This is a genomic window from Mycobacterium tuberculosis complex sp. N0072 (genome assembly GCF_030323725.1).
In the GTDB taxonomy this organism is placed as follows: domain Bacteria; phylum Actinomycetota; class Actinomycetes; order Mycobacteriales; family Mycobacteriaceae; genus Mycobacterium; species Mycobacterium tuberculosis.
This window is the reverse complement of sequence record NZ_CP040689.1, coordinates 1,034,837-1,092,095: the sequence shown is the minus strand read 5'-3', so window position 1 is coordinate 1,092,095 and position 57,259 is coordinate 1,034,837. Positions and strand designations below refer to the sequence as shown.

The window sequence follows — 57,259 nt, the reverse complement described above, 5'->3', positions numbered from 1 at the left end:
GCGAACCGGTGGACCCGGTGCCGCCGGGGTTTCGCTGCTGGTGGTGGAAAAGGACACCCCCGGCTTTGAGGTGACCCGCAAGCTGGACAAGATGGGCTGGCGTTCCTCGGATACCGCCGAGCTGTGCTACACTGACGTGGCCGTGCCGGCGACTAACCTCGTGGGCGCCGAGAACAGCGGCTTCACCCAGATCGCCCGGGCATTTGTTTCCGAGCGCATCGGCCTTGCCGCCCAGGCGTATTCGAGCGCCCAGCGGTGCCTGGACCTCACCGCGCAGTGGTGCCGGGACCGCGAGACGTTCGGTCGGCCGCTGATTTCACGCCAGTCGGTGCAGAACACGCTGGCCGAGATGGCCCGCCGCATCGACGTCGCCCGGGTCTATGCGCACCATGTGGTGGAACGCCAGCTCGCCGGCGAGACCGACCTGATCGCGCAGGTGTGTTTCGCCAAGAACACCGCCGTGCAGGCCGGGGAGTGGGTTGCCAACCAGGCCGTACAGCTGTTCGGCGGCATGGGTTACATGGCCGAATCCGAAGTCGAACGCCAATACCGGGACATGCGAATCCTCGGTATCGGAGGCGGCACCACCGAAATACTGACCGCTTTGGCCGCCAAAACCCTGGGGTATCAATCGTGACCGTGCTGCAATCCACACTGGACCCGAACGCTTCCGCCTACGACGAGGCGGCCGCGACGATGAGCGGCAAGCTCGACGAGATCAACGCCGAACTGGCCAAGGCGCTCGCCGGCGGTGGCCCCAAATACGTCGACCGGCACCACGCCCGCGGCAAGCTGACACCACGGGAACGCATCGAGCTGCTCGTCGACCCGGACTCCCCGTTCCTGGAGCTGAGCCCGCTGGCCGCCTACGGCAGCAACTTCCAGATCGGCGCCAGCCTGGTCACCGGCATCGGCGCGGTCTGCGGCGTGGAATGCATGATCGTCGCCAACGACCCGACGGTCAAGGGCGGCACCAGCAATCCGTGGACGCTTCGAAAGATACTGCGGGCCAACCAGATCGCCTTCGAAAACCGGCTTCCCGTCATTTCGCTGGTGGAATCCGGCGGGGCCGATCTGCCCACCCAGAAAGAGATTTTCATCCCCGGCGGACAGATGTTCCGCGACCTGACCCGGCTGTCGGCGGCCGGGATCCCGACCATTGCGCTGGTTTTCGGCAACTCCACCGCGGGCGGTGCCTACGTCCCCGGCATGTCCGATCACGTGGTGATGATCAAGGAACGCTCCAAGGTGTTTTTGGCCGGCCCGCCGCTAGTGAAGATGGCCACCGGCGAAGAGTCCGACGACGAGTCGCTGGGCGGCGCCGAAATGCACGCCCTCATATCGGGTTTGGCCGACTATTTTGCGCTCGACGAGCTCGACGCGATCCGCATCGGACGCCGCATCGTGGCGCGACTGAACTGGATCAAACAGGGACCCGCACCCGCTCCGGTGACCGAGCCGCTGTTCGACGCCGAGGAGCTAATCGGCATCGTGCCCCCGGATCTGCGCATCCCATTCGACCCGCGCGAGGTGATCGCCCGCATCGTCGATGGCTCCGAGTTCGACGAATTCAAGCCGCTGTACGGGTCGTCTCTGGTGACCGGCTGGGCTCGGTTGCACGGCTATCCGCTGGGCATCCTGGCCAACGCCCGCGGCGTGCTGTTCAGCGAGGAATCACAGAAGGCCACCCAGTTCATCCAGCTGGCCAACCGGGCCGACACGCCGCTGTTGTTCTTACACAACACCACCGGCTACATGGTGGGCAAGGACTACGAGGAAGGCGGGATGATCAAGCATGGCTCGATGATGATCAACGCCGTGTCCAACTCGACCGTCCCGCACATCTCGCTGCTGATCGGCGCGTCCTACGGCGCCGGGCACTACGGCATGTGCGGGCGCGCCTACGACCCGCGCTTCCTATTCGCCTGGCCCAGCGCCAAGTCCGCGGTGATGGGCGGCGCCCAGCTGTCGGGCGTGCTGTCCATCGTGGCCCGGGCGGCAGCCGAAGCCCGCGGGCAGCAAGTCGACGAAGCCGCCGACGCGGCGATGCGGGCCGCCGTCGAGGGCCAGATCGAAGCCGAGTCGCTACCGTTGGTGCTGTCCGGGATGCTTTACGACGACGGGGTGATCGACCCGCGCGACACCCGCACCGTGCTGGGAATGTGTTTGTCCGCCATCGCCAATGGCCCGATCAAGGGGACGTCGAACTTCGGCGTCTTCCGGATGTGATGCTGATGGGAATCACTCGAGTATTGGTTGCTAACCGCGGCGAGATCGCCCGGCGGGTGTTCGCCACCTGCCGCCGGCTGGGGCTCGGCACCGTCGCCGTCTACACAGACCCGGATGCCGCGGCACCGCATGTCGCCGAGGCCGACGCCCGGGTCCGGCTGCCGCAGACCACCGACTATCTGAACGCCGAGGCGATCATCGCGGCCGCGCAGGCAGCCGGAGCCGACGCGGTGCATCCCGGCTACGGATTCCTCTCGGAGAACGCCGAATTCGCGGCCGCCGTGCAGGAGGCCGGCCTAACCTGGGTCGGGCCACCGGTGGACGCGGTGCGCGCGATGGGCTCCAAAATCGAGTCCAAGAAGCTGATGGCCGCCGCCGGGGTGCCGGTGCTCGAGGAACTCGACCCCGACGCCGTCACCACCGCGCAGCTGCCGGTGCTGGTGAAGGCGTCGGCGGGCGGTGGCGGTCGCGGCATGCGAGTGGTTCACGAATTATCGGCCCTGCCGGCCGAAGTCGAAGCCGCGCGACGTGAAGCCCAATCCGCGTTCGGCGACCCGACCGTATTCTGCGAGCGCTACCTGCCCACCGGGCACCACGTCGAAGTGCAAGTCATGGCCGACACCCATGGCACCGTGTGGGCGGTCGGGGAACGGGAATGCTCGATTCAGCGCCGCCACCAGAAGATCATCGAAGAGGCACCGTCGCCGCTGGTGGAACGCGTACCGGGGATGCGGGCCAAGCTGTTCGACGCGGCCCGGCTGGCGGCCAGCGCGATCGGCTACACCGGGGCAGGCACGGTGGAGTTCCTCGCCGATGACTCACCTGGCCGGGAAGGTGAGTTCTACTTCCTGGAGATGAACACCCGGCTACAGGTCGAGCACCCGGTCACCGAAGAGACCACCGGGCTGGATCTGGTCGAACTGCAGCTCATGATTGCCGACTGCGGGCGACTCGACACCGAACCTCCCCCCGCCCAGGGATATTCGATCGAGGCCCGCCTCTACGCCGAGGATCCCGCGCATGGCTGGCAGCCACAGGCAGGCGTGATGCACACGATTGAGGTTCCGGGGGTTCGGGCGCAGTTCGACTCGTTGGGACAGCGGACCGGCATCCGGCTGGATTCCGGGATCGTCGACGGTTCCACAGTGTCGATCCACTACGACCCAATGCTGGCCAAGGTCGTCTCCTACGGTGCCACCCGCCGGCAGGCCGCGCTTGTGTTGGCCGATGCGCTGGTACGCGCCCGGCTGCACGGTCTGCGCACCAACCGTGAGCTCTTGGTCAACGTGCTGCGTCATCCGGCGTTCCTCGACGGCGCCACCGACACCGGGTTTTTCGACACGCACGGCATGGCCGAGTTGTCGACACCGCTGGCCGACACCGCGACCCTCCGGTTGTCGGCGATCGCCGCCGCGCTGGCCGACGCCGAGCACAATCGGGCGAGCGCGGGCGTGTTCAGCTCGATTCCCAGCGGCTGGCGCAACCTGGCCTCGGGCTATCAGGTCAAGACCTATCGTGACGACGCGGACACCGAACACCGCGTCGAATACCGGTTCACCAGAACGGGTCTGGCGCTTCCCGGCGATCCGGTGGTACAGCTGGTCTCGGCTGACGTGGACCAGGTGGTGCTCGCCCAGGACGGGGTCGCACACGGCTTCACGGTTGCCCGCCACGGCCCCGACGTCTACGTCGACTCGGCGCGCGGACCCGTTCACCTGGTGGCACTGTCACGCTTCCCCGAGCCGAGCTCGGCCGTCGAGCAAGGCTCGCTGGTGGCCCCCATGCCCGGCAACGTCATCCGGATCGGCGCCGAGGTTGGCGACACGGTCACGGCCGGTCAGCCGTTGATCTGGCTGGAGGCCATGAAGATGGAACACACCATCGCCGCGCCTGCCGACGGCGTGCTCACCCACGTCAGCGTCAACACGGGTCAACAGGTCGAAGTAGGCGCCATTCTCGCACGAGTAGAAGCACCTCAAAATGGCCCAGCAGAAGGAGATCCACCGTGACAGACACCAGCTTTATCGAAAGCGAGGAACGTCAGGCGCTGCGCAAGGCGGTGGCCTCTTGGGTGGCCAACTATGGCCACGAGTACTACCTGGACAAGGCGCGCAAACACGAACACACCAGCGAGTTATGGGCCGAGGCAGGCAAACTCGGTTTTTTGGGGGTGAATCTGCCCGAAGAGTACGGCGGCGGCGGCGCAGGCATGTACGAACTGTCGCTGGTGATGGAGGAGATGGCCGCCGCCGGCTCGGCGCTGCTGCTGATGGTGGTGTCACCGGCCATCAACGGAACCATCATCGCCAAGTTCGGCACCGACGATCAGAAGAAGCGCTGGTTGCCGGGCATCGCCGACGGCTCGTTGACCATGGCGTTCGCCATCACCGAGCCCGACGCCGGCTCCAACTCACACAAGATCACCACCACCGCGCGTCGCGACGGCAGCGACTGGATCATCAAGGGCCAGAAAGTCTTTATTTCTGGCATCGACCAGGCGCAGGCGGTGCTGGTCGTGGGCCGCAGCGAGGAAGCCAAAACCGGCAAGCTACGCCCCGCGTTGTTCGTGGTGCCCACCGACGCTCCCGGGTTCAGCTACACCCCGATCGAGATGGAGCTGGTCAGCCCCGAACGCCAGTTCCAGGTTTTCCTCGACGACGTCCGGCTACCCGCCGATGCGCTGGTTGGAGCCGAAGACGCGGCGATCGCACAGCTTTTCGCGGGCCTGAACCCCGAGCGCATCATGGGTGCGGCTAGCGCGGTGGGCATGGGCCGGTTCGCACTCGGCAGGGCCGTCGACTACGTCAAAACCCGCAAGGTGTGGTCCACCCCGATCGGCGCGCACCAGGGCCTGGCACATCCGTTGGCGCAGTGCCACATTGAGGTCGAACTCGCCAAGCTGATGACCCAGAAAGCCGCCACACTCTACGACCATGGTGACGACTTCGGTGCGGCCGAGGCGGCCAACATGGCCAAATACGCTGCGGCCGAGGCATCCAGCCGCGCGGTCGATCAGGCCGTACAGTCGATGGGCGGCAACGGCCTCACCAAGGAATATGGCGTGGCAGCGATGATGACCTCGGCCCGCTTGGCGCGGATCGCCCCGATCAGCCGCGAGATGGTGCTGAACTTCGTTGCGCAGACATCGCTGGGTCTGCCCCGGTCCTACTGATGGACAGCCCCGTCGACTACGCTGGCCCGGCCGCCTGCGGCGGCCCCTTCGCCAGGCTGACACTGAACTCTCCGCACAACCGCAACGCGCTGTCGAGCACGCTGGTCAGCCAACTACATCAAGGGCTGAGTGCGGCCGAAGCAGATCCGGCGGTGCGGCTGGTCGTGCTGGGGCATACCGGCGGAACGTTCTGCGCCGGCGCGGACCTCAGCGAGGCCGGCGGTGGTGGTGGTGATCCGTACCGGATGGCGGTGGCGCGGGCGCGGGAAATGACGGCGCTGTTGCGCGCCATCGTCGAGTCGCCGCTGCCGGTGGTCGGCGCCATCAACGGGCATGTGCGGGCCGGCGGGTTCGGCCTGGTCGGTGCGTGCGACATGGTGGTCGCCGGACCGGAAAGCACGTTCGCGCTGACCGAGGCACGGATCGGGGTGGCACCGGCGATCATCTCGCTGACGCTGCTGCCCAAGCTTTCGCCGCGCGCCGCGGCCCGCTATTACCTGACCGGCGAGAAGTTCGGCGCCCGCGAAGCCGCCGACATCGGACTGATCACCATGGCGGCCGACGACGTGGACGCCGCGGTGGCCGCGCTGGTCGCCGACGTGGGCCGCGGCTCGCCACAAGGCCTGGCCGCGTCGAAGGCGCTGACCACGGCCGCCGTGCTCGAAGGGTTCGACCGCGACGCCGAACGCCTGACCGAGGAGTCGGCCAGGCTGTTCGTCTCCGACGAAGCGCGCGAAGGGATGCTGGCCTTCCTGCAGAAACGTCCGCCCCGCTGGGTCCAGCCGGCGACGATGCGGGCCGCTGACTAGGCCCGCCGGGCCCCCGCCTACGACGCAGGAGGTTGGGAACAGCCTATTCCGAATTACCTTGCGGTTCGGACACACAGGCGGCGAACTGCCTCAGACCGGAAACAGCATGGCGAAGAACAACATCGCCATACCGGCCGCCATCATCGCTTGGCCTATGCTGCCCGGCAACCTGGACTGGGTCGCCTCCTGCCGCCGCTCCATGACAAACCTGCATGCCCAGAAAACCGCCGCAACCGCGAAGCCGACCGTACCGATCCAGTTCACCGCGCTGAACCAGATGGGTGACCCGCTATTCGGCGGCATGTTCATCGCAGTCATGTCCATAGCCGGCATTGACCCATCCGGCTCGGTGGCGTATTCGGTGCACGAGCGGACAGGGAGCAAACGAGGATTCATGGCGGCATACATCCAGGCTGTGGCCAGCATCATCAAGCCGTGATATCCGTACAGTCCACGCGTAGCGGTCCCGCGGACCGCAACGACGGCCGTCGCCCCAAACCACACGGCCGCCAGCAAGAAAAATACCGCAGGTCCCGTCGTCGGAACCCGCGCGCCCCACGGCCAGGCCATCACCGCCATCGCAACGGCCATTGCGAAATGCAACCCGTGGTTGACGATCAACGTCCACGGTCGGCGTTTGGCGATGATTGCCAGACCACATTCGGCGGCGGTCAGCACGAACAGGCCGGTAACCACCCAACGAAGCATCAGGTCATGGATCATGCGGTTCGGCCGTCGCGGCCGAAGCGGCGTAACCGCAGTGAGTTGGTCACCACGCTGACCGAGGAGAACCCCATCGCCGCGCCCGCCACGACCGGGTTCAGCGCGCCCAGCGCGGCCAGTGGGATCGCGGCGGTGTTGTAGCCGAAGGCCCAGCCGAGATTCTGGTAGATGGTGCGCAGGGTCTGCCTGGAGAGTTCGATCGCGCGCACGACACCATCGAGCCGGCCGGACATTAGCGTGATGTCGGAGGCCTCGATGGCCACGTCGGTACCGGTGCCGATCGCAATGCCCAGATCGGCTTGTACCAAGGCGGGCGCGTCGTTGACGCCGTCACCCACCATCGCGACCACCCGGCCCTGGTCCTGCAGCCGCCGAACCTCAGCTACCTTGTCCTGCGGCAACACCTCGGCCAGCACCTTCTCGATGCCGACCTGCTTGGCGATCGCGGCAGCCGTGCGGGCGTTGTCGCCGGTGATCATGGCTACCTGTAGCCCCATGGCGTGCAGCCGACCGACCACGTCCGCGGCGTCGTCTTTGACCGTGTCCGCTACCGCGAGCACACCCACAACCTGGCCGTCTTGGCCGACGAACACCGCGGTGCGGCCGCGCTCTTCCTGCTCCACGGCCGCCGCAGCGAGGTGGTCGGGCAGAACCAAATGTTGTTCGTCGACGAGCTTGCGCCGTCCGACCACCACCGGCCCGCCGTTGACCTGCGCCCGCACCCCGTGCCCGGCGACGGCGGTGAACGCATTGGCGGCCGGTATCGCCAACCCGCGCTCGTGTGCAGCGGCAACGATCGCCGCACCGATGGGGTGTTCGGAGCCCGATTCGACCGCGGCGGCGAGCCGCAGCACCTGATTAGGCTGGCGCCGCTGGCCGGCAATCACATCGGTCACCCGCATCCGGGCGCGGGTGAGGGTGCCGGTCTTGTCGAACACCACGGTGTCGATCTTCTTCGACGCTTCCAGCACCTCGCCTCCCTTGACCAGGATCCCCAGTTCGGCGCCCCGGCCGGTGCCGACCATGATGGCCGTGGGGGTAGCCAGGCCCAACGCACACGGGCACGCGATGATCAGCACCGCGACCGCGGCGGTCATACCAGCCACCGGGTTGGCGGCGATCAGTGTCCATCCCGCAAAGGTCGCGACGGCAACGCCGATGACGGCCGGGACAAACACCGCCGAAACCCGGTCGGCCAGCCGCTGCACCGGCGCCTTGTCGCCCTGTGCCTGCTCGACCAGTCGCACAATCTGCGCCAGCGCGGTGTCTGCCCCGACGGCGGTGGCGCGCACGGTCAACAGCCCGTCGAGGTTGACCGTTGCGCCGGCAACGCGGTCACCCGCCGTCTTCTCGACCGGGACGGATTCGCCGGTGAGCATCGACTCGTCGACGGCGGCGCGCCCATCGGTGACCTCACCGTCGACCGGGATCTTCTCTCCGGGCCGCACCCGCACCAGGTCTCCGACTTGGACCTGATCGACCGGCACCAGGAGCTCTTGGCCGTCGACAAGCAGCGTGGCTTCCTTGGCGCCCAGCTCCAGCAGCTTGCTGATCGCCTCGGACGCTTTTCCGGTTGCTCTGGCCTCGAGATGGCGGCCCAACACCACGAACGCGATGATCAGCGCCGAGGTGTCGAAGAACAGAGGTCCACCGGCAAACAACTGATACGTGGAGTAGACAAACGCGGTCAGCGTACCCAGCGCGATCAGCGTGTCCATGTTCGAGGTCAACGCCCGCGCCTGTTGCACCGCCCCCCGCAGAATCGGCCACCCGGCCACGAATTGCACCGGCAGCGTCGCGGCGAAGGCCAGCCACCCCGCCCACGGGTAAGCACCGAAGAACATTGACGAACCCAGCGCCAGTAGCCCCAACGGCAAGGCCAACCACACCCGCGGCAACCACGTCCGCCGCTCGCGCCGGTTCTGCTCGCCCGGCCACGAGGCGCTCCCGCGGACCGGCCCGCGCGGGCGGCCGCCGCAACGCGACGCCTTCAGGGGCTTGTCGACGCCCGGCGGGCGACTTAGCATGCGGCGGATCCCGCCGGTGATTTTCCGCACCACGCCCACGCCGCGCACACCCGCTGAGTGCGGGGCACGGGCGGGCACCAATTCTGCCGGGACGTGCTGCGCTTTGGTGATCGCCGACAGCACGGCGGCGGTGTCACCGAGCTCTGGCGAGTACCAGATCACCACCGACGCTGTTCGCGGATAGGCGTGCACGGCGTGCACCCCGGTCACTTGGGAGACCGTCTCCTCAATCGCGACGGCCCGAACCGCATCGACATTGAACCCGGTGACGCACACGCGCATCCGCCCCGACGCGTTGGAGACCACCTTCAGCGAGACGTCGGTGTCAGAAAGAACGTCAGTGGTCATGACCGTCGTCCGAACCCGCCACCGCCAGTGGTGGAACTTCTTCCCCGGCGCGCTCGCTGGCTTCGGCTAGCACGTCGGCGAACATCAGTCGAGCTTGCTCGGCGCTCTCCCCGGCCTTGCGCTCGGCTTCACGTGCTAAGCGTATGCCCCAGGCGGCAACGGACACGGTTGCCGCCCGCAGCGGAGCCTTCACCACCATCTTGCGCAGCGCCTCATACGCCGCGACCCCCACCGCGCCGGTGACCACGGTGGGTACCGCCTTCGCTAGGAATCCATGCCACACCATCGCGGATGCTCCTTTCGTATGTCGTTGTCCCGAGAAACACCGGAGTCCGGCGCTCGTCACATGTTGCTGGCATCCGGCATCGGCTCCTCGGTGGCCGACTCGCCGACCGCGGCACCGCCGAGCCGCGCGTGTGGACCGGTCAGCGCCGGCGTGAATTTGACGGCATCAATGAGCTCTTCGATGGCCGCTTGCCCATGACCATCCAGCACCGCCGTGGAAAAGCACGTCTCCAAGTGGTTGTGCAGCATCACCCGGTTGGCCCGCTCCAGCGAGGACTGAACCGCTGAAATCTGCTTCATCACGTCCACGCAGTAGGCGTCGGACTCCAGCATCCGAACGATTCCGTCAAGATGGCCCCGAACCGTCTTCAGCCGGTTCAGCGCCGCGCGCTTCTTTGCGGTCAATTCCTTGCTCATGGCTTGCCCCTAATCCCTCACCCGTTCATGGTATCCCACCCCACTGGGGGTGGGCTACCCAAGGAGTCGAACCTGGCAACATTTGCAGTTTCGCCAACACCTCTTGAAGCAAATTCTTGACGTCGTAGGCTCGTGGACGATGAGCAACTCGGCGCAGCGTGACGCGAGGAACTCGCGCGACGAGTCCGCGCGTGCGTCGGACACCGACCGGATACAGATTACGCAGTTGCTGGCCTACGCGGCCGAGCAGGGCCGCCTGCAGCTGACCGATTATGAAGACCGGCTGGCGCGGGCCTATGCGGCAACCACCTACCAGGAGCTGGATCGGCTGCGGGCCGATCTGCCGGGGCGGCGATAGGCCCGCGCAGGGGTGGCGAATGCAATCCGGCGCCGTCCACGCTGCTGCTGGCGCTACTGGGCGGATTCGAACGACGCGGCCGCTGGAACGTGCCGAAGAAGCTGACCACGTTCACCTTGTGGGGCAGCGGGGTGCTGGATCTGCGCTACGCCGACTTCACCTCGACCGAGGTGGACATCCGTGCGTACTCGATCATGGGGGCGCAGACAATTCTGCTGCCACCCGAAGTCAACGTGGAGATCCACGGTCACCGAGTGATGGGCGGCTTCGACCGCAAGGTGGTCGGGGAGGGCACCCGTGGCGCGCCGACGGTGAGGATCCGCGGCTTCTCGCTGTGGGGTGATGTGGGCATCAAGCGCAAACCCCGCAAGCCACGCAAATAGCCGCAAATAGCAAGGTGCGCCGCCCGGTCAGCTCGATGCGGGTGAATCGCCCGCAATGTGCTCGTGTGCCATACTCCGCCGAAAGTTTGGTTCGTGTGGAAGCGAGTTGGTATGGCAGAACGTTGCGGGCGATTCCTGAAGTCCTGTCCCAGGTCGGTTATCAGCAGGCTGACCACGGCGAGTCTTTGCTGACGTCACACCACTGCTGCCTGGGTGCGGCCGAAGGGGCGCGGCCGGGATGGGTCGGTTCGTCGGCGGGCGCGCTGTCGGGATTGCTGGATAGCTGGGCGGAGGCCAGCACCGCCCACGCGGCCCGCATCGGGGACCATTCTTACGGCATGCATCTGGCCGCGGTCGGGTTCGCCGAGATGGAGGAACACAACGCCGCGGCACTGGCCGCGGTTTATCCAACAGGCGGTGGAAGCGCCCGATGCGACGGCGTTGACGTTAGCTGACATTGAGCGCTGGGATCCCACAGCGATCAGGACGGTGTTCAGGCCGCGATCGACCGCGCGCACGGCACACGCACCGCATCGGCGGCGCTGCGTGACACCATGGGGCTGCTCGGCTTTGGCGGTGCGGCCGCCGAGGCGGCACAGGTAGCAACCCATCACACAACGGTGCTGCTCGATCACCATGCCGGCGCGTGTGAAGCGGTCGCGCGGGCCGCGGAAAAGGCGGCCGAGGAGGTCGCCGCGATCAAGATGCGGCTACAAGTGATCCGCGATGCCGCGCGTGAGCATCACCTGACGATCGCTTACGCGACCGGTACGGCGTTGCCACCACCCGACTTGTCGTCGTATTCCCCGGCCGATCAGCAGGCCATCCTCAACACCGCAATCCGGAGGGCATCAAACGTCTGCTGGCCGACGCCGAGACCGCCGATGAGGATCTGGCCGCGGCGATTCGATGCGCCGCCGGGGACTTGTCGCGCGAGCAGGTCAATGCCCAACTCAGCCATGCGCCACCCACAATGCCGCAGATGCCGCCGCCGGACAGCGACCCTGAGGAGGTCAAGCGGTGGTGGCATTCGCTGACCCCGGGCCAGCAGGATCGGGTCAAGCAATGGTTCCCCAATACCCTGCGTAATCGCGACGGCATTCCCATCGCCGTTCGCAACGAACTGAATCTTTCAGTGCTGCAACGAGAACTCACCCGGCTGCAGAACGGCTGGTTGAGCAGAGATGGAGTCTGGCACACCGACACCGACAAGCTGGCGGATCTGCGAGCGTTGCGGGATACTCTGGCAGCCCATCCCGGCACCAGCCTCATTCTGTTGGACACCGCCAGTGACCCGCGAAAGGTGTTGGCGGCTGTGGGAGTTGGCGACGTCGACAACGCCGAACGCGTCGGCGTCACGATGGGCGGCCTGAACACGCGGGTGAGTTCGAGCGTTGGGGACATGGTCAAGGAAGCTGGAATTCAGCGCGCAAAGGCAGCCGAACTGAGGGAACGAGCCGGATGGCCAAATTACGATGCGGTGGCATCCATTGCGTGGCTGGGCTATGACGCGCCGGACGGCCTCAAAGACGTGATGCACGACTGGTCGGCTCGCGATGCCGCGGGGCCGTTGAACCGCTTCGACAAAGGCTTGGCCGCTACCACGAATGTCAGCGATCAGCACATCACCGCGTTCGGGCATTCCTACGGATCCCTGGTAACCAGTCTGGCGCTGCAGCAGGGGGCACCGGTCAGCGACGTCGTTTTGTACGGTTCACCGGGCACCGAGCTCACGCACGCGTCGCAGCTGGGCGTTGAGCCAGGGCATGCCTTCTACATGATCGGCGTCAACGACCATGTCGCCAATACCATCCCCGAATTCGGCGCATTCGGCTCCGCACCCCAGGACGTACCCGGCATGACACAACTGTCGGTCAACACCGGTTTGGCGCCCGGCCCGCTCTTGGGCGACGGCCAACTTCACGAGCGAGCATAAGGACACTCTGAGTACGCGCGTAACGGAGACAATGATCAGCTTCGGATGAGTGGTTACAACTTGGCCGCCGTGCTGGCGGGATTGCCCGACGACCTCATCAAACCCCCTGTGCTGCCGCCACCGACGCCCAGTGGGCCCGGCCCGTTCGGATTGCCAATACCCAACCCGAACTATCACCCATGAAGCGAACATCCCGCAGCCTGACCGCGGCGCTCCTCGGCATCGCCGCACTGCTGGCCGGGTGTATCAAACCCAATACGTTCGACCCTTACGCCAATCCCGGGCGGGGCGAGCTGGACCGCCGGCAGAAAATCGTCAACGGACGACCCGATCTTGAGACAGTCCAGCAGCAGCTCGCCAACCTCGACGCCACCATCAGGGCGATGATCGCGAAATATTCACCGCAGACCCGGTTCTCAACAGGCGTCACAGTGAGCCATCTCACCAACGGCTGCAACGACCCGTTCACCCGCACCATCGGTCGACAAGAGGCAAGCGAGTTATTCTTTGGCCGTCCAGCGCCCACTCCGCAGCAATGGCTGCAAATTGTCACCGAGCTAGCCCCGGTGTTCAAGGCGGCGGGTTTTCGGCCCAACAACTCCGTACCCGGCGACCCGCCACAGCCGCTGGGCGCCCCGAATTACTCTCAAATCCGCGATGACGGCGTCACGATAAACCTCGTCAATGGCGACAACCGCGGCCCACTCGGCTACTCCTACAACACCGGTTGCCATCTCCCGGCCGCCTGGCGCACCGCGCCGCCACCGCTGAACATGCGACCGGCCAACGACCCCGACGTGCACTACCCGTACCTGTACGGATCCCCCGGCGGCCGAACCCGCGACGCCTACTGACGCAGAACCCCACGTCGATCAGTGCAAGACCGCATCGGCAGCCACGTAGACAAGGCCAAGCGCCAACAACCCAACAAAAGGCCATCCGATCACGACGTTGCCTCGCGACGAGTTGCGAACCATGACCACCAAGGTGAGCAGCAAGACCGCGCCAACTCCGATCCACATGGTGACCATGGCCGGGAACACGTGATAGCTTGCGTCGCAAGCTGAGTCGTGACAACCATCGGTGGCCATCGCGAAGAATAAGGAGAACCAAACCGCAAACCCGCCGACAAAAGCCAGGGCCGCATACACGAGGTAGCCGACGATGTTCCAGGCTACCGTTACCCGGGATGAGATCATCCACTGCGAGGGCACGCGCACAGTGTCTCACAAACTGGGATGTGCCGCGCACGGCGTTGTTGTCGCATTTCGACGAGACGAACCGCCGACGGCGCCCCGCGCTTCCCTTGTGTCAACAGGACCTATCGCGTTGTGATATACGGATCCTCGAACATCCGTGCCACGGCTACCTGGGCACAACGGTAATCGGACACTGGGCTTGGCCGGTGTCGCTGAGCCGCAGATCCGCTGTGACGAGCGCACAGTTCAGGGCTTCCGCCAAGGCCACATAGCTGGCGTCGTATGCCGACAGGTTCGCGCGGATTTCCCAGATACGCTCGAAAAGGCCCACCACCGGATAACGCGTCACCGCGAGGCGGCGCCACGTTTGGAGGGCCCACCGTCCGTCGGCCGCGCCCAGCCGATCCCGCTGCGCTAGCCTGCGGAGCCCGCTCGCGATTTCCGAATCGACCAGATGCGGGACATGCAGGCGCTCGGCAGCGATCAATTGTCGAGCTTGTCCATCGTTGAGCAGCGCGGCCAGCGCGGCCGAGGCGTCAACGACGATCATCGACCGGCGCGCTCGGCGTCGATACCACCGATCAGTTCGGTCGTGTCGATGCCGATATCGGGCAAGTCCCCAAGAAGCGCCGGATTGTCGGCGCGGCGAGAAGCCTCGGTGAGCTCACGCACAGCAACCGCGGACACCGACGTCTTGGCGAGTTCGGCGAGGCGCTCGAGTCGCTCGACCACGTCGTCCGGCACATTGCGCAGATACAGCGTCTTCATCGCACTATGTTAGCATATTGCTAGCACGATGCTAGCACCATGATTGCAACAAACTAGCGCCGCCGGAAGCGCAGGTAGTCGCCCACCACCGCCGCGCCCAGCCCGTCGAGATCGGGCACCACCACGCGGCCCTGCACCCGTCGCGCAACCTGGTCAATGAACCGAGCCAGACCGGGGTCACTGCCCAACCGGAAGATCGTCACCTGCGCACCCAGCCGCGCCATGTCGTCAAACCCGCGCACGGTGTGGGCGATGGTGCGCGGATGGGGCGGGTAATCAAAGAACACCGACGTACCGTCGCCGTCGAAGTCCTCCAGGTGGGCGGTCGGCTCGCCGTCGGTCACCACCAGCACCACGGGCTGGGCGCCTGCGTGCCGGCGCAGGTGCCGGCCGGCCAGCGCGAGCGCATGGTGCAGGTTGGTGCCCTGCTCGTAGACACCCGCCAACCCCGTCAGCTCGGCCGCCGTCACCGTGCGGGCGTAGCGCCCAAACGCGATGATCTGCAAGGCATCCGAGCGGAACCGGGTGCACACCAGGTGGTGCAGCGCCAGCGCCGTGCGCTTCATCGGCAACCAGCGATTCTCCATCACCATCGAAAACGAGGTGTCCACCAACAACGCAACAGCGGCCTGGGTGCGCGTTTCGGTCTCGGCGACCTCGACATCCTCGACGGTGATCCGGATGCGGTCATGCACGGCCGCGGCTTGGCGCAGCACGGCATTGGTCAGCGTGCGGGCGACGTGCCACGGCTCGGTGTCGCCGAACTGCCAGGGCCGCGTCGCACCGGTCAGCTCGCCCGCGGCGCCGGCACGCCGGTGATCACGCTCGCCGTGGCGCCCGGAAAGTTGTTGCGCCACATCGCGTAACGCCGTTTCGCCGAGGCGGCGCATGGCCTTCGGCGAGAGCCGCCACTGGCCGTCGGAACCGCGGTCCAGGAAGCCCTGATTGACCAGCGCGCGTTCCAATTCAGCCAGCGTCCGGGCGCCGACGGCGGCCTGGTCGCCGAGCTGACGGGCCAGCGCGTCCAGGTCGACATCGTCCATGCTGGCGCCCGGATAGCTCTGCGACAGCTGCTCGGCCAGCTGCTCCAGCTCGGCAATGTCGGCCAGCGCCTGGGTGCCTTCCCCCATGCCGAACGGATTATCACCGGAGAACTGCTGCGAGCCGGTCCAGTCTTCGCCGGGACGGGCGGCCTGCAGATGCGCATCCAAACGGTCCAGCGCCCGCATCAACGCCGGAGAGCCAAATGCCTGCTGCGCCAACGCGTCCAGCTCGTCCCGCTGTTCCTGGCTCAGGCTGTTGCGGAACCGCTGCGCGGCGGCGGCTCGCTTGGCCAGCGAGTCCAGCAGCTCCTCGACGTTGCGCGGGTTCTCCGGGAAGAACTCGCCGTGCTTGGTCATGAACTCGTCGAAGTCCCGCTGCGTATCTTCACCGCGGGCGTGCTTATCCAACAGGTCGTTGAGGTCGTCGAGCATCTCGGTGACCCGCCGGCGATCGTCGTCGGTGGCACCGGCAAGCGCCTGCTTCATGCCGGCAAAGCGTTGGTCGAGCAGCTCACGGCCGAGCAAATCCTTGATCTGCTCATACTTTTCGCGGGCCTGCCCGCTGCGCCAGCGGTATTCGGCCAGCTCCTGTACTGCCTTGGCCGGCGAGGCCGGAAGCGCGTCCAGCTGCAGCTCGGCGAAGCGGGCGTCGTCGTCTAGCGCGCGGGCCAGCTCCTTGCGTTCGGCCAGCACGGCCTCGTCGAGCAGCTTCTTGATCTCCTGCAAGGTGCCATCTAAGTTGTTGCGGCGCAACAACTCCCGTCGGCGGCGGTTCACCTCGGCCGCCAGCCGGTCGGCGCCGGTCAGGTTCCTGGTGCCCCGCCGCAGCAGCTCGGACAGCGCCCGGCGCGGCGAGGCGCCCGCCATGACGTCTTGGCCAATCTGTTCCAGCGCATCCCGCAGATCCACCGGCGGGGCCAGCGGGTCGGGCCCGCCGGTGTACGCCGAGTAGCGTAGCGAGTGCCGTCGTGACGATCGCAAGCGCGGCGAAGCCGGGCGCAGCGGGTCGTCACCATCAGACTTAGCCATAGACGGTCTGGCCCTCCCCGCAGACCTTGTCAACGCGCTTGGCCAGGTATAGCGCCTCCAACGCCAGTTCCAGTGCCGCGGCACGCTCCCCCTCGGATTCGGCGCCCAGCTTGCGCGCGATCCTGTCCACCACCGGCAGGCCCGGCACCGCCGCCAGCACATCCTTGGCCGAGACCCGCTCGCCCGTCGTCACCGCCGAACCGCCCTCGACCGCGGTCACCAACGAGCCAACGTCGATACCGCCCAGCACCCGGGACGCGGTATCGGCGGTGGCGCGACGCAACAGATGCTCGAGCACCGCCTGTTCGCGGCCCTCCTCGCCGGACTCGAATTCCAGCTTGCCGCGCAGCACGTCGATCACCGTGCCCAAATCGACCACCCGGGCCACCGGGTCTGTCTCCCCCAGCACCGCCCCGCGGTGCCGGGCGGCAGCCGCCACGGTTTCGGCCGCTGCGATGGCAAACCGCGCCGACACCCCGGAGCGCTGATCGATCGAGCGGGATTCTCGCAGGTAACGGGCAAACCGCGCGAGCACCTGCATCAGGTAGTCGGGCACCTGTGCACTCAGGTGCGCCTCCTGGACGATGACGCCCATCTCCGCCTCCAGCTCCAGTGGGTAGTGGGTGCGGATCTCGGCGCCGAACCGGTCCTTGATGGGCGTGATGATGCGGCCACGGTTGGTGTAGTCCTCGGGGTTGGCGCTGGCGACCACCAACACATCCAGCGGCAGCCGCAGCGTGTAGCCGCGGACCTGGATGTCGCGCTCCTCCATGACGTTGAGCATCGACACCTGGATGCGTTCGGCGAGGTCGGGCAGCTCGTTGACCGCGACGATGCCGCGGTGCGCCCGCGGGATGAGCCCGTAGGCGATGGTTTCGGGATCCCCGAGGCTGCGGCCCTCGGCAACCTTGATCGGGTCGACGTCGCCGACCAGGTCGGCGACGCTGGTGTCGGGGGTGGCCAGCTTCTCGGTGTAGCGCTCGCTGCGGTGCTTCCACGCCACCGGTAGGTCGTCGCCGAGCTGCGCGGCCCGCCGGATCGACTCCGGCGTGATCGGCGTGTAGGGGTGCTCGCCCAGTTCGGCGCCGGCGATCACCGGCGTCCACTCGTCCAGCAGACCCGCGAGTGCGCGCAGCAGCCGGGTCTTGCCCTGGCCGCGTTCGCCGAGCAGGACAAAGTCGTGACCGGCGATCAAGGCCCGCTCCACCTGGGGAATCACGGTGTCGTCGAAACCCAGGATGCCCGGCCAGACGTTGTCGCCGTCGGCCAGCGCGGTCAGCAGATTTTCCCGGATTTCCTGCTTGACCCCCCGTTCCCGATGACCGGCGGCACGCAGCTCGCCCACGGTGCGGGGCAGGTTACTGGGTGACATCACCGTTCCACGCTACGACGCCGTCTTTCTTCTGGCCACGAGAGTGAATGTCACGACGCGTTTCCGGCGTGTCACGTCGTGGATTTCACTGTCGCGGCCAGCGGCCTCAGTGCGCGAAGTGCCGCGCCCCGGTGAGATATAGGGTGACACCGGCCTTGGCCGCCGCTTCGGTCACTTCCTCGTCGCGCACCGAGCCACCGGGGTGGACGACCGCGGTGACCCCCGCGGCGGCCAACGTTTCCAGGCCGTCGGGAAAGGGGAAGAACGCATCCGAGGCTGCCACCGCGCCGCGAACCCGCTCGCCGCCGCGTTCGACGGCCAACCGGGCGGCGTCGACACGGTTGACCTGACCCATCCCGACGCCGACGGTGGCGCCGTCGGCAGCTATCACTATCGCGTTCGACTTGACCGCACGGCAGGCTCGCCACGCGAAGACCAGGTCGGTCAGCGTCGCGGGGTCCGCAGGTGACCCGGTCGCCAAGGTCCAGTTCGCCGGGTTGTCACCGTGCGCGTCAAGCTGGTCGCTCTGCTGTATCAGCAGTCCACCGCTGATCGGACGCAACTCGCTGCCACCGGCCAGTGGCTCGGCGGCTACCAGCACCCGGATGTTCTTCTTGCGGGCCAGCACATCGAGGGCCCCGGGGGCGTAGCCAGGCGCGACGATGACTTCGGTGAAGATGGTGCTCACATACTCGGCCATTTCGACACTGACCTCGGTATTGGCGGCGATGACCCCGCCGTAGGCGCTCAGCGGATCGCATTCGTGAGCCTTGCGATGCGCGTCGGCGACCGAAACGGACGAGATTGCGATGCCGCACGGGTTGGCGTGCTTGATGATCGCCACGCACGTTTGTTCGTGGTCGAAGGCGGCCCGCCAGGCTGCGTCCGCATCGGTGAAGTTGTTGTAGGACATGTCTTTTCCGTGCAGTTGCTCGGCCTGGGCCAGCCCCGGCCAGGCGGTGGGGTCGCCGTAGAGAGCGGCCTGTTGGTGCGGGTTCTCGCCGTAGCGCAGCATCGCCACGCGGCGCCAGCTTCGGCCGAACCACTGCGGAAAGGCGGCAACAGGATGTTCGGGCGCTAGGGTCTGTTGCATCCAGCTCGCGACGGCGATGTCGTACTCGGCTATATGCTGAAACGCTAACGACGCCAGCCTTTTGCGCTCGGCGAGGGTGAATCCGCCGGCGCGCAGTGCGGCAAGCACGCCATGGTACCCAAGCGGATCGGTGACCACCGCCGCGCTGGGATGGTTTTTGGCGGCGGCCCGCACCATCGCCGGCCCGCCGATATCAATCTGCTCGACGCAGTCGTCGACACTGGCGCCGGATTCGACGGTCTGGCTGAACGGATACAAGTTGACTACAACGAGTTCGAAAGCCTCGATCCCGAGTTGCTCGAGGGCCGCGGCGTGCTCGGACTTGCGCAGGTCAGCCAGCAGCCCGGCATGCACTCGCGGGTGCAGTGTCTTGACCCGGCCATCGAGCACCTCGGGAAAGCCGGTCAGCTGCTCCACGGGGGTCACCGGAATCCCGGTGTCGGCAATGGTCTTGGCCGTTGACCCAGTCGAGATGATCTCGACGCCGGCCGCGCTCAGGCCCTGTGCCAGGTCTACCAGCCCGGTCTTGTCGTACACGCTGATCAGCGCACGGCGGATCGGCCGTCTTCCGTCGTCGGTGCTCATCCTATGGTTACCTTTCGTCCCATCGTCGCTGTTCGTCCGACCACCGTCACGCCGTGGGTGGCCAGTGCGGCCACCGCCGCTACCAACAGCCGTCGTTCGGTGACCTTGATTCGTTCATGCAAAGTCTCTTCGTCGTCACCGTCGAGCACCGGCACAGGTTGCTGCGCCAGTATTGGCCCGGTGTCCGTGCCAGCGTCTACCAGGTGCACCGTAGCGCCGGTGACCTTCACCCCGTAGGCCAGCGCGTCAGCGACACCGTGCGTGCCGGGGAAGGCCGGCAGCAGCGCCGGGTGGGTGTTGAGGGTGCGCCCGTAGAATCGTGAAAGGAACTGCGGTCCAAGGATTCTCATAAAGCCCGCAGAAACGACGAGGTCGGGCTCATGGGCTGCGGTGGCGGCGGTGATGGCGACGTCCCAGGCATCGCAACTGGGGTGGTCGGCGAGCCGAACGGTGAACACCGGCACCGATGCTTCCGCGGCGATTTCGGCGGCCCGGCATTCGCGATCCACACCAACGGCGACTACCCGTGCCGGGTAGTCGCCGACAGCGGCATCGAGTAGAGATCTCAGCAACGAACCGGTGCCAGACGCGAGTACTACCAGCCGCGCAGGTGCACTCGGGGGTACACGAAGCGGTTCCTGCACACGGCGAGCCTAGTCTGGCTCCTCAAAGCGTGTGAGCACCACCAGCCTGCATCCCAGTGCAGACTCAGTACCGTGAGTAAAGGCCTCAGACAGTTGCGGCCTCACCAACCGCAGATTAGTCGGCCCGCGGCGGCGGTTCGTCGGACAAGGGCAGCGCCTCGTCGTCGGCAGTAGGGGCCTTGAGGCCGTTGGCGATGTCGTCGTGGCTAGGCGGGACGTCTTCCGCGACCGAAGCGGGCGGCTGCTCGCTCGCTGCCCCGTCGAACATGTCTACCGGTGGCGAAGATTCATCGGCGTCCAGCTCGACCGGCGGGGCCGGCCGGAGCCGCTTGGGGCGGCGGCTGATCCCGCCGGCAATCACCACCGTGACCCATCCTACGAACGTAAACCAGAAGAGCACGCCCAACACCAAGGCGCCCTCGTCCACGCCGACATCGCCGAAATTGCCCAGCCGGCCGCCACCGCCGTAACCCAGAACCGCCATTACCAATGCCCCGGCAACGGCAGCGACCAGCAGCTTGGCCATAGCCGCAACAAACGGCAGGGCGCGGCGGGCGCACTGCTGACCGACCGCCACACCCGACGAAGCACCCACAATGAGTAAGGCAACCCATGCCGGGCCGAGCGGCGGCGTCGGGGCCGCGGCCAGGATCGGCAGTGCCGGGATATCGCCGCCCAAAACTGCAAACGAACTGAACGTCGCGAAGCCAATGTGAGCACTGGACCCAACCGCGATGGCCGAGGTGCCGACGATGACGTTGGGTGCGTAAAGCACCGAAAGTACAGTGAGGCTGAACTGGCCGAATATCGAATCGGTGATCCCGTAGAGCTCTTGCATCGTCGCCCAATGCACAACCAGCGACCCCGCCGTCACCACGCCGGAAAGCCCGAGCAACGCCAGCACCCCAGCGGCGGCGGCACGCATCGAATCATGCAGCCAATCGGGCAGTGCCGTGGCGGCTAGCGCCCGTCGACCTACCCGGGACCACACCCCGGTCGCGGCCCCAACGGAATGCACAACCAGCACACTAGTGAACGCGCGCAGGGCGCTGGGCGTCTGCAGCTCGGTGACCACTGATGACGCGTCGTGAATGACCGCCAGGGCAATCGCCGCCATCAGCAGCGGTCCGCCCAGGGCCGACGCGACGACCCAGCGAACAACGAGCCCTGACGACTGTGGGGATGTGGCCCGCGCCGTGCTGCGCGCGGTGGCCCACACCATCAACAGGACCGGCAACAGCGGCATGACGCCCAGTGCGCGGCCACCGATCGAGATCGGCACCAGGTGCACGCCCAGCCACATGCTGGCGATGGCGCCCCACGCACCGGTCATGTCGCTATTGGCGATCAGCAATTGGAGCAGCGTCACCGCGGCGATGATGCCCAACGCCACCACACCTGGGCCGAACGCAACCCTGACGAGGTCGCGAGCTGGACGAGCGCCGGCCGCCCGATCGTCCGCGCTTGCTGACACCCTGTTCACTCTTCGCGCACACGCGCGACCGGACGCGGGAACGCCCGGCTAGACCGGCGCCCCCCCGGGGGACGACGACTGCTCGCCCCCGCTGGGGTTTGAATAGTTGACTGGAGCCGAACCAGCCTGCGACCCCGTCCCGGCACTGACCGGTGGCGGCGGGCTGAAGCTCGGAAAGCCGGTAGGTGGCGTGGATGGGCCCTGGTGCGATTGTTGCGACCCGGACTGCGCCGGCGGCTGGGCCGGGGGCTGAGCAGTGTATCCACTGCCCGATTGGCTCGGACTGGACGAATAGCCGCCGTACTGCGACCCATATCCGGGAGGCTGCGGAGACTGCTGCGGGCCGGGCGACTGCAGTCCCGCGGCCTGCTGAGCACCCTGCTGACCGTAGTACCCACCCGGCTGCACCCCGTACTGCCCGTACTGCCCGTACCGCCCGTACTGTCCATACGGGTCGAACTTGGGCCGCGGCGCCGGCGCGGTGATAGCGCCGGTCTCCACCAAGAGCGCCAGGACTGCCGCAACCGCCTGGAACACGATGAAAGCCAACACAACCCACAATGCCCAACCGGTCGAATAGGCGCTGGGCTTGTTAAACGTCGCCGAGACCATCAGAAATACGCCGAGTACCCCGAGCACCGCAACTACCGTCACATGGCTCTTGGCCTTAGGCACCAGAGCCACCCCGGCAAGCAGCGCAGCCAGCAGAGCCACCCCGACCGGCAGCCCAGTGTCACCGGACACTGCGCCATCACCTCCGCCGAGTTCGGTACTGAGGGTGAACATTGGGCCGAAGCTGGCGAAGTACGCAGCCAGGCCGAGCACTGCCACCGCGATGTTCAGGTACATCGGTAGCTTGCTCGCACCCTCATCGGCGTGGGCGAACGAGGGTGTGACGCCTCCGTAGGAGCCTGCGGGCTGCGCTTGCGGGTATCCGGGGTTACCCGGCGAGTAGGTCATGGCTCCTCCACTGGTGCAGTGCGACGCTGTGCTCCCGGCGACGCGATTCGATCAACCACGCTAGCGCACGTTCGGGTGCCGCTGCCGGAGCGACCGGCGCTCGCGACATTAACGACTGGACGGCCGCTTGCCCGGCGCAGGTGGAACACGTTCTAATTCGGTGCATGCACTACGGACTTGTGCTGTTCACCAGCGACCGCGGCATCACCCCGGCCGCGGCCGCCAGACTTGCTGAAAGCCACGGGTTTCGCACGTTTTACGTGCCCGAACACACCCACATCCCGGTCAAGCGCCAGGCGGCCCATCCGACGACGGGTGACGCTTCGCTGCCGGACGACCGCTATATGCGCACGTTGGACCCGTGGGTGAGCCTGGGAGCAGCATCGGCGGTGACGTCGCGGATCCGGCTTGCCACCGCGGTGGCGCTGCCGGTCGAGCATGATCCGATCACGCTGGCGAAAAGCATTGCGACGCTGGATCATTTGTCGCACGGCCGGGTCAGCGTCGGGGTCGGGTTCGGCTGGAACACCGACGAGCTCGTCGATCATGGTGTGCCACCCGGACGCCGCCGCACCATGCTGCGCGAATACCTCGAGGCGATGCGGGCGTTGTGGACCCAAGAGGAGGCCTGCTATGACGGCGAGTTCGTCAAGTTCGGACCTAGCTGGGCCTGGCCCAAGCCGGTGCAGCCGCACATCCCGGTGCTGGTAGGCGCTGCGGGGACGGAGAAGAACTTCAAGTGGATCGCGCGCAGCGCCGACGGCTGGATCACCACTCCACGCGACGTCGACATCGACGAGCCGGTGAAGTTACTGCAAGACATCTGGGCGGCCGCCGGCCGCGACGGGCTTCCACAGATCGTGGCCCTGGACGTCAAACCGGTGCCCGACAAGCTGGCGCGCTGGGCCGAGCTTGGCGTTACGGAGGTGCTGTTCGGTATGCCGGACAGGTCTGCAGACGACGCAGCCGCGTACGTGGAGCGGCTGGCCGCCAAGTTGGCCTGTTGCGTATAGGGCGAGCAGACGCATAAGCCCCCGACACGCCGAGCGTGCGGGGGCTTATGCGTCTGCTCGCCCTAGAGACTGAGCAAGATCTCCCGGGCCAGCGCCGCGGTCGCCGATGGGGTCTTGCCGACCTTCACACCGGCGGCCTCCAGGGCCTCTTGCTTGGCCGCCGCTGTGCCAGACGAGCCGGAGACGATGGCACCGGCGTGGCCCATCGTCTTGCCTTCGGGTGCGGTAAATCCGGCGACATAGCCGACGACCGGCTTGGACACGTTGGTCTTGATGAAGTCTGCGGCCCGCTCCTCGGCGTCACCACCGATCTCGCCGATCATCACGATGAGCTTGGTGTCCGGATCCTTCTCGAAGGCCTCGATGGCGTCGATGTGGGTAGTGCCAATCACCGGATCACCACCGATGCCGATCGCCGTGGAGAATCCAAGGTCGCGCAGTTCGAACATCATCTGGTAGGTCAACGTCCCCGACTTGGACACCAGACCAATTGGACCGGGTCCGGTGATGTTGGCCGGCGTGATACCGGCCAGCGACTGACCGGGACTGATAATGCCAGGACAGTTGGGGCCAATGATGCGGGTCTTGTGGCCAGCCTCGAGGTTGTAGGCCCAGGCATAGGCGGTGTCCTGCACCGGAATTCCCTCGGTGATCACAACCAACAGCGGAATTTCGGCGTCGATGGCCTCGATGATGGCGTCCTTGGCGAACGTCGGCGGCACGAAGATGATCGACACATCGGCGCCGGTCTTTTCCATCGCCTCCGCGACACTGCCGAACACCGGCAGCTTGATCAGCCGGCCGCCCTTATCCTCATGCGTGACGGTGGTGCCCGCTTTGCGTGCGTTCACACCGCCGACGATTTGCGTGCCCGCCCGCAGCATTCGCGCGGTATGGACGGTGGCCTCACTGCCGGTGATGCCCTGCACAATGACCTTGTTGTCCCTGCTCAGAAATATGGACATGTGAGTCATGGGTCCTTTCGCTCAGGCGCTCGCCAGCTCAGCGGCCTTGTCGGCGGCTTCGTCCATCGTCGCCACCAGTGTCACCAGGGGGTGGTTGGCCTCGGTCAGGATGCGACGGCCTTCCTCGACGTTGTTGCCGTCGAGCCGAACCACCAGCGGCTTGTTGGCTTCGTCACCCAGCATGCCCAGCGCCTTGACGATCCCGGTCGCCACCGCATCGCACGAGGTGATGCCACCGAAGACGTTGACGAACACGCTCTTGACCTGCTGGTCGCCCAGCACCACGTCCAGACCCGCGGCCATCACCTCGGCCGAAGCGCCGCCGCCGATATCCAGGAAGTTGGCCGGCTTGACTCCGCCGTGCTTCTCACCGGCATACGCGACGACGTCGAGAGTCGACATCACCAAGCCCGCGCCATTGCCGATGATCCCCACCTGACCGTCCAGCTTGACGTAGTTGAGGTCGTGCTCCTTGGCCTTCAACTCCAGTGGATCGGTGGCAGCTCGATCCTCGAACTCGGCATGGCCAGGCTGACGGAAATCGGCGTTGCCGTCGAGGGTGATCTTGGCATCCAGCGCGAGGATCTTGTGGTCAGGCGTCCGCACCAACGGGTTGACCTCAACCAGCGTCGCGTCCTCGGCGACGAAGAGCTCCCACAGCTTGGCGATGGTGACCGCTGCGGTGTCGAGCACCTCGGCCGGAAGATGACCCTGTTCGGCGATGGACCGCGCGAAATCTAGGTCAACGCCCTTGACGGCATTCACCGGGACTTTGGCGAGCCGCTCGGGTTTGGTGGCCGCTACCTCTTCGATCTCCATGCCGCCCTCCACCGAGCACATCGCCAGGTAGGTGCGGTTGGCCCGGTCGAGCAGGAAGGATAGGTAGTACTCCTCGGCGATATCGCTAGCCTCAGCGACCAGCAGTTTCTTGACGATGTGTCCTTTGATGTCCAGGCCGAGGATGTTCTTGGCGTGCTCGTACGCGTCTTGTGGGGTCGCGGCGTATTTGACGCCACCGGCCTTGCCCCGGCCGCCGATCTTGACCTGCGCTTTGACCATCACCGGACGCCCGATCTCCGTGGCGATAGCCTTGGCACCCTCGGCTGTGTCGGTCACCCGACCCGGCGTGCTGGGCACGTTGTGCTTGGCGAATAACTCCTTGGCTTGATACTCGAAAAGATCCATGGGCTCACCGTCTTCGCTCGGCTTACTGCTCGACCAATAGGTAGGCGGTGCCGAAATCGGCGACTCGCACGGAGAACTGTATCGAGACCGCCGATTAACTCCGCGGCCGCATCCACCCGGTGTGGCACAGCTCACCGATATGTTTGTCCAGCCGAAACGTGATCCAACTCACAATCACAGCCGAATTCCGCGCTGAAGTTGCCACTACCATCCGGTTGCGGATAACGTCTCAGGGTCCAGATAACGTTATGGTCACGATCCGAGGACATTTCAGATTTGTCCCAGCACCGTATCGCCCGTTCTGCTGCCATGGCAGCGATTCGCACACCTCGCGATCGTTGGCCGCATCATCACCGTAACGAAGTCACCGAAATCATCCCGCTGGACGGATTCCTCGACGGCTTAGCACTCTACGATGAGCTGGATTTCGCAGAGCTCGATGACCTGGACCTAGGGGACGACTGCGTCTTCGACTACGAAGCGCAGTTGCTAGCGGCTCCAGAACTCGACGACCTGGACGACGCCGACGATCTGGCCCCCGAATGGCTGGTAGCCCCCACGGTCGTGCTGACCCCGGGGGTCACCCCGGTGTCCCGGCGCGTCGGGCAGCACCGCAAGCAACCGATCGGTGCGGCCCGGGGGCGCCTGCTGATCTCGGCGATGGCCGCGGGCGCGGCGGCCGCAGCAGCGCATACGGCGATCCAACAGTCGGAAACCCCACGCACCGAGACCGTGCTGACCGCTCATGCATCGGCGCTCAACGAAGGGTCGGGAAGCAACCCACCGCGGGGCGTCCAGGTCATCGCCGCCCAGCCGGCGGCGAGTGCTGCGGTGCACAACGCGGAGTTCGCCAGGGGGGTTGCCTTCGCCGAGGAGCGCGCCGAGCGCGAGGCGCGACTACAGCGCCCGCTGTATGTCATGCCGACGAAGGGCATCTTCACGTCGAGTTTCGGTTATCGATGGGGTGTACTGCACGCCGGTATCGACCTGGCTAACGCGATCGGAACCCCGATTTATGCGGTGTCCGACGGCGTCGTCATCGACGCCGGCCCCACCGCCGGCTACGGAATGTGGGTCAAGCTGCTGCACGCCGACGGCACGGTCACGCTATACGGCCACGTCAATACCACGTTGGTCAGCGTCGGTGAGCGCGTGATGGCAGGCGACCAGATCGCCACCATGGGCAGCCGTGGCTTTTCCACCGGCCCGCACCTGCACTTCGAGGTGCTCCTGGGCGGCACCGAGCGCGTGGACCCAGTGCCGTGGCTCGCCAAGCGGGGACTTAGCGTCGGCAATTACACCGGTTGACCCGGCAACGACGCCGAACGTGTTCTCAGGGCGAGAAATCCGCGAAATAGCCGCCGTGACTTCACGCTCGGCGCGAAATCTCAGAGCTTGGTGACAGGGGCGTGGTTGTGCATCAGCTTCACCCGCCCCGAGCTACCGAAGTCGATCAGCGACATCGCCGATTCGCCGACACCGGAGACCTCCTCGACACGGCCCAGGCCGTATTTGTCATGGGTCACGCGGTCGCCGACCTGAAGCACCAGCAGCGGGCGCCTGCTCGCCCCCGAGCGGGTCGGTGATGGACGCGCGCTACCGAACCGACCGGCGCCACTCACCGGGGCACTGAACGACGGCTTCGGGGCGGTGCGCCGCCAGTCGATGAGCTCCTGCGGGATTTCCCGCAGAAACCGCGACTCCGGGTTGAGCATCGGCTGGCCCCAAGACGAACGCACGATCGCCCGGCTCACGTACAACCGCTGCCGGGCGCGGGTGATGCCGACATAGGCCAGCCGCCGCTCCTCGGACAACTCGGTCGGGTTGTCCAACGCCCGCATGTGCGGGAACATCCCGTCCTCCCAGCCGGTCACAAACACCACCGGGAACTCCAAACCCTTGGCGGTGTGCAAGGTCATCAAGGTAACCACACCCGCGCCATGCTCCGGGATCTCATCGGCGTCGGCGACCAGCGACACCCGTTCCAGAAAATCCGCCAGCACACCGGTGTCGGGGACGTCTTCGTCGTCTGGGCCAAGTGCGGCGGCATTCTCCCGGTCGGTACTGAATTCGTGTGCGACGCTGACTAATTCGTTGAGGTTGTCCAGGCGGGCCAATTCCTGTGGATCGGTGGACGCTTCCAGCTCGCGGCGGTATCCGGTGCGTTCCAGCACCGCCTCGACCAGCTCCCCCAGGTCGTCATCGAGGCGGCCCCGCAGCTCGTCGAACATCTCGACGAAACCCGCGATCGCCTTCTCCGCCCGGGTATTCAGCATCGGTACTTTGCCTTGGGCCGCGGCGACGAGCGCGTCACCGAAGCCGACGCCGGTGTTCTCGGCGTACACCGCCACACACGCCTCGGCACGATCCCCGATACCGCGGCGCGGGGTGTTAAGGATGCGCCGTAGGCTGACCGCGTCGCCCGGGTTGTCCAGCACGCGCAGGTAGGCAACGATGTCGCGAATCTCCTTGCGCTCGTAAAAGCGCACTCCCCCAACGACCTTGTACGGAATACCGGCGCGGATCAGCACCTCTTCCAGTGACCGCGACGAGTTGTTGGTGCGGTAGAAGACGGCGACATCGTTGTAGGTGATCTCGCTACCCTCGGCGAGCGCATCGATCTCCTCGGCCACGAACCGGGCCTCGTCGTGCTCGTTGTCGGCGACATAGCCAACGATCAACTCCCCGGCGCCGGCGTCGGTCCACAACCGCTTCTCCCGGCGCCCCGCGTTACGGGCAATCACCGAGTTGGCCGCCGACAGGATGTTCTGCGTCGAGCGGTAATTCTGTTCCAGCAGAATGGTTCTGGTGTCGGGGTAGTCACGTTCGAAGTCTTCGATGTTGCGGATGGTGGCGCCGCGGAACGCATAGATCGACTGATCGGCATCCCCGACGACGCACAACTCGCCGGGGGGAATACCGTCATTGCTGTCGCGGCCGACCAGCTCGCGCACCAATACGTACTGGGCGTGGTTGGTGTCCTGGTATTCGTCAACCAGGACATGCCGGAACCTCCGACGGTAGTACTGGGCGATCTGCGGGAAGGCCTGCAGCACCGCGACGGTCTCGCCGATCAGGTCGTCGAAGTCCAGCGCGTTGGCCGCCCGCAGCCGCCGCTGGTATTCGTCATAAACCGACGCCACGGCGCGCGCTAGGTCATCGGAGTCCTCCGTTAAGCCGGCCAGCGCCTGATGCGGGTCGATCAACTCGTTCTTCAGGTTGGAGATGGCGTTAGCCAGCAGTCGCGGCGAGTACCGCTTGATGTCTAGGCCCAGGTCGCGGCCCACCATCTGCAGCAACCGCCGCGAATCGTCGGCGTCATAGATCGAAAAGTTGGAGTTGAGGCCCTCGATCAGCGCCGCCTGGTTGCGCAGGATACGCACGCAGGTGGAGTGAAACGTCGACACCCACATGTACCGGGCCTTCTCCCCAACCAGGCCCACCACCCGTTCGCGCATCTCGGCGGCGGCTTTGTTGGTGAAGGTGATGGCCAGAATCTGGCCCACCCCGACGCCGCGGGCCGCCATCAGATAGGCAATGCGGCGGGTCAACACCGCGGTCTTACCCGAACCCGCGCCCGCGACGATCAGCAGCGGCGAACCCTCATGCACGACCGCCTGGCGCTGTTGCGGGTTGAGGCCGTCGAGCAGTTGGTCCGCTGGGGATGGACCGGGAGGCTTGGCGTCGGTCGCGTGCACACTCATGTCGGTCCAAACTTACCGCCGCGCGGCGACGAGTCGGCGGACCGCGGCATAGCCTGGCCAGGCTCATCGCCACGCGGCAGGTCCTTCGGCGCCACCACCCAATTTTGGGTGCACTTTTCCCGCCAAGTTTTTGCGCGGGCGCGTCCGTTGATGGCACACTCGGTTCGTGCTCAACGCGCAGCGCCGATTTTTCTACGGGTACCGGCCAGCGGTGCCCGTGGTCTAGCTGCTTTCGCAGAGCCCCGTGGTCCGCTTCCGGATTCGGGGCTCGTCTCTTGTGTGAGGCCCAGTACCGGATGAGACCAGAACCCCCACATCACGAGAACGCGGAGTTAGCAGCCATGAACCTGGAAATGCTCGAGTCCCAACCTGTCCCCGAGATCGACACGCTGCGCGAAGAGATCGACCGGCTAGACGCCGAAATCCTCGCGTTAGTCAAGCGACGCGCTGAGGTTTCCAAGGCCATCGGCAAGGCCCGGATGGCGTCCGGTGGCACTCGGCTGGTACACAGCCGGGAGATGAAGGTCATCGAACGCTACAGCGAGCTGGGACCCGACGGTAAGGATCTGGCCATCCTGCTTTTGCGATTGGGCAGGGGCCGCCTCGGTCACTAATGGGTCACTTCCGCCGCTGTTTGCCGGGAATTTCTGCATCGCTGCGCTGAATTTCCGCCGAAATGGATGCAGCAAAGGCAGCTGGAGTTTCACAATTGCGCCGGTTGATGGTCATATGGGCGGCAGCTTTGATCGCGCTGCTCGGGCAAGGCGCCAGCTCGACAACCTCGTCAACGTAGTCGCGGCGGGGTCTACCCATCGACTGATGGTCCCGTCGCGGTCGATGCATCGCCTAATCAAGGTGGAGTTTCAAGGTGGCGGCCCTCATGCGTGGTACTTGTCCGACGGCATACTCGCCCGAGACGACTACAACGGCCGGGATATACACCTGCCGGTATTCGGTTGACCAGACCGGTCTGTCGCTCGCCATGCCCACCGGTGGCATGGCGAGTTCTATTCCAACTGGCACCGGCCGGCGGTCGGCAACGGCGGGATATGGCCCAAGAGCTGGCCGACTGGCTGGCGGCGAGTGAGGGGATCATCCCGAGTGGAAATGGCGTGGTTGCCGGATCCGCGTCATTGATCCGGGGGCCCGCCGACCGATCCGGCGTGGGCCCACAGCGAGCCAACGGTCAATGCCGCGAAGCTGGTGGCCAACAGCACCCCGTATCTGGGCGTATTCGGGCAACGGCACGCCCTCGGCGGAGTTGAGCGGCAATAGGCGACAGGCTTTGCAAAGCAAGTACCAAGCGGCGCAACGGCGGTTCAACTTCCCGGATGGCGAAACCCACACCTGGGCGTACTGGCGTGCGCCATTGCAGGCCATGCTGCCTGATCTGCAGCGGGTGCTGGGCGACGGTCAGCGGCCTCGGCGGGGGCCGAGGCCGCGAGAGCGCAGGCCCGCATCGCCGAGCCTGTAGATACCGCGACAAACGGCGAGTGCCGCCGAGCACGATAACTAAAGGCTCGGCGAAGACAGCGGCTCTGATCGACGCCACTCCACGGCATTAGGGTCGAACCATGACCTCCGCGCCAATCCCCGACATCACCGCTACCCCGGCATGGGACGCCCTGCGCAGACATCACGATCAGATCGGAAACACCCATCTTCGCCAGTTCTTCGCCGACGATCCGGGTCGCGGCCGGGAGCTCACCGTCAGCGTCGGCGATCTCTACATCGACTACAGCAAACACCGCGTCACCCGCGAGACGCTGGCGCTGCTGATCGATCTGGCCCGGACGGCCCACCTCGAAGAGCGTCGCGACCAGATGTTCGCCGGTGTGCATATCAACACCTCTGAGGATCGAGCGGTGTTGCACACCGCGCTGCGGCTGCCCCGAGACGCCGAACTCGTCGTCGACGGCCAAGACGTCGTCACCGACGTACATGCCGTGCTCGACGCGATGGGCGCCTTCACCGACCGCCTGCGCAGCGGCGAGTGGACCGGAGCAACTGGAAAGCGGATCAGCACCGTCGTCAACATCGGCATCGGTGGTTCGGATTTGGGTCCGGTGATGGTGTACCAAGCGTTGCGCCACTATGCCGACGCGGGCATTTCCGCGCGCTTCGTGTCCAACGTCGATCCCGCCGACCTGATCGCCACGCTCGCCGATCTAGACCCCGCCACAACGCTTTTCATCGTCGCGTCGAAGACGTTCTCGACGCTGGAGACATTGACCAATGCGACCGCGGCGCGTCGCTGGCTGACCGATGCGCTGGGCGACGCCGCGGTGTCGCGGCATTTTGTCGCGGTGTCCACCAACAAGCGCCTGGTCGACGACTTCGGCATCAACACCGACAACATGTTCGGTTTTTGGGATTGGGTCGGCGGGCGTTATTCGGTGGATTCGGCGATCGGGCTGTCGTTGATGACGGTGATCGGCCGCGACGCCTTCGCCGATTTCTTGGCCGGATTCCACATCATCGACCGCCATTTCGCGACCGCTCCGCTGGAATCCAACGCGCCGGTGCTGCTTGGCCTGATCGGACTGTGGTACTCCAATTTCTTCGGTGCGCAATCACGCACCGTGCTGCCGTATTCCAATGACTTGTCGCGTTTTCCGGCCTACCTTCAGCAGTTGACCATGGAATCCAACGGCAAGTCCACGCGCGCCGACGGCAGCCCGGTCAGCGCCGACACCGGTGAAATCTTTTGGGGTGAACCGGGAACCAACGGCCAGCACGCCTTCTACCAGTTGCTGCACCAGGGCACCCGGCTGGTGCCAGCCGATTTCATCGGCTTTGCTCAACCCCTCGACGACCTGCCGACCGCCGAGGGCACCGGCAGCATGCATGATCTGCTGATGAGCAACTTCTTCGCCCAAACCCAGGTGCTGGCGTTCGGCAAGACCGCCGAGGAGATCGCCGCCGACGGCACCCCCGCCCACGTGGTAGCGCATAAGGTGATGCCCGGCAACCGGCCGTCCACCTCAATTCTGGCCAGTCGGCTCACGCCGTCGGTGCTGGGGCAGTTGATCGCGCTCTACGAGCATCAGGTGTTCACCGAGGGTGTGGTGTGGGGTATCGACTCGTTCGACCAGTGGGGGGTGGAGCTGGGCAAGACGCAGGCCAAGGCGCTGCTTCCGGTAATCACCGGCGCCGGTTCACCGCCACCGCAGTCGGACAGCTCGACCGACGGGCTGGTGCGCCGCTACCGCACCGAACGTGGCCGCGCGGGCTAGGTGGCCGAGCGCCCGCTAGGCGAAGCGTCTGGTCAGCCGCGGCGGCAGCACCCACATCAGCCGCACCAGTGGCGCCCATGGCCACCAGGGGACCGCGGCGCGTCCGGGCTCGCGCTCGATGGCGGCCACCAGCGCCTTGACGCCAGTTGCGTTGTCCACCATCAACATTGTGCTCGCCGATTTGGCCGTCATCTCCGACTCGATATAACCCGGCTCCAGCACCGTGACCCTGATGGGGCCTTGGGCGTACTCGGCGCGCAGCGATTCGCCTAGCGAGCGCACACCGGCTTTGCTTGCCGCATACGCGGCTTTGACGCCCGGCACCCCTTTGACGCCGAGCACTGAGGAGATGAGCACCAAATGCCCCGAACCGCGCTGGTTGAACATGTCCAGTGCCGTTTCGATCTGCACGAGTGCGGCGACCAGGTTGGTTTCGATGGTTGCCTTGTTCGCCCACAGCTTGCCCGAGCCCAGCCGGGCACCCTTGCCGATTCCGGCGTTGACGATCACACGGTCAATGCCGCCAATCTCATCGCTGAGTTCGGCGAATACCTTGGGCACCCGCTCGTGGTCGTTGACGTCCAGCTCCGCGACAGCGATCTTGATGTCGGGATACCGTTGCGACAGTTCGGCTTTCAGTTCGGTCAGCCGATCCGTGCGGCGGGCGCAGAGCGCCAGGTCGCGGCCCTGGGCGGCGAAGGATCGGGCCATCCCGGCGCCCAGGCCGGAACTGGCGCCGGTGATCAGGATCTTCTGGCGAGTCACTCCGGTGAGCATATCGACTACTTGAGCAGCCGCGACATACGCCGGTCGGCCAGCGCCTTGCCACCGGTCTGACACGTTGGACAGTACTGAAAAGACTTGTCCGCGAAGGACACCTCCCGCACGGTGTCACCGCACACTGGGCAGGGTAACCCGGTGCGCGCATGTACTCGAAGCCCAGAACGTTTCTCCCCTTTGAGCATGGCCGCGCCCTGGCCGACGGACCGGCGCACCGCGTCCGACAGCACCGACGCCATCGCCTCATGCAGGCAGGTGAGCTGTGCGCCGGATAACTTGCCGGCCGTGGCGAACGGCGAGATCTTCGCGACGTGCAGGATTTCGTCACTATAGGCGTTGCCGATGCCGGCAATTACCTTCTGGTCGGTGATGACGGTCTTGATCCGGCCGGTGTTGCCGGCCAACAGCCCGGCCAGGTCGTCGGTGCTGACGTCCAGCGCATCGGGCCCGAGCGCGCGCGGCTGCGGCGTCCCGGCCACCAGCACCCCTGCCGACGATGACAATGCGGTGGCCGGCGTCAGCGAGGCCGAGCGTCGCGGTCACAGAAAGTTGGTGCGTTTCCAGGCGCGACGGGCGATCGGGCCCATCAGGCCCACTTCGGCGGCATGGGACCGCGATTTCGACCCGGCCGGCAAACGCATCGCGGTGGTCGGCACCGATGCCGCCGCCGCCCACTACATCAGCCGGTTGTCTGAATCGGCGGCGTCGGTCACGGTCTTCACCCAGGCACCGCGCCGCGTCGTCACCGGAGTACCACTGTGGACGACACGCGCCAAACGCTGGCTACGTCGCCGCACCGGGGCTGAGCATCCAGCGGTCGCCTGGGCGACGGCGGCGATCGACGCGCTGACCTCCTCGGGCATCCGCACCAGCGATGGCGTGGAACACCCCGTCGACGCCATCATCTACGGCACCGGGTTCGCGATCGCCGATCAGGTCGGCGATCAGACCCTGGTCGGTGCCGGCGGTGTGACCATCCGCCAAGCCTGGGACGATGGCATGGAGCCCTACCTCGGCGTCGCCGTTCACGGTTTCCCCAACTACTTCTTCATCACCGGGCCCGATACCGCCGCGCAGGCACGCTGCGTCGTCGAATGCATGAAGCTCATGGAGCGCACGGCCAGCCGCCGCATCGAGGTGCGCCGCAGCAGCCAGCAGGTATTCAACGAGCGCGCCCAACTCAAACCCGCTCAGCCCCATCGGCAGACTGGGGGCCTCGAAGCGTTCGACTTGTCATCCGCGGCGACCGAGGACGATCAGACCTACGACGGTGCGGCGACGCTAACGCTCGCTGGTGCCCGCTTTCGGGTCCGCGTCCGGCTTACCGGTCACCTCGATCCGATCGACGGCAACTACCACTGGCAGGGCACCGTATTCGATTCCTTGCCCGAGACTTCACTCACCCATGCCCGGGCGGCGACGTTAACCATCGGCGGACGTAGCGCACCCGCACGCATCACTGAACAAACACCGTGGGGTACCCACTCGGTCGCCGGAGTGGGCCCACCGCCCTATGCCCGAAGCGGCCCAGCCTCGGCCACCACTTGAACGCATCCCGGCGCCGGCGCGGCGTTCGTTGATCTTTGTTGGCCGGATTCCCGGGCCCTACCTGCTGGCGTTTGCATAGGCTGGGCATAGCCCGGACTGGAGGTTGATCGCGTGTTTTTGTGGGTAACCACCCCCTGGGTGATGGGTGCTGCGCCGGACGGCGCGATCATCAAAAGATAGGGTTTCTGCCGCCAAGGCGGACGGCATCCTCAAGCTATTGGCGGGACAGGAGTTCGAGGAGCTGGCTATGAAACCGGACGACAGGATGGGACCGGAATGCCGGTTCATGGCGTCCCGCCGTTTCGGAACCATGGCTATGGTGGCACTCCGACCCAAGTTGCGATGTGCACCTGACGCCGGGGCAAGGGACGCAAGGAAGTGGTCGCGGTGAGCACGGCAGCCAAGTCACCGACAGCGCTGGCCATTGCGGTACGTACACAGGATTCGGTGGTCATCTTGACCGCCGACGGTGCGCTTGACTCCAGCAGTTCTGCACTGCTCCGGGACAGCCTCACGAGGGCGACGCTCGAGCAGCCGTCCGCCGTTATCGTCAATGTCACCGAGCTGCAAGTCGCCGAGGAATCGGCATGGTCGGTCTTTATCAGCGCCCGCTGGCAGGCCGACTTCCGAGCGGATGTACCGGTCTTGCTGGTCTGCGGCCATCGGGCCGGCCGCGCGGCGGTCACCCGCACCGGGGTCGCCCGCTTCATGCCGGTGTACCCGACCGAAAAAGCGGCGAGCAAGGCCATCGGTCGGCTCGCGCGCCGCAATTTCAAGCGTTCGGACGCACAACTGCCCGCCAACCTGAACAGCCTTCGCGAGTCACGCCAGTTGGTCCGCGAATGGCTCACCCAATGGTCACGTCCCGGGCTTATTCCAGTCGCGTTGGTCGTCGTCAACGTATTCGTGGAGAACGTGCTGAAACACACCGGAAGCGACCCGGTGATGCGGATCGAAAGCGATGGCCCAACGGCAACCATCGCGGTTTCCGACGGCAGCAGCGCTCCGGCGGTTCGGCTGGCGTCCCCACCGAAGGGCATCGACGTTTCCGGCCTGGCGATCGTTGCCGCGTTGTCCCGCGCCTGGGGCAGCAGTCCCACTTCGTCGGGCAAGACGGTCTGGGCAATTATTGGGCCGGAGAACCAACTCTGACCAAGCCGTTGCGCCCCGCTTGCACGTCAAATTAGAACACGTTCTAATCTCGTTGGGGACGGCCACTTCGAGGAAGGCAATCACGTGCGGTTCAGCTACGCGGAGGCAATGACCGACTTCACGTTCTACATCCCGCTGGCCAAGGCAGCCGAAGCGGCGGGATACAGCAGCATGACGATTCCCGACAGCATCGCCTACCCCTTCGAATCCGACTCGAAGTACCCGTACACACCCGACGGCAACCGCGAATTCATGGACGGCAAGCCTTTCATCGAAACCTTTGTCCTGACAGCAGCATTGGGCGCAGTCACGACGAGGCTGCGGTTCAACTTCTTCGTCCTCAAGCTGCCCATCCGCCCGCCGGCTCTGGTGGCAAAGCAGGCCGGTTCCCTAGCCGCCCTGATCGGCAACCGGGTCGGGCTGGGTGTCGGCACTAGCCCGTGGCCGGAGGATTACGAGCTGATGGGCGTCCCGTTCGCTAAGCGCGGCAAGCGGATTGACGAATGCATCGAGATCGTGCGTGGCCTTACCACCGGCGATTACTTCGAGTTCCACGGCGAGTTCTACGACATACCCAAGACCAAGATGACCCCGGCGCCCACCCAGCCGATCCCGATCCTGGTCGGTGGCCACGCCGATGCAGCACTGCGACGGGCGGCGCGCGCCGATGGATGGATGCATGGCGGCGGCGATCCGGACGAACTCGACCGGCTGATCGCCAGGGTCAAGCGGCTTCGCGAGGAAGCGGGGAAAACCAGCCCGTTCGAAATCCACGTGATCTCCCTGGACGGTTTCACCGTGGACGGCGTCAAGCGGCTCGAGGACAAAGGGGTGACGGACGTCATCGTCGGTTTCCGTGTCCCGTACACCATGGGCCCCGACACCGAGCCGCTGCAGACCAAGATCCGCAATCTGGAGATGTTCGCCGAGAACGTCATCGCGAAAGTTTAAGCATCACAACGGATCGATCCCCGATCAGCTTCGTGAGAGCCGTTGGACCCGGTGCCATGCTCGGCGGCGCCTTTCACACCCGCCACATTGGCCGCTGTCTGGACGGGATGTTCTTCGTGCCCGCCTCAGCGCGACAAAGTGATGGCTGCCATCGGGAATCCTTGGCGCGCTGGCTTTGTCGCTCGTGGACAGGCAAACCATGCGCCCGCCGGTCCGCAGATTCCCATGACAAACGCGCCCGAGTGGCTACGTACAGTGGCGCGCCGCCCATTCGGCCTGCATCACCAGCAACGCCAGCAAGTCCTGGCGCGGGGTGTCGGGATCCAATTCGCGGTAACGCTGGTAGACGTTGACCACTACCCGTTCGGAGTCCAGCCAGCTCGCGTACTCGCCCAGGTCGATGGTCTCGACGGCCTCGGGCAACGATAGCCCCTTGCGGTAGGCCGCCTCGGCCTGTTCGGCGATGTGCGCCAGATAGCCACGGACGGCACGGATCCCGTCCGGGCCGGTGACCGGACCATGCCCAGGCACCACCGTGGGCGCGTCCAGCGCGATCATCGCGTCGCAGGCCGCCACCCAGTTGGCGATCGGGCCCGCCCACACAATCGGGGTGCAACCGATGAACAGCAGATCCCCGGCGAACAGCACACCGGCGTCGGCCACGTGCACGACCGAGTCGGCGGTGGTGTGCGCGGGACCGAGGTTGAGCAGGTCGACTCGCCGGCCGCCGAGCTCGATGGCCAGGTCGCGGTCGAACGTCAGGTCGGCGTTGCGCAGCTTGATGCCGCTGAAGTCAAAGTGACCGAAGCGATCACGCAGATACCGCGTCGCAACGGGGCCCAGGTCGGCGGTTTGGATCCGGGCTAGCATCTCCGGTGCCGGGCCATGCTCGATCTCCTCGGAGGTGCCCTTGGCGGCGATGATGCGCACTGAGCGGTCCAACAGTTGAGTGCCGTGCGTGTGGTCGCCGTTGGAGTGCGTGATCAGGGCGTCGGTGATGGGCGCCCGCTCGGTGACCGGCTTCATCGCGGCCAACATCTCGCGTGTCAGTGCCAGGTCGAACAGGGTATCCACGAGCAGCGACGCGCCGTCCCCGGCGACCAGCCCGGCGTTGCTGAAGCCGTATCCCCCGTCGGGCAGCGTCCACGCCCATACCCGGTCGGCGACTTCGTGCAGCCCGCGGGTAAACGGCACCCGCGTCGGTGCCGGGTTGACCCCGCGCCGGTCGGGTTCGGCGTCCGGATTCGGCCGAAGAGCCAACGGAAAAGGAGTGCCGCTCGTCCGGACGGTCTGCCTCGTCTCGCCCAGCCCTTCGACCTGGAGGGTGACCACGTCGCCGTCGTGCAGCCAGCCCGGGAATGATTCCGGTGGCCTGAGGTGCTCGACGAGCGTGCAGGTGGGCACCGTGCCCGAGCCGAACACGTCACCCGGGGTCAGCGTCACCCCCCGCGAGGCATAGGCGATGACTTCGCCGAAGCTCCAGTCCATCTGTGCGGTCGACCCCGATCCGATCACGGTGCCGTTGACCAAGGCGATCACCCGCAAGCTTAGCTTCCCGCCCCGGCAATAGGGCTCCAGCTCATCCGGTGTGACCAGATAGGGGCCCAGGGTGATACCGCTGTCTTTGCCCTTGGCCTGTCCGATGCGCAGCTGGCCCTCCAGCATCTGCAGGTCCCGTGCGGACCAGTCGTTGAAAATGGTATAGCCGATGATCGACCGTTCGGCCTGCTCGACGGTCAAGTCTTTGCCGCTGGTTCCGATAACCGCCGCGATCTCCAATTCGAAGTCCTGCCACGCACTTCCGGGTGCGGTGGGTGCGTCGTCGTACGGTCCCAAAACCGTTGACGGGCACGCGAAGTAGAACGCCGGGATGCGGTACCAAGTATCCATGAGCACCCGGCCGCCCCCCATCGCTTCCTGGCAGTTACGCATGTGGTCCAGAAAGCACAACGAGTCCCGGATCGACGGCGGGCGCGGAATCGGCGCCGCCAGCGTAACCTCGTCGAGCGCTACCACCGCGGCCGGTGAGCGCACTGCCCGTTCGCCCGCCGTGCGCAGACCGTCGGCGCCGCGCCCGACCAGATCCAGCAACGACACGTCCGGCGGCATCGCGTAGATGGCGTCACCGGAAAGCACTCCCGTTCGTTCGCCGTGGTCACTTCGATACGTCACCCACTTCATTCGCGCACCACCTCACTGGGTTTCTTGTCCGGCCGCAGCCCACGCCAGCTTGATTGACGCAGCCGGCCCTCCGGAGTCCACTCGCTGTAGCGCACCTCTGCAACCAGCGCCGGCTTGACATATGTGATGCCCTTGGCGTCACGCGCGGGCAGTGGTACGTCGAAGGGGGACTCGTCGGTATGCAGCGGCGCCAGCATCTCCTTGAGGTTGGCCAGTTCGCGTTCGCTGAGGCCGGTACCGACCCGCCCGGCGAACTGCAGCCCACCTGGACCGGGGATGCCCATGAGCAGCGACCCGACGCCACTGCTGTGCCCGCCTTCCCCGGCGCGCCAGCCACCAATGACGACTTCCTGGGTGTTCCAGTGCTTGTCCTTGACCCACGACGCGCAGCGCCGGCCCGGCTGATAGCGCGAGTCACGCCTCTTGGCGATCACGCCCTCCCAGCCGTGCTTGCGCGAGCACGCAAACGCTTGGGCGCCGTCACCGGGCAGCAGCTCGGGAACGGTGAGACTGGTTGCGTTAGCTAGGGTTTCGAGCAGCTTACGCCGGTCTTGGTAGCGGGTGCCTAGCAGCGCGCGGCCGTCGAGGTAGAGCAGGTCGAACGCCCAGAACTCGACACGGGTGTCGCGGCCCCGATTCTGCATCTGGCTGAAGCTGGGCACACCAGAGGAGTCAAGTACGACGGCCTCGCCGTCCAGCACCACGTGGTGATCGGCGAGATCCTCCGCCAATGCCCGCAATTGCGGATACTCGGCGGTGACATCGCGCCCGCTGCGGGACCGCAGCCGCACGGCGCCGTGGTCAGCCTCAACCAGCAACCGGTAGCCGTCCCACTTGCCTTCGAACGCCCACTGGCTGGCCTTTAGACCGGCCACCGTGCCGTGCGTGGCAAGCATTGGGGCCAGATTGTCGAACTCGAACACCTTCTGGTCTTTCTGATTCTTTAGGCGGTGCGCCAGCCACCGATCGCCGTTGGTCCGAATCAGCGCATAACGCCCAGAGATCCGGCCGCCGTGCAGATTCACGATGACCTCCCCCGTGTGCGGGTCATCGTGGAACTTCTCGGTGTCGTAAGTGCCGGAGTCCCAGATGATCACCTTGCCGGCGCCGTACTCCCCGCTGGGAATCGCGCCCTCGAACGTGGCGTATTCCAGCGGGTGGTCCTCGGTGTGTATCGCTAGATGGTTAACCGATGTGTTGTCGGGCAGGTTTTTCGGTACCGCCCACGAGACCAGCACGCCGTCGCGTTCCAGCCGGAAATCGTAGTGCGGCCGACGCGCGTGATGCTCCTGGATGACGAACGTATTGCCGTCTCCGGTAACGGGTTTCGCCGTGGGAATCGGCTCGGGAGTTTTCGATGCGTCGCGCATGCGGCGGTATCGGGTCAACCGGTCCGCTACCGGAGCGTCGGCATCCAGCCGCTCGAGCAGATCGCCGTCGCGGGCAATCCGGGTCAGCACCTCGTCGTAGGAGAGCTGACGCAGTGCGGGGTCGTCGAGCTCCGCCCAGGTGCGTGGCGCCGCGACGGTCGGATGCGTCCGGCCACGTAGTGAGTACGGCGCGATGGTGGTCTTCGAGCCGCTGTTCTGGCTCCAGTCCACAAACACCTTCCCGGCCCGCAGGCTTTTGGTCATGGTCGAGGTGACCAACGCGGGCATCGCCTGCTCCAATCGCTGCGCGACGCGCTTGGCCAACACCGTGGCTCCCCTGCTGCTCACCGGCTCATCCAGCGGTGTGTACAGATGCAATCCCTTGCTGCCGCTGGTGACCGGGAAGGTGACCAACCCGATATCGGCGAGAAGATCACGAACCGCGCGCGCCACCTCGGCCAGCTGGGCCATCATCACGCCTTCGCCCGGGTCCAGGTCGAACACCAAACGCGTTGCCGGGCCCGGATTTAACTCACCTGATCCGGGCTCGGCGACAAACCGCCACTGCGGCACGTGCACCTCCAGCGCCGCCTGTTGGGCGATCCAGGCCAGCCCGGTTGCGCTATCGATGATCGGATAGGTCGTCGTCCCGGACCGGTGCGCCACCGTTGCACGTGACAGCCAAGGCGGCGCCGACAACGCCAACTGCTTTTCGAAGAACGCGGGTTGGTCGACGCCGTTAGGCCAGCGCTTGCGCGTCGCCGGCCGTCCCGCGATGTGGCCGAGCATGACTTCGGCAACACCGGCGTAGTAGTCGAAGATATCGGACTTTGTGGTCCCGGTGGCGGGATAGAGCACCTTGTCGGCGTTGGTCAGCGTCACCCGTTGCTCCGACGCCGAACCCATGCTTTCAACGTAGCCTGTCGGTCACACAAGTCGCGAGCGTAACGTCACGGTCAAATATCGCGTGGAATTTCGCCGTGACGTTCCGCTCGCGGACAATCAAGGCATACTCACTTACATGCGAGCCATTTGGACGGGTTCGATCGCCTTCGGGCTGGTGAACGTGCCGGTCAAGGTGTACAGCGCTACCGCAGACCACGACATCAGGTTCCACCAGGTGCACGCCAAGGACAACGGACGCATCCGGTACAAGCGCGTCTGCGAGGCGTGTGGCGAGGTGGTCGACTACCGCGATCTTGCCCGGGCCTACGAGTCCGGCGACGGCCAAATGGTGGCGATCACCGACGACGACATCGCCAGCTTGCCTGAAGAACGCAGCCGGGAGATCGAGGTGTTGGAGTTCGTCCCCGCCGCCGACGTGGACCCGATGATGTTCGACCGCAGCTACTTTTTGGAGCCTGATTCGAAGTCGTCGAAATCGTATGTGCTGCTGGCTAAGACACTCGCCGAGACCGACCGGATGGCGATCGTGCATTTCACGCTGCGCAACAAGACCAGGCTGGCGGCGTTGCGCGTCAAGGATTTCGGCAAGCGAGAGGTGATGATGGTGCACACGTTGCTGTGGCCCGATGAGATCCGCGACCCCGACTTCCCGGTGCTGGACCAGAAGGTGGAGATCAAACCCGCGGAACTCAAGATGGCCTGCCAGGTGGTGGACTCGATGGCCGACGACTTCAATCCGGACCGCTACCACGACACCTACCAGGAGCAGTTACAGGAGCTGATCGACACCAAACTCGAAGGTGGGCAGGCATTTACCGCCGAGGACCAACCGAGGTTGCTGGACGAGCCCGAAGACGTCTCCGACCTGCTCGCCAAGCTGGAGGCCAGCGTGAAGGCGCGCTCGAAGGCCAACTCAAACGTCCCAACGCCTCCGTGACAGCCAGTTGATCAACCGGCCAATGAAGATCAATAGCAGCAGGAACACGATCAGCAAGAGAGCCGCGTCATAGGACAGATCCTGAGCCGACTTGGATGGCTGGTTGTAGAACGTCCAAATTGGGTAGGTCAGGTAGCCGACCGGCGAGTCGGTGAGTTGTCCGGTCGGCGGCGAATTCGACCACCCCGCCGTGTACAGCAGCGGCGCCGTCTCGCCGATCGCCAGGGCCAGCGCGACCAACATCCCGGTGACGATTCCGGGCATCGCCGTCTTCAGCACGATCTTGCGCAGCGCCCAGCCGGCTGGTAACCCGAGTGCCTCAGCCGCTTCCCGATACGACGTCGGCACCTGGGCCAGCGCGGACTCGGTGGCCTTGGCGATGTAGGGAATGCTCATCACCGACAGCACCAACACCCCGGCCGCCAGCGAAAACCCCTAATCGAAGTACACCACCAGGGCCAAATAGCCGACGTAGCCGAGCACGATCGACGGAATACCGGACAACACCTCGTAGGCGCCGCGCAGAATGGACCGTGTTTTGCCGGTGGCGAATTCGGACAGATAAATCCCGGTCAACACACTCACCGTGCCACCCACCAGGATCACCCCGATGGCCAACACTGCGGTACCGATGATGGCGTTGCGCAAGCCGCCGCCATTGCCCTGGGAGTCCTGCACCAGCACACTCCAGTGGAAAACCGGTACAGCGCGGCTGACGACTCCGATCAACATCCACAACGTCGGGGTGATCACCACCGCCAGACAACACACGCACGCCGCCCACCACAGGGCATCGACGATCTTGCGCCGATAGGCTACCGATCGCCGCGGCGGGGACATCGCCGGTAGCTGCCGGGACCCGGACTCAGCCGATTCGCCCATGTCAGATGCCGCGTCCCACCGGAAGCGCGGTGCGTGACACCCGACGAACCATCCCGCGCGCGGCCACATTAGTCAGCAACGTGATCACCATCAGCACCAAACCCACCTCGGCGAGCGTCTTCACCGCGAAGTTGGTGGAATCGGTCATCGCCGAATCCAGCTGCGACACGATGGTGGCGGCGATGGTGGTCATGGTCGCGTAGATGTTGGCGGGCATGGCCCCCAGCACCGCGCCGGACACCATGGCTACCGCCATCGTCTCCCCCAGCGCACGGCCAAGCCCTAGCACCACCGCACCGACGATGCCGCTGGACACCCACGGCAGGGTGACCCTGCGGACACACTCCCAATTCGACATCCCCAGCGCGATCGCGCCCTCCCGGGGCAACACCGGCACCTGCCGGAACAGGTCATGAGTGGTGGTGGCGATAATGGGAACGACCATCACCGCCAACACCAGACCGGACACCAACATGCCCTCCCCGTTGCCCGGGTCGCCGCGCAAGTAGTTCAGCACCGGCACATCGGGAGCGTTGTGAGCGATCACCGGAGCGATGTGATGAGCGATGAACGGCCCGAACGTCATTGCCCCCCACAAACCGACGACCACGCTGGGGATTCCGGCGAGCAATTCCAGGACTATTCCCACAGCCTCGGCCAACCGTTTCGGCAGCCGTTCCACGATCACCAGCGCCGCTCCTACAGAGACCGGCACCGCGATGATCAGGGCGATTGCCGAGGTCGCCAGCGTCCCGACGATCAGCGGCAACGCCCCGTAGTAGGCGCCGACCGGATGGGCGACGCCGTCGGTGACAACGGTTTCGCCGTAGGTGTTGCCTGGATTCCATTCGGTGGCGGTGAAGAAATGCAACCCGTTGAGCCTGATCGCACCCATCGCCTCGATGACCAGCACCACCAGCACCAAGACCAGCGCAAGCAGCGGGATCACCGCACCTATCCCACCCAACCACCGGATGGCCGGGCCAGCGCGGCCGACTTCACCGGCACGGGCCAGCATGCTCCGCAAAGCAGCCCGATGGCCCGACGGAGGTTGCTGTCGCGTGGTGGTCAACGAGGCTAGCTGGAAATCGTCGCGATCAACGCGTCAGACAACTTCACCACCGCGGGCGGCAGCGGCTGGAAATGAACCTGGTCGAGGAACGAGGCCTTGTTGCCGTCGATGATCGCCCAGTGCAGAAATGCCTGCAAGGTCTGCGCGGTGGCGGCGTCCTTTTGCCGGTTGTTGACGATGGCGTACTCGTAGTTGATGATCGGGTAGCCGTCCGGGGCGGGCCCGTCGATCATCGAAATCGCCTGGTTCGCCGGGGTTTTCGATGCGAAGCCAGCCGCCGCGGCCTGAATGCTTTGCGCGTCGGGCAACAAGAAATTGCCAGAGCTATTGCCTAGTTGGGCCTCGCCGAGTCCCCGTTGACTGGCCTGGTCGAGGAAGCTGATGCCGATATAGGCCACGCAGCCCGGTGTCTCGGCGCAACCGGTCACCATGCCGCCGTTGCCGTTCTCACCCAGCGCACCCGGCACCGCCGGGAAGTCGACGGTGGTGCCGAAGCCGGGCGACTTGCCCCAGCCCTCGGGATCTTGCTTGGACAGGTACTGGGTGAACAAGAAGGTGTCACCGGACCCGTCGGAGCGGTGCAGCGGAACTACCGCGGTGCCGGGCAGGTTCACGCCGGGGTTGAGCGCAGCGATCTGCGGGTCGTCCCAGGTTTTGATGGTGCCCTGGTACATGGCCGCCAGGACTTTTCCGTTCAGCTTGAGGTGCTCGCTCACTCCGGGCAGGTTGTAGTTGACCTGCTGAGCGGAGATGGCTAGCGCGATGTTCATCAGCCCCTTGTGCGCGGCCATATCACCTTCCGACAGATAGGCGTCGGAGGCCCCAATGTTGACCGTCCCGGCGGCGGCCTGCGCGATCCCGGCACCAGAACCGGTGCCCTGAGCGGTGATCGTGACGTTCGGATACCTCTCGTGAAAGGCCGGACCCCACAGGTTGAACAGCGGGTAGAGCAGCGTGCTACCGGTCTCCGCCAACGTCACCGGCGACGACGCGGGGGTAGTCGCGACAGTACCGGCGCCGGCGCCCGTTTCAGGCGAACCGCTCGGTGGTTTCGAGCCACAGCCCGCCGCTGCTAGCAGCAGCGGCGCAGCGGTCAACACGGCCAACAGCGTATGCAAACGAATTTTCACGCCATACCTTTCTGTGCTCTTCAATTTCCGCGCTTGGCGTCCTTGACGTCCCCCGACAGTCCGGCGACGTATCGGGCGGTTTCCGCATGCTTCGGCGAGGAGAACAGCTGTTCGGTGGGCCCTTCCTCCACCAGCCTGCCGTCGAAGAACAGGGCCGCCCGGTCGCTGATGCGGGCGGCCTGGGCAAGGTTATGGGTCACGATGATCACCGTGAGGCGATCAGCGAGCGATCGGATGAACTCTTCGATCTTCTCGGTGGTAGTCGGGTCCAGCGCGGAGGTGGGCTCGTCGAGCAGCAACACCTCCGGATTCACCGCAAGCGTACGGGCTAGGCACAACAACTGCTGCTGACCACCAGAGAGTCGAAACGGTGAATCGCTGAGCCGATCCTTGACCGCGTCCCAGAGGCCGACCTCGGTAAGCCGAGCCTGCGCGACGCCACGGAATTCCTTGCGCGGCACCAGTTTGTGGGCACGCACGCCGGCGAGCACGTTGTCCATGATTGACATCGGGAACGGATTCGGGCGCTGGAACAGCATGCCAACCCGGCGGCGAAACTCCAGCACGTCGCGGTAGTTGAAGATGCTGCGTCCGCCCAACAGCACATCACCGCTGTAGCGGTAACCGGAGACCTTGTCATTCATCCGGTTTAGGGTGCGCAAAAAAGTCGTCTTACCTGAACCGGTCGGTCCCATCAACGACGTCACCGCACGAGCGGGAAAGCCCATACTCACCTGGTCGAGCACGGTTTTGCCAGCGAAACCCAGGGTGAGGTTCACCGCCGCCATCGCCGGCGCAGCGGCGTCGACATCAGCAGCACCGCTCTGGCCGCCGAGCCGTTCACACGCCATCGGCGCAGGGTACTACATGCTCCTTGGGATGCTCCTTGGACAAAGCGCGCCGTCGACCCTCAGTATCAGCGGCCCCTCCTGAACGCTAGGATTTCAATGATCAGACCTCTTTCGATGCACAACGGTGACGGCTCGAATACCGACCCCGGGTCGGTGGCTCGGCGACCACCGGTGGCGAGTGGATCCGCCACCACGACCCCCTCGAGAGGAGTTGCGTGAAGTTCGCCCGATCCGGCGCAGCGGTAAGCCTGTTGGCCGCCGGCACACTGGTGTTGACAGCATGCGGCGGTGGCACCAACAGCTCGTCGTCAGGCGCAGGCGGCACGTCTGGGTCGGTGCACTGCGGCGGCAAGAAGGAGCTCCACTCCAGCGGCTCGACCGCACAAGAAAATGCCATGGAGCAGTTCGTCTATGCCTACGTGCGATCGTGCCCGGGCTACACGTTGGACTACAACGCCAACGGGTCCGGTGCCGGGGTGACCCAGTTTCTCAACAACGAAACCGATTTCGCCGGCTCGGATGTCCCGTTGAATCCGTCGACCGGTCAACCTGACCGGGCGGCGGAGCGGTGCGGTTCCCCGGCATGGGACCTGCCGACGGTGTTCGGCCCGATCGCGATCACCTACAATATCAAGGGCGTGAGCACGCTGAATCTTGACGGACCCACTACCGCCAAGATTTTCAACGGCACCATCACCGTGTGGAATGATCCACAGATCCAAGCCCTCAACTCCGGCACCGACCTGCCGCCAACACCGATTAGCGTTATCTTCCGCAGCGACAAGTCCGGTACGTCGGACAACTTCCAGAAATACCTCGACGGCGCATCCAACGGGGCGTGGGGCAAAGGCGCCAGCGAAACGTTCAACGGGGGCGTCGGCGTCGGCGCCAGCGGGAACAACGGCACGTCGGCCCTACTGCAGACGACCGACGGGTCGATCACCTACAACGAGTGGTCGTTTGCGGTGGGTAAGCAGTTGAACATGGCCCAGATCATCACGTCGGCGGGTCCGGATCCAGTGGCGATCACCACCGAGTCGGTCGGCAAGACAATCGCCGGGGCCAAGATCATGGGACAAGGCAACGACCTGGTATTGGACACGTCGTCGTTCTACAGGCCCACCCAGCCTGGCTCTTACCCGATCGTGCTGGCGACCTATGAGATCGTCTGCTCGAAATACCCGGATGCGACGACCGGTACTGCGGTAAGGGCGTTTATGCAAGCCGCGATTGGTCCAGGCCAAGAAGGCCTGGACCAATACGGCTCCATTCCGTTGCCCAAATCGTTCCAAGCAAAATTGGCGGCCGCGGTGAATGCTATTTCTTGACCTAGTGAAGGGAATTCGACGGTGAGCGATGCCGTTCCGCAGGTAGGGTCGCAATTTGGGCCGTGTCAGCTATTGCGGCTGCTGGGCCGAGGCGGGATGGGCGAGGTTTATGAGGCCGAGGACACCCGCAAGCACCGGGTGGTGGCGCTGAAGTTGATCTCGCCGCAGTACTCCGACAATGCGGTGTTTCGAGCACGGATGCAACGCGAGGCCGACACCGCGGGACGGCTGACCGAGCCACACATCGTGCCGATCCATGACTACGGCGAGATCAACGGACAGTTCTTTGTCGAAATGCGCATGATCGACGGCACCTCTTTACGCGCCCTATTGAAACAGTATGGTCCGCTGACCCCGGCCCGAGCTGTGGCCATCGTGCGCCAGATCGCCGCCGCTTTGGATGCCGCGCATGCCAACGGCGTAACGCACCGCGACGTAAAACCGGAAAACATTCTGGTCACCGCGAGCGACTTCGCCTATCTGGTCGATTTCGGTATTGCCCGTGCCGCCTCCGACCCGGGGCTGACCCAGACCGGGACCGCCGTGGGAACCTACAACTACATGGCCCCGGAGCGGTTCACCGGCGATGAGGTCACCTATCGCGCAGATATCTATGCGTTGGCGTGCGTGTTGGGTGAGTGTTTGACCGGTGCCCCACCGTATCGGGCCGACAGCGTTGAGCGGTTGATCGCCGCGCATCTAATGGACCCTGCCCCGCAGCCCAGCCAGCTACGGCCCGGGCGCGTGCCGCCGGCCCTGGATCAGGTGATCGCCAAAGGCATGGCCAAAAACCCCGCGGAGCGCTTTATGAGCGCTGGTGATCTGGCCATCGCCGCCCATGACGCACTCACCACATCCGAGCAACACCAGGCCACGACGATTCTGCGGCGCGGTGACAACGCAACCTTGCTGGCCACTCCGGCCGATACGGGCTTGAGCCAGTCCGAGTCCGGCATTGCCGGGGCGGGCACCGGCCCACCGACCCCGGGTGCTGCCCGATGGTCGCCCGGGGACTCCGCGACCGTGGCCGGACCCCTGGCAGCGGACAGCCGCGGCGGGAACTGGCCCAGCCAAACCGGACACTCCCCTGCCGTCCCGAATGCGCTCCAGGCCTCCCTGGGACACGCTGTGCCGCCGGCCGGCAACAAACGGAAGGTGTGGGCCGTCGTCGGCGCTGCCGCGATCGTACTGGTGGCCATCGTCGCCGCCGCCGGCTACCTGGTCTTACGACCTTCGTGGTCGCCGACGCAGGCATCCGGACAGACCGTGTTGCCGTTCACCGGCATCGACTTCCGCCTCTCGCCGAGTGGGGTGGCAGTGGACAGCGCCGGCAACGTGTACGTCACCAGTGAGGGCATGTACGGCCGAGTGGTCAAGTTGGCCACCGGGTCAACCGGCACGACGGTGTTACCGTTCAACGGGCTGTACCAGCCGCAGGGGTTGGCGGTGGACGGCGCTGGCACCGTATACGTCACCGATTTCAACAACCGGGTGGTGACGTTAGCGGCCGGGTCCAACAACCAGACCGTGCTACCGTTCGACGGCCTCAACTACCCCGAAGGTCTCGCGGTGGATACCCAGGGTGCGGTATACGTCGCCGACCGGGGCAACAACAGGGTGGTGAAGTTGGCGGCCGGATCCAAGACCCAGACCGTGCTGCCGTTCACCGGCCTCAACGACCCCGACGGGGTGGCCGTCGACAACTCCGGCAACGTCTATGTCACCGACACCGACAACAACAGGGTTGTCAAGCTAGAGGCCGAGTCGAATAACCAGGTCGTGCTGCCATTCACGGATATCACCGCACCGTGGGGCATCGCGGTGGACGAAGCCGGAACCGTCTACGTCACCGAGCACAACACAAACCAGGTGGTCAAACTCCTGGCCGGGTCGACCACCTCGACAGTGCTACCGTTCACCGGCCTCAACACCCCCCTCGCGGTGGCAGTGGACAGCGACCGGACCGTCTACGTCGCCGACCGCGGCAACGACCGAGTGGTGAAACTCACGTCATAACGGGAGTCACCGCCGTCGGGTTGCGACGAACCGGATCATCGCCGCGGCCAGGTTGATCGTGGCGACCACGATGATCAGGGTCAGCGCCGCGCCCCAGACGCGCAGGAAGCCGGCGTGCTCGGGATTGGTGAGTTCGGTGTAGATCAGCAACGGCAGCGAGGCCATGTTGCCGTGGAAGACGTCGAGGTTGATGGAGTGGCTGTACCCGACCAGCACCAGAACCGGTGCGGTTTCACCGACGACGCGCGCGATGGACAACAAGATGCCTGACACGATGCCCGGCATCGCGATCGGGGCGACGATCCGCACGATCGTCTTCCATTTCGGAACGCCTAACGCGTAGCTGGCTTCTCGCAGTTCATCGGGCACCAACCTGAGCATCTCCTCGCCTGCCCGAACCACCACCGGCAACATCAGCAGGACCAACGCCAACGCCACGGCAAAGGCGCTCTGCTGAAATCCTAGGGTGGCGATCCACAGGCTGAAGACGAATAACGCCGCCACGATAGAGGGCACGCCGGCAAGCACGTCGACGGTGAAGGTAGTCACCCGCGACATTCGACCAGTCCCGTATTCCACTAGGTAAACCGCGGTCATCAAGCCCAGCGGCACGGCCAGCACGGCGGCCACCCCGGCCTGCACCAGCGTGCCGTACAGGGCGTGATACACCCCACCGGCGAATTGCTCTGGCAGCACGCCGCGCAGCGAGTGGGTCCACCAGCCCGATCGGGTGACGGCAAACCAACCCCGGGCAATCACCACCCAAAGCAGCCAGACCAACGGTATCAACGCGACCACGAACGAGGTGAAGAAAAACGTTGTCGCGACGCTGTTTTTGATCCGCCGTCGCAGCGTAAGCGGACGAAACACCACCGGCTTTACCGGCTGGTCGAGCGCCTCGATGCTCGTTGAGGGACTCACCCGTTGACCTTCCCGCCGGCGATTGCGCGAGCGGCCGCATTGACCAGGAACGTCAGCACGAATAACGCAAATCCCGCCGAAATATAGGCTCCGGTCGGCAGCGGTTCGCTGAATTCTGAAGCAGCGGAGGCGATCTTGGAAGCGAACGTATAACCGCCGTCGAACAGCGACCAGGTCCCCGGCCGCGCGGCCGAGCGCAGGATGACCAGCACGGCCACGGTTTCGCCCAGAGCCCGCCCCAAACCCAGCATGGAGGCCGCGACCACCCCGCTTCGCCCGTATGGCAGCACGGTCATCCGCACTACCTCCCATTTCGTCGCGCCTAGCGCCAGCGCTGCTTCGATTTGGATCAGCGGAGTCTGCCGGAACACTTCGCGTGATATCGATGTGACGATAGGCAGGATCATCACCGACAGCACGATGCCCGCGGTGAAAATCGTGCCGCCGCCGGCCAACGACACGTTGCCCTGCTTAAACAGGAACAACCAGCCCAAGTTGCGATTGAGAAACCTCGCGATCGGCTCGAGCTTGGGCGCCAGCACAAAGATCCCCCACAACCCGAAGATGATCGACGGCACTGCGGCCAGTAGATCCACCATCGCGCCGAATGGACGCGACAGTCTCCTCGGCGCGTAGTGGGTGAGGAACACCGCGATCCCGACAGCCACCGGCACCGCCAACACCAGAGCCGTTATCGAACTCAACGCCGTGACCATGAACAAGTCCCGGACACCAAACGCCAGCTGCTCATCGTCCGACGTGTCGAATTGGGTACTGGTGAAGAAATTGGCGTGATTCGCCCGCAACGACGGCACGGCGCGGACCAACAGGAATATCGCGATCAGCAGGATTGCGATGACGATCGTCGAACCGGCGGCCGACGCGGCCAGCTTGAACAGCCGCTCGCCGCGCCGCGCGGGGCGCATGTCGACCGCCACTAGCGCCGGCTTTGTGAGCGGCTCGGTGACCACGTCAACCTCAGATCAGGCGATCGCGTTGACCGCAGTCGACAGCCTCGATTTGAACTCGTCCGGAATTGGGATGTATCCGTTGTCCCCCAGGCCGCTTTGACCGGCGCCGATAGTGCTCTGCAGGAACGCCTTCACAGCCGTGCCAACCTGCGAGTCGGGATACTTCGAGCAAACGATTTCGTATGTCGCTAACACGATCGGATAGGAGCCGGGACGCTTCGGCCGGTAGAACGAGTCCGTGTCGAGCACCAGGTCGTTGCCCACCCCGGAGATGGTGGCCCCGGCGATCGTCTGGCCGACCGAGTCGATAGTAATCGCCACCGGGTCCCCACCAGCCGAAGTGACGATGTTGGCCATGGTCAGGTGCTGCGCCTGGGCGAACGACCACTCGTTGTAGGTGATCGACCCCGGGGTGTTCTTCGCGGCCGCTGACGTGCCATCGTTACCCCGCGCGCCCTCACCGACGCCGCCTTGGAACGACTTTCCAGCGCCCTTACCCCACGCACCGTTGGACGCGGCCTGCAGGTACCTCTGGAAGTTGTCCGTGGTCCCCGACTCATCGCTGCGGAACACCACGTGAATCCGCTCACCTGGCAGCGTGAAGTCGCGGTTCAGCGCCTGGATCGCGGGATTGTTCCACTGCGTAATGGAGCCGTTGAAGATCTTCGCCAACGTGGGGCCGTCCAAATTTAGCGAGGAAACGCTGTTGAGGTTGTAGGTAACCGCGATCGGGCCGAACACCACCGGCAGATTCCACGCCGGCGAGCCGCAACGCCGCTGCGCCGCTGCGGCCTCGTCCTTGCTCAGGGGTACATCTGAGCCACCGAAATCGGTTTGGTTGCCATTAAATTCGCTGATTCCAGCGCCCGAACCATTGGCCGTGTAGTTCAGGGTTTGGCCGGGGCAGGCCTGCTCGAACACGTTGACAAAGCGGGTCATCGCGTTGGCCTGCGCCGTCGACCCACTGGCTTTGAGTGTCTTCTTCCCCCCGCAATCGACCTTCGCCGACGCCTGGCCAGTGGTTGCACCTCCCCCGGTCACATTGTCGTCGTTACCACACGCGGACAACACCAGCGCACCCGCAGCCAGGACACCTACGGCGGCACCAAATCGGTTGAGTTTCAATTCAGTTCCTAACGGCCGACCAGCTGTTTTGCTCGCAGCAAATGAAGCTAACAGCACTAGGTTAACGGTCGGCGAACTTGGCGTGCCGTCGCCCTTGGCCGGGGTTGACCCCTGATGATGGACACGTGGCTGGTTCGACCGCGGGTCTCAGGGGAAGGATGTCCGTATGCCGTGCATACACAGCAGGCCACCCCCAGGTTTCGGGAGCAGTCACAGGAAGCTGCAGCAAGCTTGTTACCTTTTCGGCCGACAGCCGGAAAAGAGGGCGCCATGATCCTGGATATGTTCCGTCTTGACGACAAGGTTGCCGTCATCACCGGCGGCGGCCGCGGCCTGGGAGCAGCCATCGCATTGGCTTTCGCCCAGGCCGGCGCGGATGTCCTCATCGCTTCACGAACATCATCCGAGCTTGACGCTGTCGCCGAACAGATCCGCGCTGCCGGCCGCCGCGCCCACACCGTTGCCGCCGATCTGGCCCATCCCGAGGTGACCGCGCAGCTGGCTGGTCAGGCCGTCGGAGCTTTCGGGAAGCTCGACATCGTCGTCAACAACGTTGGCGGCACCATGCCCAACACGCTGCTAAGCACCTCGACCAAGGACCTCGCGGACGCCTTCGCCTTCAACGTGGGCACCGCCCACGCGCTGACCGTCGCGGCGGTGCCGTTGATGCTGGAACACTCCGGCGGCGGCAGCGTGATCAACATCAGCTCCACCATGGGCCGGCTGGCGGCGCGGGGTTTCGCCGCCTACGGCACCGCCAAGGCCGCACTGGCCCACTACACCCGGCTGGCGGCGCTGGACCTGTGCCCACGCGTCCGGGTCAATGCGATCGCGCCGGGTTCCATCCTGACCTCGGCGCTGGAGGTGGTAGCCGCCAACGACGAGCTGCGTGCGCCGATGGAGCAGGCGACACCACTGCGCCGGCTCGGTGACCCCGTCGACATTGCAGCTGCGGCAGTGTATTTGGCCTCTCCGGCGGGCAGCTTCCTGACCGGCAAGACGTTGGAGGTCGACGGCGGACTCACCTTCCCCAATCTCGACCTTCCCATTCCGGACCTGTGAACCGATGATGCGCGAGCAGTCGCAGTCTGACCCCTACCGCTAAGGAGCCCGCCATGGCCATACCCGTCGTTCAATTGGGCACCGGCAACGTTGGCGTGCACTCGTTGCGTGCGCTCATCGCCGACCCGGAGTTCGAGCTCACCGGTGTCTGGGTGTCATCGGACGCCAAAGCCGGCAAGGATGCGGCAGAGCTTGCCGGGCTGGCGGATTCGACGGGTGTGCGGGCCAGCACCGATCTGAACGCCGTGCTCGCCACCGGGCCGCGGTGCGCCGTCTACAACGCGATGGCCGACAATCGGCTGCCCGAGGCGCTGGAAGACTACCGCCGAATCTTGGCGGCAGGGATCAATATCGTCGGCAGCGGCCCGGTGTTCTTGCAATATCCGTGGCAGGTGATCCCCGACGAGATCATCAAGCCTTTGCAAGACGCTGCGCGCGCAGGAAATTCAAGTCTGTACGTGAACGGCATCGATCCGGGTTTCGCCAACGACCTGTTGCCGATGGCGTTGGCCGGCACCTGTGAAAGCATCGAGCAGATACGCTGCATGGAGATCGTCGACTACGCCACCTATGACAGCGCCGTAGTCATGTTCGACGTGATGGGCTTCGGTAAGCCGATGGACCAGATCCCGATGCTGCTGCAGCCAGGTGTGCTCAGCCTGGCCTGGGGATCAGTGGTCCGACAACTTGCTGCGGGCCTTGGCATTTCACTTGACGGGGTCGAGGAAATGTATGTCCGGGAGCCGGCGCCGGAGGCCTTCAACATTGCATCGGGCCATATTCCTAAGGGCAGCGCCGCCGCCCTGCGCTTCGAGGTGCTCGGCCTGGTCGACGGCGTGCCAGCGGTAGTCCTGGAACACGTGACCCGGTTGCGCGCGGACCTATGTCCCGAGTGGCCGCAGCCCGCCCAGCCGGGCGGCTCGTACCGCATCGAAATCTCCGGCGAGCCCTGCTACGCCATGGACATCTGCCTGAGCAGCCGCCACGGGGACCACAACCACGCCGGACTGGTCGCCACCGCGATGCGCATCGTCAACGCGATCCCTGCAGTGGTGGCCGCCGAACCGGGTATCCGGACAACCCTCGACCTACCCCTGATCACCGGTGAAGGGCGGTACGCTGCTGCCTGATCGGTCATTTCTTGGCACCAGCACCGCCGCCCAGCGGCAACCCGGCACGACGATGACAGGCAGGTGGGTATGACGTATGACCACAACCTCTGACCAGAACGCCGCGGCCCCACCCCGATTCGACGGGCTGCGTGCGCTGTTCATCAACGCGACACTGAAGCGCTCGCCAGAGCTCAGCCATACCGGCGGGCTCATTGAGCGCAGCTCGGGGATCATGCGTGAGCATGGCGTCCAGGTCGACACTCTGCGCGCAGTTGACCATGACATAGCGACCGGCGTATGGCCGGACATGACCGAACACGGTTGGGCGACCGACGAATGGCCCGCCCTGTATCGGCGTGTCCTCGATGCGCACATCCTGGTGCTGTGCGGGCCGATCTGGCTGGGCGACAACAGCTCGGTGATGAAACGGGTTATCGAGCGCCTGTACGCATGCTCGAGCCTGCTCAACGAGGATGGACAGTACGCCTACTACGGCCGCGCCGGTGGTTGCCTCATTACCGGAAACGAGGACGGCGTCAAGCATTGCGCGATGAATGTGCTCTATAGCCTGCAACACCTGGGATACACCATCCCGCCGCAAGCGGATGCCGGCTGGATCGGTGAAGCGGGGCCGGGACCGTCGTATCTCGACCCCGGATCCGGCGGTCCAGAGAACGACTTCACCAACCGCAACACCACATTCATGACGTTCAATCTGATGCACATCGCGCAGATGTTGCGGGTCGCCGGCGGCATCCCGGCCTACGGCAATCAACGCACCAAGTGGGACGCCGGCTGCCGGCCGGACTTCGCCAACCCCGACTACCGATAGCCAGCGGAGGTCCCGAGTAGCCCGGTGGTTGGTGGCGGGCGAATTTCGGTTACTCTCGCATCTTTGTTCGCGTGGATCGAAAGTCGGTGAGTTGGCCCAGGACACCCGGACTTCCCTGAAGACGAGCTGGTATCTGCTCGGGCCAGCCTTTGTCGCGGCCATCGCCTACGTCGACCCCGGGAACGTGGCAGCCAACGTCAGCTCCGGCGCCCAGTTCGGCTACCTGTTGTTATGGGTGATCGTCGCCGCCAACGTGATGGCCGCCCTGGTGCAGTACCTGTCGGCAAAGCTCGGGCTGGTGACCGGACGCTCACTGCCGGAAGCGATCGGCAAGCGAATGGGACGCCCGGCCCGGCTGGCCTACTGGGCACAGGCCGAGATCGTCGCGATGGCAACCGATGTGGCCGAAGTGATCGGCGGAGCTATCGCATTGCGGATCATGTTCAACCTGCCGCTGCCGATCGGCGGGATCATCACCGGGGTGGTCTCGCTGCTGCTGCTGACGATCCAGGATCGGCGCGGTCAACGTTTGTTCGAGCGCGTCATCACCGCCTTGCTGCTGGTGATTGCCATCGGCTTCACCGCCAGTTTCTTCGTCGTGACACCACCCCCCAATGCGGTCCTCGGCGGTTTGGCACCGCGCTTTCAGGGAACCGAGAGCGTTCTTTTGGCCGCGGCGATCATGGGGGCGACCGTCATGCCGCACGCCGTCTACCTGCATTCAGGTCTCGCGCGCGACCGGCACGGGCATCCCGATCCGGGCCCTCAGCGGCGCCGGCTGCTGCGCGTCACCCGCTGGGATGTCGGCCTGGCGATGCTGATAGCCGGCGGGGTAAACGCCGCGATGCTGCTGGTTGCCGCGCTGAACATGCGGGGCCGTGGGGACACCGCCTCGATCGAAGGCGCCTACCACGCCGTCCACGACACCTTGGGGGCGACGATCGCGGTGCTCTTCGCGGTCGGGTTGCTGGCGTCCGGCTTGGCGTCGTCGTCGGTGGGTGCTTACGCCGGCGCGATGATCATGCAGGGGCTGCTGCACTGGAGCGTTCCCATGCTGGTGCGCCGCCTAATCACGCTGGGCCCCGCGTTGGCGATACTTACGCTGGGCTTCGACCCCACCCGCACATTGGTGCTCTCACAGGTGGTGCTGTCGTTCGGTATTCCGTTTGCGGTAC

General features: G+C 65.4%; 53 protein-coding genes and 2 pseudogenes (2 of these 55 cut by a window edge). 26 read left to right on the top strand and 29 right to left on the bottom strand.

What is annotated here, in order from left to right:
• The 5 genes in view from FF952_RS05170 to FF952_RS05150 are tightly spaced (at most 5 nt apart) and all read left to right on the top strand, a layout consistent with a single transcriptional unit that may run on beyond the window.
• Positions 1–637, top strand: the 3' portion of a protein-coding gene (locus FF952_RS05170; protein WP_003898670.1) for an acyl-CoA dehydrogenase family protein. It extends 512 nt beyond the left edge of the window; only the last 637 of its 1,149 coding nucleotides appear in the window; its start codon lies off the left edge, out of view; its stop codon occupies positions 635–637.
• A gap of 2 nt (positions 638–639) precedes the next feature.
• On the top strand, positions 640–2,229 hold the full coding sequence (locus FF952_RS05165; protein ID WP_003907532.1) for an acyl-CoA carboxylase subunit beta: 1,590 nt from the start codon (positions 640–642) through the stop codon (positions 2,227–2,229).
• 5 nt (positions 2,230–2,234) lie between these two features.
• Complete coding sequence (locus FF952_RS05160) at positions 2,235–4,238, top strand: acetyl/propionyl/methylcrotonyl-CoA carboxylase subunit alpha (protein ID WP_003904517.1); 2,004 nt, start codon at positions 2,235–2,237, stop codon at positions 4,236–4,238.
• Positions 4,235–5,401, top strand: a complete 1,167-nt coding sequence (locus FF952_RS05155; protein WP_003898667.1) for an acyl-CoA dehydrogenase family protein — start codon at positions 4,235–4,237, stop codon at positions 5,399–5,401. The genes FF952_RS05160 and FF952_RS05155 overlap by 4 nt, the downstream gene beginning before the upstream one ends.
• The gene (locus FF952_RS05150) at positions 5,401–6,210 is read left to right on the top strand and encodes an enoyl-CoA hydratase family protein (RefSeq protein WP_003404949.1); all 810 of its coding nucleotides are present in this window, start codon (positions 5,401–5,403) and stop codon (positions 6,208–6,210) included. The genes FF952_RS05155 and FF952_RS05150 overlap by 1 nt, the downstream gene beginning before the upstream one ends.
• 90 nt (positions 6,211–6,300) lie before the next feature.
• Here the strand turns inward: FF952_RS05150 and FF952_RS05145 are convergent, their stop codons facing one another.
• From FF952_RS05145 to csoR, 4 genes are read right to left on the bottom strand one after another with little or no spacing between them, the layout of a single operon-like run.
• Positions 6,301–6,933, bottom strand: coding sequence for a DUF5134 domain-containing protein (locus tag FF952_RS05145; RefSeq protein WP_003898666.1), 633 nt, complete (start codon positions 6,931–6,933; stop codon positions 6,301–6,303).
• Positions 6,930–9,242: a copper-translocating P-type ATPase gene (locus FF952_RS05140; RefSeq protein WP_003404941.1), complete on the bottom strand. Its 2,313-nt coding sequence runs from the start codon at positions 9,240–9,242 to the stop codon at positions 6,930–6,932. Before FF952_RS05140 ends, FF952_RS05145 begins: the two co-directional genes overlap by 4 nt.
• Before the next feature lie 55 nt (positions 9,243–9,297).
• The gene (locus FF952_RS05135; protein WP_003404939.1) at positions 9,298–9,594 is read right to left on the bottom strand and encodes a DUF1490 family protein; all 297 of its coding nucleotides are present in this window, start codon (positions 9,592–9,594) and stop codon (positions 9,298–9,300) included.
• Between the two features lie 56 nt (positions 9,595–9,650).
• On the bottom strand, positions 9,651–10,010 hold the full coding sequence (gene csoR / locus FF952_RS05130; protein ID WP_003404935.1) for a copper-sensing transcriptional repressor CsoR: 360 nt from the start codon (positions 10,008–10,010) through the stop codon (positions 9,651–9,653).
• A 139-nt stretch (positions 10,011–10,149) separates the two neighbouring features.
• Between csoR and FF952_RS05125 the strand changes: the two are divergent.
• The 6 genes and pseudogenes from FF952_RS05125 (at position 10,150) to FF952_RS05100 (ending at position 13,541) form a co-directional block, all read left to right on the top strand.
• A pseudogene (locus FF952_RS05125) lies at positions 10,150–10,751 on the top strand (DUF1707 SHOCT-like domain-containing protein).
• Positions 10,752–10,786: 35 nt separating this feature from the next.
• Positions 10,787–11,206 (top strand): hypothetical protein, encoded by a 420-nt coding sequence (locus FF952_RS05120; RefSeq protein WP_003404920.1) that lies wholly within the window; start codon positions 10,787–10,789, stop codon positions 11,204–11,206.
• Between the two features lie 99 nt (positions 11,207–11,305).
• On the top strand, positions 11,306–11,788 hold the full coding sequence (locus FF952_RS20910) for an Rv0964c family protein (RefSeq protein WP_003900242.1): 483 nt from the start codon (positions 11,306–11,308) through the stop codon (positions 11,786–11,788).
• Positions 11,734–12,687, top strand: coding sequence for an alpha/beta hydrolase family protein (locus tag FF952_RS05110; RefSeq protein ID WP_003914276.1), 954 nt, complete (start codon positions 11,734–11,736; stop codon positions 12,685–12,687). The genes FF952_RS20910 and FF952_RS05110 overlap by 55 nt, the downstream gene beginning before the upstream one ends.
• A gap of 45 nt (positions 12,688–12,732) precedes the next feature.
• Positions 12,733–12,870 carry a hypothetical protein gene (locus FF952_RS05105; RefSeq protein WP_015631236.1) on the top strand — a complete coding sequence of 46 codons (138 nt, stop codon included), beginning with the start codon at positions 12,733–12,735 and terminating at the stop codon, positions 12,868–12,870.
• Positions 12,867–13,541: an LppA family lipoprotein gene (locus FF952_RS05100; RefSeq protein WP_003898662.1), complete on the top strand. Its 675-nt coding sequence runs from the start codon at positions 12,867–12,869 to the stop codon at positions 13,539–13,541. Before FF952_RS05105 ends, FF952_RS05100 begins: the two co-directional genes overlap by 4 nt.
• A gap of 18 nt (positions 13,542–13,559) precedes the next feature.
• Here FF952_RS05100 and FF952_RS05095 read toward each other — a convergent pair whose 3' ends face one another.
• The 9 genes from FF952_RS05095 to FF952_RS05055 all read right to left on the bottom strand — a co-directional run bounded on the left by FF952_RS05095 (position 13,560) and on the right by FF952_RS05055 (position 22,854).
• Positions 13,560–13,907: a hypothetical protein gene (locus FF952_RS05095; RefSeq protein WP_003404907.1), complete on the bottom strand. Its 348-nt coding sequence runs from the start codon at positions 13,905–13,907 to the stop codon at positions 13,560–13,562.
• 145 nt (positions 13,908–14,052) lie between these two features.
• On the bottom strand, positions 14,053–14,436 hold the full coding sequence (locus FF952_RS05090; protein ID WP_003904515.1) for a type II toxin-antitoxin system VapC family toxin: 384 nt from the start codon (positions 14,434–14,436) through the stop codon (positions 14,053–14,055).
• A complete protein-coding gene (locus FF952_RS05085; RefSeq protein ID WP_003404898.1) occupies positions 14,433–14,654 on the bottom strand; it encodes an antitoxin VapB9 in 222 nt (73 codons plus the stop codon). The genes FF952_RS05090 and FF952_RS05085 overlap by 4 nt, the downstream gene beginning before the upstream one ends.
• 53 nt (positions 14,655–14,707) lie before the next feature.
• Positions 14,708–16,726 carry a vWA domain-containing protein gene (locus FF952_RS05080; protein ID WP_003904514.1) on the bottom strand — a complete coding sequence of 673 codons (2,019 nt, stop codon included), beginning with the start codon at positions 16,724–16,726 and terminating at the stop codon, positions 14,708–14,710.
• Positions 16,719–18,098 (bottom strand): sigma 54-interacting transcriptional regulator, encoded by a 1,380-nt coding sequence (locus FF952_RS05075; protein ID WP_003404892.1) that lies wholly within the window; start codon positions 18,096–18,098, stop codon positions 16,719–16,721. Before FF952_RS05075 ends, FF952_RS05080 begins: the two co-directional genes overlap by 8 nt.
• A gap of 106 nt (positions 18,099–18,204) precedes the next feature.
• Positions 18,205–19,776 (bottom strand): bifunctional phosphoribosylaminoimidazolecarboxamide formyltransferase/IMP cyclohydrolase, encoded by a 1,572-nt coding sequence (gene purH, locus FF952_RS05070; protein WP_003404890.1) that lies wholly within the window; start codon positions 19,774–19,776, stop codon positions 18,205–18,207.
• Positions 19,773–20,420: a phosphoribosylglycinamide formyltransferase gene (gene purN, locus FF952_RS05065; protein ID WP_003904513.1), complete on the bottom strand. Its 648-nt coding sequence runs from the start codon at positions 20,418–20,420 to the stop codon at positions 19,773–19,775. The genes purH and purN overlap by 4 nt, the downstream gene beginning before the upstream one ends.
• A 115-nt stretch (positions 20,421–20,535) precedes the next feature.
• Positions 20,536–21,903, bottom strand: a complete 1,368-nt coding sequence (locus FF952_RS05060) for a cell division protein PerM (protein WP_003901049.1) — start codon at positions 21,901–21,903, stop codon at positions 20,536–20,538.
• Positions 21,904–21,942: 39 nt separating this feature from the next.
• Entirely contained in the window at positions 21,943–22,854 is a 912-nt protein-coding gene (locus FF952_RS05055) for a DUF5336 domain-containing protein (protein WP_003404875.1), read from the bottom strand.
• A 164-nt stretch (positions 22,855–23,018) separates the two neighbouring features.
• Between FF952_RS05055 and FF952_RS05050 the strand changes: the two genes are divergently transcribed.
• Positions 23,019–23,867: an LLM class F420-dependent oxidoreductase gene (locus FF952_RS05050; protein ID WP_003404873.1), complete on the top strand. Its 849-nt coding sequence runs from the start codon at positions 23,019–23,021 to the stop codon at positions 23,865–23,867.
• Positions 23,868–23,929: 62 nt separating this feature from the next.
• Here the strand turns inward: FF952_RS05050 and sucD are convergent, their stop codons facing one another.
• Both sucD and sucC read right to left on the bottom strand, forming a co-directional pair.
• A complete protein-coding gene (sucD, locus tag FF952_RS05045; RefSeq protein WP_003404870.1) occupies positions 23,930–24,832 on the bottom strand; it encodes a succinate--CoA ligase subunit alpha in 903 nt (300 codons plus the stop codon).
• A gap of 21 nt (positions 24,833–24,853) precedes the next feature.
• Positions 24,854–26,017, bottom strand: a complete 1,164-nt coding sequence (gene sucC / locus FF952_RS05040) for an ADP-forming succinate--CoA ligase subunit beta (RefSeq protein WP_003898659.1) — start codon at positions 26,015–26,017, stop codon at positions 24,854–24,856.
• A gap of 309 nt (positions 26,018–26,326) precedes the next feature.
• Here sucC and FF952_RS05035 point away from each other — a divergent pair, with 309 nt between their 5' ends.
• Entirely contained in the window at positions 26,327–27,325 is a 999-nt protein-coding gene (locus FF952_RS05035) for a M23 family metallopeptidase (protein ID WP_003904512.1), read from the top strand.
• An 80-nt stretch (positions 27,326–27,405) separates the two neighbouring features.
• On the opposite strand, the gene pcrA is transcribed toward FF952_RS05035, so the two are convergent.
• Positions 27,406–29,721 (bottom strand): DNA helicase PcrA, encoded by a 2,316-nt coding sequence (gene pcrA / locus FF952_RS05030; RefSeq protein ID WP_003404859.1) that lies wholly within the window; start codon positions 29,719–29,721, stop codon positions 27,406–27,408.
• Between the two features lie 296 nt (positions 29,722–30,017).
• Between pcrA and FF952_RS05025 the strand changes: the two genes are divergently transcribed.
• Positions 30,018–30,335, top strand: a complete 318-nt coding sequence (locus FF952_RS05025) for a chorismate mutase (protein WP_003404838.1) — start codon at positions 30,018–30,020, stop codon at positions 30,333–30,335.
• Between the two features lie 4 nt (positions 30,336–30,339).
• Here the strand turns inward: FF952_RS05025 and FF952_RS05020 are convergent, their stop codons facing one another.
• Entirely contained in the window at positions 30,340–30,534 is a 195-nt protein-coding gene (locus tag FF952_RS05020) for a hypothetical protein (protein WP_003404835.1), read from the bottom strand.
• Between FF952_RS05020 and FF952_RS05015 the strand changes: the two genes are divergently transcribed.
• Positions 30,451–30,681, top strand: coding sequence for a mycolyltransferase (locus FF952_RS05015; protein WP_003404833.1), 231 nt, complete (start codon positions 30,451–30,453; stop codon positions 30,679–30,681). The genes FF952_RS05020 and FF952_RS05015 overlap by 84 nt on opposite strands.
• A gap of 614 nt (positions 30,682–31,295) precedes the next feature.
• On the top strand, positions 31,296–32,957 hold the full coding sequence (gene pgi, locus FF952_RS05010) for a glucose-6-phosphate isomerase (RefSeq protein ID WP_003404830.1): 1,662 nt from the start codon (positions 31,296–31,298) through the stop codon (positions 32,955–32,957).
• A 15-nt stretch (positions 32,958–32,972) separates the two neighbouring features.
• On the opposite strand, the gene FF952_RS05005 is transcribed toward pgi, so the two are convergent.
• Both FF952_RS05005 and FF952_RS05000 read right to left on the bottom strand, forming a co-directional pair.
• Positions 32,973–33,722, bottom strand: a complete 750-nt coding sequence (locus tag FF952_RS05005) for an SDR family oxidoreductase (RefSeq protein ID WP_003918158.1) — start codon at positions 33,720–33,722, stop codon at positions 32,973–32,975.
• 17 nt (positions 33,723–33,739) lie between these two features.
• Complete coding sequence (locus FF952_RS05000; protein ID WP_003404828.1) at positions 33,740–34,216, bottom strand: zinc finger domain-containing protein; 477 nt, start codon at positions 34,214–34,216, stop codon at positions 33,740–33,742.
• 28 nt (positions 34,217–34,244) lie between these two features.
• Here FF952_RS05000 and FF952_RS04995 point away from each other — a divergent pair, with 28 nt between their 5' ends.
• Positions 34,245–35,285: a DUF4873 domain-containing protein gene (locus FF952_RS04995; protein ID WP_003898656.1), complete on the top strand. Its 1,041-nt coding sequence runs from the start codon at positions 34,245–34,247 to the stop codon at positions 35,283–35,285.
• 57 nt (positions 35,286–35,342) lie between these two features.
• Here FF952_RS04995 and FF952_RS04990 read toward each other — a convergent pair whose 3' ends face one another.
• On the bottom strand, positions 35,343–35,621 hold the full coding sequence (locus FF952_RS04990) for a DUF8092 domain-containing protein (protein WP_003901948.1): 279 nt from the start codon (positions 35,619–35,621) through the stop codon (positions 35,343–35,345).
• Positions 35,622–35,663: 42 nt separating this feature from the next.
• Here FF952_RS04990 and FF952_RS04985 point away from each other — a divergent pair, with 42 nt between their 5' ends.
• Positions 35,664–36,437: an STAS domain-containing protein gene (locus tag FF952_RS04985; RefSeq protein ID WP_003404823.1), complete on the top strand. Its 774-nt coding sequence runs from the start codon at positions 35,664–35,666 to the stop codon at positions 36,435–36,437.
• Between the two features lie 84 nt (positions 36,438–36,521).
• Positions 36,522–37,388 (top strand): TIGR03619 family F420-dependent LLM class oxidoreductase, encoded by an 867-nt coding sequence (locus FF952_RS04980; RefSeq protein ID WP_003404819.1) that lies wholly within the window; start codon positions 36,522–36,524, stop codon positions 37,386–37,388.
• Positions 37,389–37,634: 246 nt separating this feature from the next.
• Here FF952_RS04980 and FF952_RS04975 read toward each other — a convergent pair whose 3' ends face one another.
• Together FF952_RS04975 and FF952_RS04970 are read right to left on the bottom strand one after the other, a co-directional pair.
• On the bottom strand, positions 37,635–39,569 hold the full coding sequence (locus FF952_RS04975) for a fumarylacetoacetate hydrolase family protein (protein ID WP_003404801.1): 1,935 nt from the start codon (positions 39,567–39,569) through the stop codon (positions 37,635–37,637).
• Positions 39,566–41,845, bottom strand: coding sequence for an ATP-dependent DNA ligase (locus tag FF952_RS04970; protein WP_003904510.1), 2,280 nt, complete (start codon positions 41,843–41,845; stop codon positions 39,566–39,568). Before FF952_RS04970 ends, FF952_RS04975 begins: the two co-directional genes overlap by 4 nt.
• Positions 41,846–41,960: 115 nt before the next feature.
• On the opposite strand from FF952_RS04970, the gene ku reads away from it, so the two are divergent.
• Positions 41,961–42,782 carry a non-homologous end joining protein Ku gene (gene ku / locus FF952_RS04965; RefSeq protein WP_244736151.1) on the top strand — a complete coding sequence of 274 codons (822 nt, stop codon included), beginning with the start codon at positions 41,961–41,963 and terminating at the stop codon, positions 42,780–42,782.
• Here the strand turns inward: ku and pstA (FF952_RS04960) are convergent.
• The 4 genes and pseudogenes from pstA (FF952_RS04960) to FF952_RS04945 form a co-directional block, all read right to left on the bottom strand.
• Positions 42,759–43,664: pseudogene (gene pstA, locus FF952_RS04960) on the bottom strand (phosphate ABC transporter permease PstA). The gene ku and the pseudogene pstA (FF952_RS04960) overlap by 24 nt on opposite strands.
• A 1-nt stretch (position 43,665) precedes the next feature.
• Positions 43,666–44,682, bottom strand: a complete 1,017-nt coding sequence (pstC, locus tag FF952_RS04955) for a phosphate ABC transporter permease subunit PstC (RefSeq protein WP_003404792.1) — start codon at positions 44,680–44,682, stop codon at positions 43,666–43,668.
• Positions 44,683–44,741: 59 nt separating this feature from the next.
• Positions 44,742–45,866, bottom strand: coding sequence for a phosphate ABC transporter substrate-binding protein PstS (gene pstS / locus FF952_RS04950; protein ID WP_003904508.1), 1,125 nt, complete (start codon positions 45,864–45,866; stop codon positions 44,742–44,744).
• A 20-nt stretch (positions 45,867–45,886) separates the two neighbouring features.
• Positions 45,887–46,717 carry a phosphate ABC transporter ATP-binding protein gene (locus tag FF952_RS04945; protein ID WP_003898653.1) on the bottom strand — a complete coding sequence of 277 codons (831 nt, stop codon included), beginning with the start codon at positions 46,715–46,717 and terminating at the stop codon, positions 45,887–45,889.
• A 215-nt stretch (positions 46,718–46,932) separates the two neighbouring features.
• Here FF952_RS04945 and pstS (FF952_RS04940) point away from each other — a divergent pair, with 215 nt between their 5' ends.
• Positions 46,933–48,045 carry a phosphate ABC transporter substrate-binding protein PstS gene (gene pstS, locus FF952_RS04940; protein ID WP_003404784.1) on the top strand — a complete coding sequence of 371 codons (1,113 nt, stop codon included), beginning with the start codon at positions 46,933–46,935 and terminating at the stop codon, positions 48,043–48,045.
• A gap of 21 nt (positions 48,046–48,066) precedes the next feature.
• A complete protein-coding gene (pknD, locus tag FF952_RS04935) occupies positions 48,067–50,061 on the top strand; it encodes a serine/threonine protein kinase PknD (protein WP_244736148.1) in 1,995 nt (664 codons plus the stop codon).
• A 6-nt stretch (positions 50,062–50,067) separates the two neighbouring features.
• Here pknD and pstA (FF952_RS04930) read toward each other — a convergent pair whose 3' ends face one another.
• The 3 genes from pstA (FF952_RS04930) to pstS (FF952_RS04920) are packed head-to-tail and all read right to left on the bottom strand — an operon-like array spanning position 50,068 to position 53,078.
• Entirely contained in the window at positions 50,068–50,982 is a 915-nt protein-coding gene (gene pstA / locus FF952_RS04930; protein WP_003898651.1) for a phosphate ABC transporter permease PstA, read from the bottom strand.
• Complete coding sequence (pstC, locus tag FF952_RS04925; RefSeq protein ID WP_003404779.1) at positions 50,979–51,953, bottom strand: phosphate ABC transporter permease subunit PstC; 975 nt, start codon at positions 51,951–51,953, stop codon at positions 50,979–50,981. The genes pstA (FF952_RS04930) and pstC (FF952_RS04925) overlap by 4 nt, the downstream gene beginning before the upstream one ends.
• Positions 51,954–51,965: 12 nt before the next feature.
• Positions 51,966–53,078, bottom strand: coding sequence for a phosphate ABC transporter substrate-binding protein PstS (gene pstS, locus FF952_RS04920; protein ID WP_003404775.1), 1,113 nt, complete (start codon positions 53,076–53,078; stop codon positions 51,966–51,968).
• A gap of 270 nt (positions 53,079–53,348) precedes the next feature.
• Here pstS (FF952_RS04920) and FF952_RS04915 point away from each other — a divergent pair, with 270 nt between their 5' ends.
• The 4 genes from FF952_RS04915 to FF952_RS04900 all read left to right on the top strand — a co-directional run.
• Positions 53,349–54,140: an SDR family oxidoreductase gene (locus FF952_RS04915; protein ID WP_003404769.1), complete on the top strand. Its 792-nt coding sequence runs from the start codon at positions 53,349–53,351 to the stop codon at positions 54,138–54,140.
• A 53-nt stretch (positions 54,141–54,193) separates the two neighbouring features.
• Positions 54,194–55,270 carry an NAD(P)H-dependent amine dehydrogenase family protein gene (locus tag FF952_RS04910; protein ID WP_003404767.1) on the top strand — a complete coding sequence of 359 codons (1,077 nt, stop codon included), beginning with the start codon at positions 54,194–54,196 and terminating at the stop codon, positions 55,268–55,270.
• 76 nt (positions 55,271–55,346) lie between these two features.
• Positions 55,347–56,084: a flavodoxin family protein gene (locus FF952_RS04905; protein WP_003903234.1), complete on the top strand. Its 738-nt coding sequence runs from the start codon at positions 55,347–55,349 to the stop codon at positions 56,082–56,084.
• Positions 56,085–56,115: 31 nt separating this feature from the next.
• Positions 56,116–57,259, top strand: the 5' portion of a protein-coding gene (locus FF952_RS04900; protein WP_003898649.1) for an Nramp family divalent metal transporter. 143 nt of this gene lie beyond the right edge of the window; the window shows 1,144 of its 1,287 coding nt (coding positions 1–1,144); the start codon lies at positions 56,116–56,118; its stop codon lies beyond the right edge, outside the window.

Excerpts from the sequence above, each read along its gene's own strand:
- FF952_RS04915 (WP_003404769.1), top strand. The coding sequence starts at position 53,349 with ATGATCCTGGATATGTTCCGTCTTGACGACAAGGTTGCCGTCATCACC.
- FF952_RS05025 (WP_003404838.1), top strand. The coding sequence starts at position 30,018 with ATGAGACCAGAACCCCCACATCACGAGAACGCGGAGTTAGCAGCCATG.
- ku (WP_244736151.1), top strand. The coding sequence starts at position 41,961 with ATGCGAGCCATTTGGACGGGTTCGATCGCCTTCGGGCTGGTGAACGTG.
- FF952_RS05035 (WP_003904512.1), top strand. The coding sequence starts at position 26,327 with ATGGCAGCGATTCGCACACCTCGCGATCGTTGGCCGCATCATCACCGT.
- FF952_RS05085 (WP_003404898.1), bottom strand. The coding sequence starts at position 14,654 with ATGAAGACGCTGTATCTGCGCAATGTGCCGGACGACGTGGTCGAGCGA.
- sucD (WP_003404870.1), bottom strand. The coding sequence starts at position 24,832 with ATGTCCATATTTCTGAGCAGGGACAACAAGGTCATTGTGCAGGGCATC.
- FF952_RS05120 (WP_003404920.1), top strand. The coding sequence starts at position 10,787 with ATGCGGGTGAATCGCCCGCAATGTGCTCGTGTGCCATACTCCGCCGAA.
- FF952_RS04905 (WP_003903234.1), top strand. The coding sequence starts at position 55,347 with ATGACCACAACCTCTGACCAGAACGCCGCGGCCCCACCCCGATTCGAC.
- FF952_RS04910 (WP_003404767.1), top strand. The coding sequence starts at position 54,194 with ATGGCCATACCCGTCGTTCAATTGGGCACCGGCAACGTTGGCGTGCAC.
- FF952_RS05015 (WP_003404833.1), top strand. The coding sequence starts at position 30,451 with ATGGGCGGCAGCTTTGATCGCGCTGCTCGGGCAAGGCGCCAGCTCGAC.
- FF952_RS05140 (WP_003404941.1), bottom strand. The coding sequence starts at position 9,242 with ATGCGCGTGTGCGTCACCGGGTTCAATGTCGATGCGGTTCGGGCCGTC.
- FF952_RS05075 (WP_003404892.1), bottom strand. The coding sequence starts at position 18,098 with ATGTCACCCAGTAACCTGCCCCGCACCGTGGGCGAGCTGCGTGCCGCC.
- pcrA (WP_003404859.1), bottom strand. The coding sequence starts at position 29,721 with ATGAGTGTGCACGCGACCGACGCCAAGCCTCCCGGTCCATCCCCAGCG.
- FF952_RS05160 (WP_003904517.1), top strand. The coding sequence starts at position 2,235 with ATGGGAATCACTCGAGTATTGGTTGCTAACCGCGGCGAGATCGCCCGG.
- FF952_RS04970 (WP_003904510.1), bottom strand. The coding sequence starts at position 41,845 with ATGGGTTCGGCGTCGGAGCAACGGGTGACGCTGACCAACGCCGACAAG.
- pstC (WP_003404792.1), bottom strand. The coding sequence starts at position 44,682 with ATGCTGGCCCGTGCCGGTGAAGTCGGCCGCGCTGGCCCGGCCATCCGG.
- sucC (WP_003898659.1), bottom strand. The coding sequence starts at position 26,017 with ATGGATCTTTTCGAGTATCAAGCCAAGGAGTTATTCGCCAAGCACAAC.
- FF952_RS05150 (WP_003404949.1), top strand. The coding sequence starts at position 5,401 with ATGGACAGCCCCGTCGACTACGCTGGCCCGGCCGCCTGCGGCGGCCCC.
- csoR (WP_003404935.1), bottom strand. The coding sequence starts at position 10,010 with ATGAGCAAGGAATTGACCGCAAAGAAGCGCGCGGCGCTGAACCGGCTG.
- FF952_RS04945 (WP_003898653.1), bottom strand. The coding sequence starts at position 46,717 with ATGGCGTGTGAACGGCTCGGCGGCCAGAGCGGTGCTGCTGATGTCGAC.
- FF952_RS05020 (WP_003404835.1), bottom strand. The coding sequence starts at position 30,534 with ATGGGTAGACCCCGCCGCGACTACGTTGACGAGGTTGTCGAGCTGGCG.
- pgi (WP_003404830.1), top strand. The coding sequence starts at position 31,296 with ATGACCTCCGCGCCAATCCCCGACATCACCGCTACCCCGGCATGGGAC.
- FF952_RS05145 (WP_003898666.1), bottom strand. The coding sequence starts at position 6,933 with ATGATCCATGACCTGATGCTTCGTTGGGTGGTTACCGGCCTGTTCGTG.
- FF952_RS05090 (WP_003904515.1), bottom strand. The coding sequence starts at position 14,436 with ATGATCGTCGTTGACGCCTCGGCCGCGCTGGCCGCGCTGCTCAACGAT.
- purH (WP_003404890.1), bottom strand. The coding sequence starts at position 19,776 with ATGAGCACCGACGACGGAAGACGGCCGATCCGCCGTGCGCTGATCAGC.
- FF952_RS05105 (WP_015631236.1), top strand. The coding sequence starts at position 12,733 with ATGAGTGGTTACAACTTGGCCGCCGTGCTGGCGGGATTGCCCGACGAC.
- FF952_RS20910 (WP_003900242.1), top strand. The coding sequence starts at position 11,306 with ATGGGGCTGCTCGGCTTTGGCGGTGCGGCCGCCGAGGCGGCACAGGTA.
- FF952_RS05135 (WP_003404939.1), bottom strand. The coding sequence starts at position 9,594 with ATGGTGTGGCATGGATTCCTAGCGAAGGCGGTACCCACCGTGGTCACC.
- FF952_RS05100 (WP_003898662.1), top strand. The coding sequence starts at position 12,867 with ATGAAGCGAACATCCCGCAGCCTGACCGCGGCGCTCCTCGGCATCGCC.
- FF952_RS05080 (WP_003904514.1), bottom strand. The coding sequence starts at position 16,726 with ATGGCTAAGTCTGATGGTGACGACCCGCTGCGCCCGGCTTCGCCGCGC.
- FF952_RS05110 (WP_003914276.1), top strand. The coding sequence starts at position 11,734 with ATGCCGCCGCCGGACAGCGACCCTGAGGAGGTCAAGCGGTGGTGGCAT.
- FF952_RS04975 (WP_003404801.1), bottom strand. The coding sequence starts at position 39,569 with ATGAAGTGGGTGACGTATCGAAGTGACCACGGCGAACGAACGGGAGTG.
- FF952_RS05055 (WP_003404875.1), bottom strand. The coding sequence starts at position 22,854 with ATGACCTACTCGCCGGGTAACCCCGGATACCCGCAAGCGCAGCCCGCA.
- FF952_RS05050 (WP_003404873.1), top strand. The coding sequence starts at position 23,019 with ATGCACTACGGACTTGTGCTGTTCACCAGCGACCGCGGCATCACCCCG.